This window comes from Streptomyces sp. NPDC001406, assembly GCF_042895285.1.
Classification (GTDB): domain Bacteria; phylum Actinomycetota; class Actinomycetes; order Streptomycetales; family Streptomycetaceae; genus Streptomyces.
The window spans coordinates 1-44523 of record NZ_JBIAWG010000005.1 but is presented as its reverse complement, the minus strand read 5'-3'; the positions used below and the strand labels follow the sequence as shown (position 1 = coordinate 44523).

Here is a 44523-nt window from a genome sequence, read left to right as displayed (position 1 = left end):
TCGGTGCGCTGGCGGAGCGCATCGTGGCGGGGGAGCTGGACCCGTACCGTGCGGCGGACGAACTGGTGGAAAGCCTGACGGAGCGCTGACGGTCGCCAACCCCGAGGCGCGGCTGCTAATTTGATCCGCATGTTCCTCTCCTTGGCGTAGAGCGCACACCGCGCCGCGACTACCGCAGGTTGTCGAGGACGGTCAGGTGTCCCCGCTCCGTCTCCTTCCGAGGAACCGCACGCATGTCCGCGCCCGCTTCGCCATGCCCCGCCCCCACCTCACGGCGGCCCTCGTACGCCGCCGTCCTGCGCGTCCCGCACGCGCGCCGCACCTTCGCCGCCGCCCTGGCGGCCCGGCTCTCCTACGGCACGGTCGCGCTGTCCGTGCTGCTGTCGGTGACCCGGGCGACCGGCTCGTACGCCGCTTCGGGCGCCGTGATGGCCGTCTTCGGCGCCTCGGCGGTCCTGCTGATGCCCGTGCGGGCGGCCCTCGTCGACCGCTGCGGCCCGCGCCGCTCCCTGCTTCCCATGGCGGTGGCCTACAGCGCCCTGCTCTGCGCCCTGGCGGCCCTGACCTGGCATCCCGGAGCATCCCCGGCGACGCTCGCCGCAGTCACCGCCCTCACCGGCGCCTGCGCGCCCCCGCTCGGCCCCACCATGCGCGCGGTGTGGGCCGAACTCGTCGGTGACCGGCGGCTTCTGCAGCGCGCCTACAGCCTGGACGGTGTGGCGGAGGAACTGCTGTTCGTCTCCGGGCCGGCCCTGGTGGGCGTCCTGCTGCGCTTCGGCCCGCCGCCCGTGGGGCTGCTGCTCAGCGCCGCGCTGATGGTGACCGGGACCTGCGCGTTCGTGACGTCACCGGCGGTGCGCGGCACCGGGCGCCCGAAGCCGGGGGGCGTACGCCGGGGGCGCGGATTCCCACCGGGACTGCTTCAACCCATGGCCGCGGCGGCGGGCCTCGGCCTCGCCCTGAGCGCTGTGGAGCTGCTGGTGACGGCCTTCGCGCGGCAGCGGTCGTACGACGACGCCGTGGTCCCCTGGATCCTCGGCGCCCTCTCCGCGGGCAGCGCGGCGGGCGGCCTGCTGAACGGGGCGATCGCCTGGCGCGCCCCGGCGCGGGAACGCCTGCCGTGGTTCACGGCGGGCGCGGGCGTGACCCTCTCCCTGGCGGGCCTCGCCCCGGGGCCGTGGACCCTCGCCGCCGCCATGACCTGCGCGGGCGCCTTCGTGGCCCCGACCCTGACGACGGCGTACCTCCTCGCGGAGGAGACGGCGCAGGAGACGACCCGGACCCGGGCGGGGGCCTGGGTGAACGCGGCCGTGAACGCGGGCAGTTCGACCGGCTCGGTGACGGCCGGCCTGCTGATCGGCCGAGTCCCGCTGTGGGGGTGCTTCGTGCTGGCGGGCGCGGTGGCCGTGGTGACGGCGTCGGCCTGCCGCCCGGCCGCGCCCGCCCGGGCCGGCCTCGCCGCCGGACAGCAAACGGCAGACGGGACCTGAACCACCCCGCCTGCCGCCAGGCTGCCGCTTCGCTCGGACCGCCGTCAGGGACGCCCCCGCTGCCCCCGCAGATGCTCGGCGATCGGCTTCAGCGCCTTGTCCAGCTCAGCCAGCGCATCCGTCGACAGCAGATCGATGAAATGCCTCCGCACGGACGCCACATGATGCGGCGCGACCTTCTGCATCGTCTCCATGCCGTGCTCGGTGAGCACCGCATAGAGCCCGCGGCGGTCGGACTCGCAGTTCTCGCGCCGCACGAGGTTCGCGTTCTCCATGCGTGTGATCTGGTGCGAGAGACGACTCTTGGACTGGAGGGTGGCGGACGCGAGGTCGCTCATCCGCATCCGTACGTCCTCCGACTCGGACAGATTCACCAGGATCTCGTAGTCGTTCATTGTCAGGCCGAACGGCTGCAGATCCTTTTCGAGCTGGTACGTCAACAGCCTGTTGACCTCCAGGTGGGTGCGCCAGGCGCACTGCTCCGCATCGGTCAGCCAGCGCGTGGCCGTGTCGGTCTCCATGAATGAAGTCTACCTAAGAAGTTGAAAGATGAACTAGTGAGGGCGGTGTGACAGTGCGCACGCGTTCGACGTCACACTCCGCAGACTACCGCTCACAGCCCGAAGCGACGCTGGAGGTCCCCCAGCTGTCCGGGAAGGCGCGGTGTGCCCGGAGGCTGTCCGTGACCTCCGGGTACCCCGCTGCCACCGGGTACTCCGGGCTCGTGCGGAACCGCTCCCGCGGGCTGCTCGGCCATGAGGGTTTCGGTCGACTGGAGCAGGACGGTACCCGCCCCCACGAACTCGAACTGGTGCTCCTCCCCGGAGGCCCCGCCAAGGCCCGTCATTGCACGTAGACCGCCCATTACGCCGGTCAGGTAACCGTGGTCGTAGTGGTGGCACGGCGAGGGGCAGTCGGCCCACCCGACCAGCGCCTGAGGGTCCACCCGGATCGGAGGTTCCATGAACACCACCGGGCCGTTAGATGCGGCCACGAACTTGCCGGTTCCGATAAGGGTCAGAAAACCCGGCACGATCGACTGTTTGAGCGCAAGACTTGGCTGAAAAGCGAGCAGGTTGCCCGAGCGAATGGTCAGGTTGCCGTCGTCCAAGTCATACGAATTCACGTCGAAGGCCCGGTCGGCGAGCAGCATCTTGCCCGAGCCCTCCGCCACGACCCAGTCGCTCGCGTGCAGAGGCGAATGGAACGACGTACGGACAAGTCGGTCGAGTCGGCCGTGCCCGACGCCGTTGAACTCGATCGCCCCGTAGTAGGCGATCATCTTCCCCTTCTGCAGGAACCACTGCCCGCTCTTGAGCTCCACGCAGAACGTGTACTTGTTGACGTTGTCGTCGACGGGCAGCGTCATGGGGTCGTGGATCACGGGACCGGCCGCCCCGCCCCCCGGATACGTGGTCACAGCTTCTCCTCCGAGGCCTGGACGTACACCGTGCCGCTTCCGCTCAGCTCCAGCTGGAACGCCTCGCCGGAGCCGCGCCCCACCATGTCGCGCCAGCCCAGCGCGGTCGACAGCTTGTTGCGCACATCGCCGTGGTGGGCGACGTAGGCCTGCGGATCGACATGGACCGGGCGCTGTGGAGTGATGGGAATCTCGAACACGCCCCCGTGCGCCATCACGGCGACGGCCCCGTGCCCCTTGAGGGTGGTGGTGAACAGCCCCTGCCCCGTCACCTGGCCCCGGACCATCCCCATGACCCCGCCCTGCGAGCCCATGAACATCGTCCCCTGCTGAAGCGTGCCCTCGAAGGCCAGCAGCCGGTCGGCCTCGACGTAGAGGGTGTCGCCGGAGAGGTTGATGACCTGGACGTGGTGGCCGCCGTGCCCGAAGAAGACGGTTCCGCTGCCCTCGACGGTCATCAGCGGGGTGGCCTCGCCCGCCACCCGGCGGCCGAGCATCGACATGATCCCGCCCTGGCCGCCCTGGATGTTGGGCGTGAAGGAGACGTCGCCCTTGTAGGCGAGCATGGCCCCGCGCTGACTGAACAGCCGCTGGCCGGGCAGCACCGTGGCCTCGACCATTTTGGAGTTGATCTCCCGAAGGGCCATCTCACACGTCCCCCGCGATCGTGTTCCGCTCGCTCGGCTGCACGTACACCAGACCGTCCCCCTCGAACCGGATCTGGAAGGCCTCGCCGCCGCCCTCTCCGAAGAACGTGCGAAATGTCACACCGGACTGGAAGGACTGCCGTACGTTCCCCTGGTGGGCGATGTAGGCCCCCGGGTCGACGATCAGCGGGTACTGGGAACTGACCCGCAGCACGACGGCCGGCCCGTCGGAGGTGATGGCCGCCTGCCCGTGCCCCTCGACCGTGGTCGTGAACAGCCCGTTGCCCTGGGAGGCCCCCCGCAGCCCGGTGAAGGTCGTCCCCGTGCGCAGCCCGGCGTCGGTGGCGAGCAGATTGCTCGACTCCACGTACAGCTTGTCCCCCTGGAGATTCACGAGGTTGATCTCGGACGCACGGTCCGCGAACCAGCACGTCCCGTGTCCCTTCACCTCCATCACGGTCATCTGCTCGCCGGTGAGCCGCCGGGTCACCATCCCCCGGAGCCCCTCACCGCCGCCGCTCAGCTTCTTGAAGGCCATCTGCCCGTCGTACGCGACCATCGAGCCGTTCTTCGCCTTCACGGCATCCCCGGTCATGTCGACGGCGAGAACCTTGCTTCCTTGAAGTCGGAACATCGCCACGCAGCGAAGGTAGCGGCGGACGGCCGATGACGGACAGACCCCTCTCCCCGGGACCGGTGGGGCGTTTGCCACAATGGGCAAACGTTTGTGCTTGCGTTCACAAACCGCGCCGCACGAACCGTCGACCTCCCCTCCCACCGAAGGTGATCCGTGGACATCAAGACCGCCACCGCACTCCGCCGCCTCCGCCTGGTCTCCGCCCCCGAGGCCGTGTCGTTCCTCGTCCTGCTGCTCTGCTCGGTACTGAAGCGGACCACGGACTTCAACGCGGTGCCCGTGATGGGAGCGGTCCACGGTGTCCTGTTCATCCTGTACGTGATCTTCTGGGCCGACGCCTGGAACCGCGCCAAGTGGGGCGCCGGGACCGCGGCCCTCTTCTTCGTCCTCTCCGTGCTGCCCACCGGTGGCTTCTTCGCCGAGCGCAAGCTGCGCCGCCAGGCCGAGGACGCGGTCATCGCCGCCCGCGCCCGCAGGGAAGGGGTCGTGAAGGCATGATCGTCGCTTTCTCCGTGACGCCCCTCGGGGTCGGCGAGGACGTGGGGGAGTACGTCGCCGACGCCGTGCGTGTCGTCCGCGAGTCGGGGCTGCCCCACCGCACCGATGCCATGTTCACCTCCATCGAGGGGGAGTGGGACGAGGTCATGGCGGTGGTGAAGCGTGCCGTCGCCGTCGTGGAGGAGCACGCGCCGCGCGTGTCGCTCGTCCTCAAGGCCGACATCCGTCCCGGTGTGACCGACGGCCTCACCTCCAAGGTGGAGACGGTCGAGCGCCATCTGGCCGGCTAGCCGGGCCTGAGTCCCGCGCGAAACCCCGGCCCCCAGGGCCGGGGTTTTCTCGCACCCGCCCTTTGAGCGATCGCTCAAAGAGGTGTACTTTCCTGGTCGGATCGTTTGAGCAGTCGCTCAAAAACCTGGCCGGCATGGGGGAACACCGAATGGCAAGCAAGGCGCTCTATATCGAGGCGCGCATACGCGCCGACCTCGAAGAGCTGTGGACCCGTACCCAGGACCCCGCCCGGCATCAGCGCTGGGACCTCCGGTTCACCGAGATCGACCTCCTCCCGCGCGCGGAGGGCGAGCCACAGCGCTTCCGGTACGCCACGCGCCTCCTGCCGTTCCTCACCGTCTCCGGCACTGGAGTCTCCGCCGGCGAGAAGGAGCGCCCCGACGGCACCCGCACCTCCGCCCTGCGCTTCACCTCCCCGCACCCGCTCTCGCTGATCGCCGAGGGCAGCGGCTACTGGCGCTACGTCCCCGAGGCAGACGGAGTGCGCTTCCTCACCGGCTACGACTACCGCCCCCGCTGGGGCGCCTTCGGGGCGCTCGCGGACCGGCTGCTGTTCCGCCCGCTGATGGGCTGGGCGACCGCGTGGTCCTTCGACCGGCTGCGGCTGTGGCTGGAGCGCGGGATCACTCCCGAGCGGGCGCTGCTGAACTGGCTCGCCGAACTGGCGGTCCGGGCGCTCGTGCTCGCCGCCGGCTGCGCCGGCCTCGGCCTCGGCTCCCTCATCGGCCTGCTCGGCGCGCTCGCGCCCACCGTGGCCTTCCTGTGCCCGCTCCTCCTGCTCGTCGCGATCTCCCTGGCCCTCTTCATGGCACCCCGCTCGGGCACCCCGGCCGCCCGCCGCTGTCTGCGCACCCCGCCCTCGCGCGTGCGCGCCCCCCGACTGCTGTGCACCCTGGAGAACCCGTCATGAGCTCGATGTTCCGCACCGTCATGGGCCCGGACTTCGACCGCCTCCACCCGCAGCTGCGGCGCCGGTTCTCGGTGGGCCTGGCTAGCGGCGAGGCCTGCACCGGCCGGGGCGTGATGGACCGCATCTGGCACGGCGGGGCCTTCGTGAAGCCGTTCCTGGCCCTCGGCACCACCCGCAACATCCTGGTCCCGCGCGCGGGCAGGAACATTCCTTTCAAGATCGAGAATGTGCCCTACGCGGATACCTTCGGGCGTGAGACGGTGACGTTCGTGCGCACCTTCGACCTGCCCGGACGCTCCCGCCGCTTCGACGCCCAGATGGTGCTGAGCCCCAAGGGGGACCGCATCCTCGACTACCTCGGCACCCACCAGCACCTCGCCAGCGAGCTGCACTTCCGCGCCGAGCCCGACGGCTCTTTGCTCATCCGCTCCGGCGAACACCGCTTCCGGGAGGGCGCGGTCGACGTCCGGGTGCCCGAACTCATCGGCGCCACGGCCGAGGTGCGGGAGTCCTACGACGACGCGGCGGGCCGCTTCCGCATCCGCGTGCGGGTGGTGAACAAGTACTTCGGCCCGCTCTTCGGCTACGACGGTTCCTTCACGGCGTCGTACACGGACATCCGGACCTGCGGCGTACGACCCGGTCTGCGCCCGGTGCGCGAGGAGTTCCGCGGATGAGCCCGGAGACGGTGAAGTCCCAGGAGACCAAGACCAAACTCCTGGAGGGCGCGCTGCGGACGCTCACCGAACAGGGCATCGCCAAGATCTCGGCCCGTACGGTCGCGGCGGCCGCCGGAGTCAATCAGGCGCTCGTCTTCTACCACTTCGGATCCGTGGACGAACTCCTCGCCGCCGCCTGCCGCTACGGCGCCGAGAAGGCGGTCGTCCGGTACCGCGGCCGCCTCGCCGCCGTCGCCTCCCTGTCCGAACTCCTCGCCGTCGGCCGCGAGATACACGAGCAGGAGCGGGCGGGGGGTCATGTGGCCCTTCTCGGCCAGCTGCTCGCCGGTGCCCAGACCCACGAGATCCTGCGCCCGGCCACCGCCGCGGGCCTCGACCTGTGGATCACCGAGATCGAGCAGGTGCTCAGGCGGGTGCTCGCCGACACCCCCTTCGGCGAGTTCACCGACCCGGCGGGCCTGGCGCGCGCCCTCGCCGCCTCGTTCGTCGGCATCGAGCTGTACGAGGGAGTGGACGAGACCGGCGCCCACGCCGCCCTCGACGCGCTGGAGCAACTCGGCGCCCTCGTGGCCGCGTTGGAGGAACTGGGCCCCGTGGCCCAGCGCGCCGTCCGCCACCAGCTGCGCCGCGCCGGCCGTCGCTGACGGCCCCTCGCAGGCGCCCTACTCGCCCGACGCCAGCATGATCCCCAGTGGTGTCCGCTCGTACAGCACCTGGTGCCCATAGCGTCGCGAGGTCAGCAGGCCCGAGTCCCGAAGCACCGTCAGATGCGCGGACACCGAGGACGCGGCGAGCCCGAGGCGGTGGGCGAGGGCGGTGGTGGTCGACGGTTCGTCCAGAGCCGTGAGCACGGCGGCCCGGCCACGGCCCAGGAGCCGTACCAGCGCGTCCGGGGCGCGGTCCGCGGGCTCGGACCACAGCCCGCCGATGCCGCGGGCCGGATAGACCAGGGCGGGCGAAGGTGCTGATCACGTCCGGCCAGGTCAACTACCTGTCGCTAATGCGAAGGGCTTGCACAACGGGCATCACTGGGTGTGATGCTTCACGTCTGCGTCCAGCCCCGCCCCGGCGCGTGTGCTCCGGTGGCGGGGCAGGGGCCGTTGACGGGGCCCCGCGTCGCCACAACTCCCACGCGCGGGCGCGGATGTTGCGGGAGCCGTTCCGGTCCGCGTGATCAACGAATCCGCAGGATCGGCACGCAAACCAGGCCTGCGAGACCCGGTTCGCCCTATCCACGTACCCGCACTCGGCACAGGTGCGCGAGGTGTACGCCGGATCGACGTACACCACCGGCACCCCCGCGCGGCGAGCCTTGTACTCGATGAAACTGCCGAGCTGGGCGAACGCCCAACTGGCGTGGGTGGCCCGTTGGGGCTTTCGAAGCCGTACCCGCTCGCGGATCCCCGTCAGGTCTTCCAAGGCGATCCCGCGACCGGTGCGTTCCGCCTCGGCCACCACATGCTTCGCGATCTTGTGGTTGATGTCCCGTGCCCGCCGCGCCTCCTTGCGCCGTCGCTTCTTCAGTCGGCGTCTGGCGGACGGGGTGTTCTTATGCTGCAGCTTCGTGCGGAGTTTCCGCTCACGGGCCCGGATGCGATTGAGCTCGCGCCCTGCCAGGACCTCGCCATCGGAGGTGGTAGCGATGTTCACGATGCCCAGGTCGATACCGAGGAAGTCCACCGGGGCCATGTTCGGCTCCGCTTCGGGCACCTCGCAGGTGGCCAGCAGGAACCATGTCCCGTCCCGGCACACCAAGTCCGATTCGCCCTTCCGGTGCAGAGCCAGGATAGCCAACTGCTCCGGGCCCGCGGTGAAGGCCATATCCTTCATGCGGCCGTTGGTGGTCCAGACCGAGACCCGGCGCTGGTCGATCTGCCAGGACAGCATCCGGTCGTCATACGGTTGCGCGCCTTCCGGGCGGAACGTGACTGGCTTCTCCATCGCCTTCCGGTACCGCTTCGAGCCCGGCTTGCCCAGATTCCCCGCCCTCAGGTTCGCCGCCAGAGTCGCGTATGCGTCGCAGGTCTTCTTGATCACATGCTGCGCGGCCTGTGCCCCCAGGCCCCACCGTGCCTTGATCTCACGGTAGGTGTGCTCACGCAGCGCGAAGGTCCGCTTGATGTCCTTCTCGAACGCCACACCGCCAGCCCAGGTCGCCGCCTCGTTGCAGGCCCTCAGCGTCGCCTCAAGTGCCGCCGCCTGCACGGGCGTCGGCAGCAGCTTCACCTGCACCACCAGCTTCACGATCACCCAACGTACGCACACTTACGACAACCCGCCGCACGTTCACCACCGATCACCCGACCGGGTGAACCTGCCTCCGCGTGACAGCCTGCACGGCTCAGCCAGGACGGCACCCGGCCGCTCCGCGGCCCGGCAACGAGCAGCGCTACCGCGGGCTCCCCCTGCGATCACGAGGACATGCTCGGCATCAGCACGAGCTCCTGCCCGCCGAGATGTCGTTCGTGCCCGTCCCCGACTCGACGGTCAGTGTCCCGGCGCGCCAGCGCCAGCGCTGGCCGATCTCCGGGGGCAGGCCGCCCAGACCTACCTCCAGCGAGCTGCATGCGGATCGTCGCGCAGAGCACGCTGCTGGTCGGATACGGGCTGGGCGGGCTGCTGCTCACCGTCGTGGTGCCCCGGCACGCGCTGCTGATCACCGTGGGCACCTTCCTGGCCTCGGCCGCGCTGCTGCGCCTCGGCACCCGGCGGCGCCCCGCCCGGACCAGGGAGGCAGGGGATCCCCGGGGCACCCGGCAGGTGTTCGCCGACCGGCGGGTGCTGGTGCTGCTGCTCCTGTCCTGGGTGCCGCCCATGTTCTCCGTGGCCCCGGAGGCGCTGGCCGCGCCGTACGCCGACGATCTCGGCGCCGGATCCACCGGCCTCGGCCTGCTGATGTGCGCCCTGCCCGTGGGGACGGTCGCGGGCGAGGTGTTCGCCGGCTCCCGGCTGCGGCCCGTGACCCGCGAGTGGATCGCGCTGCCACTGGTCTGCCTGACGCTGCTGCCCTACCTCGGCTACGCCCTGCACCCCTCTCTGCCGTCCGCGCTGCTCCTGCTGCTGCTCTCCGGCGCCGGATCCGCGTACACCCTGGGCCTGGACCAGTGGTTCGTGCGGGACGTGCCGCAGGAGCTGCGCGGCCGGGCCATGACCGTGCTCAGCGCGGGGATGATGACGATCCAGGGCGTGGGCATGGCCCTGGCGGGTGCGGCGGCCGAGTTCGTCGGCGTGACCGCGACCGTCGCGGGCGCCGGGGCGCTGGGCGCGGTGTGCTGCTGCGCGCTGGCGGCCGTGGTCCGGCGTACGGAAGCTCCGGGCGACCGAAGGCCGAGACAGAGCTGAACCCGAAATGACCGGCCGGTAGGGTCGGTGCCGTGCCGAAGCCTCTCAGTCTTCCCTTCGACCCCATCGCCCGTGCCGACGACCTCTGGAAGCAGCGCTGGGGAAACGTGCCGTCGATGGCCGCGATCACCTCGATCATGCGTGCGCACCAGATCCTGCTCGGCGAGGTCGACGCGGTGGTGAAGCCGTACGGACTGACCTTCGCGCGCTACGAGGCGCTGGTGCTGCTCACCTTCTCCAAGGCCGGCGAGCTGCCGATGTCGAAGATCGGTGAGCGGCTCATGGTGCATCCCACCTCCGTGACGAACACCGTGGACCGGCTGGTGAAGTCGGGTCTGGTGGCCAAGCGGCCCAACCCCAACGACGGGCGCGGCACGCTCGCCGTCATCACGGACAAGGGCCGCGAGGTGGTCGAGGCGGCGACCCGGGACCTGATGGCGATGGACTTCGGGCTCGGGGCGTACGACGCGGAGGAGTGCGGGGAGATCTTCGCGATGCTGCGTCCGCTGCGGGTCGCGGCACACGACTTCGACGAGCAGTGACCCGGCACGACGTCGACGTGCGGTGACCCGGGACAAGATCTCCCGGAACGGGCGGTTACGCTCGTCGGCATGAAGAAAAGCGTGCTGACCCGCTACCGCGTCCTGGCCTATGTCACCGGTGTGCTGCTCGTGCTGCTGTGCCTGAGCATGATCGCCAAGTACGGGCTGGACATGGACGGCGCGGCGGACTTCACCCGGGTCGTGGCCATCGCCCACGGCTGGCTGTACGTCGTGTACCTCGTCTTCGCCTTCGACCTGGGCTCCAAGGCGAAGTGGCCGGTCGGCAAGCAGCTGTGGGTGCTGCTCGCGGGGACCATCCCGACCGCCGCGTTCTTCGTCGAGCGGAAGGTCAGCCACGAGCTGGAGGCCAGGGTCGCCGACCAGGTCCCGGCCGTCGCCAAGGCGTAGGCTCCACCGCCGCGCGAGTATCGCGTGGCGGTTTCCCATCGACATTTACTAGGACGTCCTAGTAAATTCGATGGTATGGACGCTGACGCCATCGATGAGGGCCGCACCCGCTGGCAGGCCCGGTACGACGCCGCACGCAAGCGCGACGCTGACTTCACCACGCTCTCCGGAGACCCCGTGGAGCCGGTCTACGGACCCCGACCGGGGGACACCTACGAGGGCTTCGAGCGGATCGGCTGGCCTGGGGAGTACCCCTTCACCCGCGGGCTGTATCCGACCGGCTACCGCGGCCGCACCTGGACGATCCGCCAGTTCGCCGGGTTCGGGAACGCCGAGCAGACCAATGAGCGGTACAAGATGATCCTGGCCGCCGGCGGCGGCGGTCTGTCCGTGGCGTTCGACATGCCCACGCTCATGGGGCGCGACTCCGACGACCCGCGCTCGCTGGGCGAGGTCGGGCACTGCGGCGTGGCGATCGACTCGGCGGCGGACATGGAGGTCCTGTTCAAGGACATCCCGCTGGGTGATGTCACGACCTCGATGACGATCAGCGGACCCGCGGTCCCCGTCTTCTGCATGTACCTGGTCGCGGCCGAACGCCAGGGTGTCGACCCGTCCGTCCTCAACGGCACGCTCCAGACGGACATCTTCAAGGAGTACATCGCGCAGAAGGAGTGGCTCTTCCAGCCGGAGCCCCATCTGCGGCTGATCGGCGACCTGATGGAGCACTGCGCGGCCGGCATCCCCGCCTACAAGCCGCTGTCCGTCTCCGGCTACCACATCCGCGAGGCCGGTGCGACGGCCGCGCAGGAGTTGGCGTACACGCTGGCGGACGGCTTCGGTTACGTGGAACTGGGCCTGTCCCGCGGCCTCGACGTGGACGTCTTCGCCCCCGGCCTGTCCTTCTTCTTCGACGCCCATGTCGACTTCTTCGAGGAGATCGCCAAGTTCCGCGCGGCGCGCCGGATCTGGGCCCGCTGGATGCGGGACGTGTACGGCGCGAAGACCGACAAGGCCCAGTGGCTGCGCTTCCACACCCAGACCGCCGGTGTCTCGCTGACCGCCCAGCAGCCGTACAACAACGTGGTGCGCACGGCCGTGGAAGCGCTCGCGGCGGTGCTCGGCGGGACCAACTCGCTGCACACCAACGCCCTGGACGAGACCCTCGCGCTGCCGAGCGAGCAGGCCGCCGAGATCGCCCTGCGCACGCAGCAGGTGCTGATGGAGGAGACCGGGGTCGCCAACGTGGCCGATCCGCTGGGCGGTTCCTGGTACGTCGAGCAGCTGACGGACCGGATCGAGGCCGACGCGGAGAAGATCTTCGACCAGATCAAGGAGCGGGGGCTGCGCGCCCACCCCGACGGGCGGCACCCGATCGGTCCGATCACCTCCGGCATCCTGCGCGGGATCGAGGACGGCTGGTTCACCGGCGAGATCGCGGAGTCCGCGTTCCGCTACCAGCAGTCCCTGGAGAAGGGCGACAAGCGGGTCGTCGGCGTCAACGTCAACACCGGCTCCGTCACCGGTGACCTGGAGATCCTGCGGGTCAGCCACGAGGTGGAGCGGGAGCAGGTGCGGGTGCTGGGCGCCCGCAGGACCACGCGTGACGAGGCCCGGGTCCGTACGGCCCTGGACGAGATGCTCGCCGCCGCACGCGACGGCTCCAACATGATCGAGCCCATGCTGGACGCCGTACGCGCCGAGGCGACCCTGGGCGAGATCTGCGGCGTGCTGCGGGACGAGTGGGGCGTGTACACGGAGCCCGCGGGCTTCTGACGAGCACACGCCACCGCGCCGCCCACCGCCCCGAGGGCATGCTGGGCGGCGCGTCCCCGTGTGCGCGCGGTGCAGGGGGAGGCGTCAGGCGCCTCTGCGGGGGTTGTGGTGATCGTGACGGACCAGTTCATGCGGGCTTCCCGCTGGGGAGACAGGCCCGAGTCCGCTTCTGGGCCGGCCGAGCGGCCGGCGTCGTTCCTGGGGCGGCCGCTCGGCCCTGCAATCCCAGCCTGGGGGAGTGGTACGGGCTGGTCGGGGACGACGAGAGCAGGCCGCCGGAGTCCTGGCCGTTGCGGCCCGACGCGGCGGAGCTGGAGCGGCATGCCTGGGCCCGCACGGCGTCCGTGGTCTGGTGACGGTGGTCGCCGAGGTGGGGGAGCCCGAGTGGGCCACGTTCGTCAGCCACTCGACGCGCCCGCCGTCCGCGTGAGCCGGCTCAGCGCGCGTCGGCGCCCGTCAGGCCGAGCAGCAGTACCCGTGTGAAGCTCCGTACCCACTCCTCGTCCGCCGGCTCCGCGCTCACGAGGGTGCGGTGCACCACCGCGCCCGCCACCATGTCGAAGATGAGGTCCACCGTGCGGGCCGCCTCCTGCGGATCGGGCTCCGGGGGCAGCTCGCCGCGCTTCTGGGCCCGTGCGCGGCCCTCCAGGACCAGGCACTTCTGGCGGTCCACGATGGAGTCGCGGATGCGCGCGCGCAGCGCGTCGTCCCGGGTCGATTCCGTGACCACCGCCATCAAGCCACTTTTCGCCTCCGGACGGGCCAGGATCGCGGCGAACTGGAGCACCACGCCCTCGATGTCGGCTGCCAGGGAGCCCCGGTCGGGAAGGACGAGTTCGTCGAAGAGCTCGGCGACCGCGTCGACCACGAGCTCGTTCTTGCCCGACCAGCGGCGGTAGAGCGTCGTCTTTGCAACCCCGGCCCGCGTGGCCACGTCTCCCAGGGTGAGCTTCGACCAGCCCAGTTCCACCAGCGCCTGCCGGGTCGCCGCCAGGATCGCGGTGTCCGCGGCGGCGTTGCGCGGGCGTCCGGTGCGGGTGGCGGGAGTGCGGCTCTGCATCCCACGACCATAACCGGCCGTTCTTGTGCAGTCGTGAGGGAGATCACCGGGGAGTGGTGTCGCGGAGACCCTCGATGGGATTACGCTACGAGTCGTAGCGAAAGCTCGCGCTGGACGTGCGCGGGCGGCGCACACGCACGACGGACCGGTGGCGTGGGGTGGGGACCCGGCGCTTTCACATCGTTTTTCACTCACGCGCGGGAACGGGGGAGGATAGACGCATGCAGCCACGGAACATGTCCATGAGCGGCGTCGTCGACCTCGCCGCGGTGAAGGCGGCCCAGGAGGCCAAGGCCAAGGCGGAGCAGGCGCGCGCCGAGACCACCCGGCAGGGCGGGGCGGGGGCCGTCTCCCCGGCCGATCTCGTCATCGACGTCGACGAGGCCACCTTCGAACTCGACGTACTGCAGCGCTCCGCCGAGGTACCGGTCGTCATCGACTTCTGGGCCGAGTGGTGTCAGCCCTGCAAGCAGCTGAGCCCCGTCCTGGAGCGGCTCGCGGTCGAGTACAACGGGCGCTTTCTGCTCGCGAAGATCGACGTCGACGCCAACCAGATGCTGATGCAGCAGTTCGGGGTGCAGGGCATCCCGGCCGTCTTCGCCGTCGTCGCCGGCCAGGCCCTGCCGCTCTTCCAGGGGGCGGCCGGCGAGCAGCAGATCCGGGAGACCCTCGACCAGCTGGTGCAGGTCGCCGAGCAGCGCTTCGGCCTGACCGGCCTGACCGTCGACCCCGACGCCGAGCCGGGCGGTCACGCGGCCCCCGCGGCGCCGGCCGGGCCGCACGACGCGGTCCTGGAGGCCGCCGTACAGGCCCTGGACGCGGGTGACCTGGGCGGGGCGATCCAGGCGTACAAGAATGTGCTGAGCGAGGACCCGGGCAACTCCGAGGCCAAACTGGGTCTGGCACAGGCCGAGTTGCTGGAGCGGGTGCAGGGCGTCGACCCGCAGCAGGTGCGCAGCGACGCGGCCGAGAAGCCGGCGGACGCGCAGGCGCAGATCGCCGCCGCCGATCTGGATCTGGTCGGGGGCCATGTGGAGGACGCCTTCGGGCGGCTCATCGAGACGGTGGCGCGTACGGTGGGTGACGACCGCGATGCCGTACGGCGTCGGCTCCTGGAGCTCTTCGAGCTCGTCGGTGCCGAGGATCCGAGAGTGATCGGGGCGCGCCGGGCCTTGGCCCGGGCGCTGTTCTGACCGGCATCCCGAGCGGGGCGGCGGGCCGGTTCTGACCAGTTGCTAAACGTCACGTCGTGTGATGCCCGAGTGAAAGATTTGCCGACGAGGCGCCAGTGCGGCCGCGCTTTACCAAATCTTGGTAATCGCGGCCGCTGTTACTCGGAGTAAATCCAGGGCGTAGTTCTGTCTGGTTCTGTCCAAGAGTGAACAGGTTTGCTCTGCCCCTGGATGCCACTGAGGGTGGCCCTTCGAGACCGCCGGGTCGTTGTTCGGTTATCCGGCCGTTACTAGTGAGTAACGAACCCCCTTGTGCGGGCGGCGAGAATGCACCACGATCGGCCACGCTCGGTCCATTCCCCCACCCCGACAGCCGGTCGGGTGCACGGGTTCAACTGGGTCCCCACCGAGCAGAGTCGGCGGCAGTGGCGCCGGCTCTTGGACAGGGGGGTCTTCGCCATCACGGCGAAGCCTGTCCAGCAGGTTGTGCGTGATGCGTGTCAGGCGCGACCAGTGGTTGTCGCTCGGGGGTGATCGCCGGTGATTCGGGCGCGGTTCGCGCCTCCGAGTACGGGCGCTCCCCTTCCCGAGGACGTAGCACTTCTCCCATCCCTGCCCGGCTGAGCCGCCGACTGGTGACTAGTCAGGGCCAGGAGATGTACGTCCGAGAAGGAGGAAATATGGAGTCCCAGGTGCGTGGCGGGACCAGATGGAAGCGGTTCGCTGTGGTCATGGTGCCCAGCGTCGCCGCCACGGCGTGTATAGGTGTCGCCCTCGCGCAGGGCGCTCTGGCCGCGTCGTTCAGCGTTTCGGGTCAGTCGTTCAAGGTGACGGCGCAGGAGCTCCACGGCAAGGGCTTCGCGCAGTACGGGGCGATCGACCAGGGCTACACGATGTCCGGCGGCAAGACGCTTCACCCCGTCGCCGTCTCGGCCTTCAAGTCGGCCACGATCCAGAAGATGTGCCAGTCGGTCGTCACCCCGGACATCCCGATCCTCGGGGACGTCACGCTGCGCCTCGAGGCGGGTGACAGCTCCGACGAGGCCAAGCAGGTCCAGGCGGAGAACCTGTACATCGACGTCGACACCCTTGACGCCGACGCCACCTTCCACGGCATCGACATCGGTGTGGCCGCCAAGGACGCCAGCAAGGGTCCGGGCATGAAGGGCAACGGCGAGCAGGCCAACCCGTTCGGCTTCGCCCAGCAGGCGGACTCGGCGGACCTGAGCAACGTGAAGCAGACGGCGTGGGCGACCACCGCCGGAACCTTCAAGCTCAGCGGTCTGCACATGTCGCTGCACAAGGGCAGCGGCGCAGGAATCGAGTGCTACTAATCACTCGCTGACGGGCGGGGGAGCCGATGGCGCCCCCGCCCGTTCCCCCTTATGACCGCGTCTTCACGCGCGGCACACATCACCACCACAGCAACGCCGCACCAGGGAGCTGTTTTCCATGAGCGCCGAGATTCCTGCCGTCGTACCCGGCCAGTTCACCCGCCGGAGGCTGCAGTTCCGCGCCTGGCGGGGCACTCGTCCGTTCTGGGCCGGTCTGTTTGTCCTGCTCAGCGGTCTTCCGATTATGTACTTCCCGTACTTCAACCTCCAGGTCGGACATCTGACGCTGGCCATGGCGACCACCGCCGGGGCCGGTTCCCTGATCATCGGCGTGCTGCTCGTCGTACTGGGCGTCAGCCTCTGGTTCCAGAAGCACGTGCGCACCTTCGCGGGTGTCGCGGCGATCCTGCTGGGGCTGGTGTCCCTCCCCGTCTCCAACTTCGGCGGCTTCCTCCTGGGCTTCCTGCTCGCCCTCGTCGGCGGAGCGATGGCCGTGGCGTGGGCGCCGGGTGTGCCTCCGCAGCCGGAGCCGGCCGAGGGGGCCACCACCGGCGAGGGTGGCGCGCCCGAGGCCGCACCCGAGGTTGCCCCCGAGGCCACCCCTGAGGTTGCGCTCGGCAAGGACATGGGCGGCGTGGGCGAGTTGAACGACCTGTCAGGAACGAGCCCGGCGAACGGGGCGAACGGGAGGCACAGTGCCGGCTGACGAGGTGACCCACGGGACTGATGTGGACGAGTCCCGTGTGAGAACCGGGCCGCGGCATGCGGCACCCAAGAAGCCGCTGTTCACCAGGTTCCACATGCCGGCAGGCAAGGCGATAGCCACGGTGGCGATGCCGACCGCGGTGCTCATGGGCATGGGGTTCACATCGAGCCTCGCCCTCGCCGACGGCAACTCGACGACGCCGCCGTCGTCGAAGAGCCTGACCGCCGACGAGTACAAGGACTGTGTCAAGGCCCTGGACGCGTCCCAGAGCCCCTCGGCCACGCCGACGCCCTCCGCGTCGGCGAGCGAGTCGACGGGCCCCACGGACACGGCCACGCCGACCCCCACGGCGTCCGCCGCGGCGCAGGACTCGTCCTCGGGCAAGACCTCTTCGTCGGATTCGGGTTCCGCCGACAAGGCCACGCCCGCGCCGTCCGCCACGCCCTCGTCGGGTACGTCGGACACGTCGTCGTCCGGTGCCGGAGGCACGGCGACCGCGACCCCGTCGCCGTCCGCGACCAGCGGGAACCTGCTCGACACGATCGGTGACGCGATCACGGACGTCTTCACCGGGGGGAGCGGCGACTCGACCGCCACCGCGAGCCCCACGCCGTCGGCCTCCGCGGCCACGCCGTCGCCTTCGTCGTCGTCCTCGTCTTCGTCGAGCGACAGCAAGGCTTCCGGCAGCACCGCCACCGACACCGTCAAGGACACGGTCGGCACGGCCACCAAGACGGTCGGCGACACCGTCAAGACGGCCACCGACACGGCGACCACGGCGGCCCAGAGCGCCGCCGACGCGGCCGCGTCGGCCACCGCCAGTCCGAGCCCGTCGGCGAGCTCCACCACGGCCGCGGACAACTGCCCGGCCGCCACCAACGACACGAGCGGTGTCGACAACAAGGTGCCGGTGGCGGACGACCCCTGGTACCTCAACGCCAGCTCGCTGCTGCTCAAGGGCGCCGACTACCAGGGCATCGTCGAGGTGAAGACGGCCAACGGCACCACGAAGAAGGTGCTGAAGTACGTCATCTCCGGCGGCACGGACATCGGTGACCTGCACCAGACGGTGAACGACAAGCAGTCGGGCAAGACCTACCACGTGCAGGCGGCCTCCGGCTCGACGTCCACGATCCGCGACGGTGACACGGTGATGTACACGGAGAGCATCTCCGGCAACCTGTTCGGCCTGATCCCCGTGACGTTCAGCCCGGACAGCCCGCCGCCGCTCAACATCCCCCTGATCTACTTCACCAAGGTGAAGGTGACGCAGGCCGCTCAGTTCGGCGGAACGCTTCACGTACCCGGGATGCGCGTGTACACGACCGACTGACACCCGCACAAGCCCATTCGGGAGCCGCTCACAAGCTGAGGGCGCCCCCTGCCACAGGGGGCGCCCTCAGCGTCGTACAAGATCCTTCAGCGGGGCGTCACTTGCCGTCGCCGCCGACGTGGTGGACGCGGACCATGTTGGTGGTGCCGGGGACGCCGGGGGGCGAGCCGGCGGTGATGATGACCGTGTCGCCCGGGGTGAAGCGGTTGAGCTTGGCCAGCTCCTGGTCGACCATGTCGACCATTTCGTCCGTGCTGTTCACGAACGGAACGATGTGCGACTCCACGCCCCAGCTGAGCGTCAGCTGGTTGCGGGTGCCCTCGTCCGTGGTGAAGGCCAGGATCGGCTGGGTCGCGCGGTAGCGGGACAGCCTGCGGGCGGTGTCACCGGACTTGGTGAAGGCGATCAGGCCCTTGCCGCCCAGGAAGTCCGCGATCTCGCACGCGGCACGCGCGACCGAACCACCCTGCGTACGGGGCTTCTTGCCGGGGACGAGTGGCTGCAGGCCCTTGGAGAGCAGCTCCTCCTCGGCCGCGGTGACGATCTTCGACATCGTCTTGACCGTCTCGACCGGGTACGCGCCCACGCTCGACTCGGCCGACAGCATGACCGCGTCGGCGCCGTCCAGGATCGCGTTGGCCACGTCGGAGGCCTCGGCGCGGGTCGGGCGGGAGTTGGTGATCATCGACTCCATCATCTGGGTCGCCACGATCACCGGCTTGGCGTTGCGCCGGCACAGCTCGATCAGGCGCTTCTGCACCATGGGGACCTTCTCGAGCGGGTACTCGACGGCGAGGTCGCCACGGGCGACCATCACGGCGTCGAACGCCAGCACGACGCCCTCCATGTTGTCGACCGCCTGCGGCTTCTCCACCTTGGCGATGACGGGGACCCGGCGGCCTTCCTCGTCCATCACCCGGTGGACGTCGTTGACGTCCTTGGCGTCCCGCACGAAGGACAGCGCGACCATGTCGCAGCCCATGCGCAGCGCGAACCGCAGGTCCTCGATGTCCTTGTCGCTCAGCGCGGGCACGTTGACGGCCGCGCCGGGCAGGTTGATGCCCTTGTGGTCGGAGACGACACCGCCCTCGATGACGATCGTCCGCACCCGCGGGCCCTCGACGTCCACCACCTTCAGCTCGACGTTGCCGTCGTTGATCAGGATCTGGTCGCCCCGTGCGACATCGCCCGTCAGGCCCTTGTACGTCGTACCGCAGATCTGCTTGTCACCCGGCACGTCCTCGGTCGTGATGACGAACTCGTCACCACGCTCCAGTTCGACCGGACCCTCGGCGAAGGTCTCCAGACGGATCTTGGGGCCCTGCAGATCGGCGAGGACGCCGATGGCGCGGCCGGTCTCCTTGGAGGCGGCCCGGACGCGGTCGTACCGCGCCTGGTGCTCGGAGTGGGTGCCGTGGCTGAAGTTGAACCGAGCCACATTCATGCCGGCCTCGATCATGGAGACGAGCATCTCGTGGGAGTCGACCGCGGGGCCGAGAGTACAGACGATTTTCGAACGGCGCATGGGGCGATCCTATCGGTTTGTTTCGCTACGGAATATTCCGTCTGGTGGAAGATACAAATGGGCGGACGTGCGCTCAGTCGTGTTACCGCCGTGTAATTGCTCAGCTGTTCGCTCAGCTGTTCTTTCCGACCAGTGCGTAGGTCTGTGTGGCGATCTCCAGTTCCTCGTCGGTGGGCACCACGGCGACGGCCACCCTCGCGTGCTCGGGCGAGATCAGCCGTGGCCGATCGCCGCGTACGGCGTTCAGCTCGCCGTCCACCGCCAGGCCCAGCTCCTCCAGGCCCGCCACGGCAGCCTCTCGCACGGGACTCGCGTTTTCCCCGACTCCCGCTGTGAAAGCGACCGCGTCCACCCGTCCGAGCACCGCGTAATAGGCGCCTATGTACTTCCTCAGGCGGTGAATGTAGATGTCGAAGGCGAGACGCGCCCGTTCGTCGCCCTCGTCGATCCGACGGCGGATCTCCCGCATGTCGTTGTCACCGCACAGCCCGAACAGACCGCTTCTCTTGTTGAGAAGAGTGTCGATCTCGTCCATGGACATTCCGCCAACACGCTGCAAATGGAAGATGACGGCCGGATCCAGGTCGCCGGAGCGCGTCCCCATCACGAGCCCCTCCAGCGGGGTGAGCCCCATGGAGGTGTCCACGCACCGGCCGCCGCGCACCGCCGAGGCGGACGCCCCGTTGCCCAGGTGCAGCACGATGACGTTGACCTCCTCCGGCGCCTTCCCGAGCAGCTTCGCGGTCGCCCGGGAGACGTAGGCGTGCGAGGTGCCGTGGAAGCCGTAGCGCCGGATGCGGTACCGGTCCGCGAGCTTCGGGTCGATCGCGTAGCGCGCCGCGGACTCCGGCATGGTCGTGTGGAACGCCGTGTCGAAGACCGCGACCTGGGGCAGGTCGGGGCGCAGCGCGAGGGCCGTGCGGATGCCGGTGAGGTTGGCCGGGTTGTGCAGCGGCGCGACCGGGATCAGCCGCTCGATCTCGGTGAGCACGGCGTCGTCGATGACGGTCGGCTCGGTGAAGAACATGCCGCCGTGCACCACGCGGTGCCCGATCGCGGCCAGTTCGGGCGAGTCCAGGCCGAGACCGTCCTTGGCCAGTTCCTCGGCCACGGCCTTGAGGGCGGCGTCGTGGTCGGCGATCGGCCCGTTCTCCTCACGGGTGGCGCCCGAGGTGAGACAGGTGTGCTTCAGCCGGGAGGTCTGCTCGCCGATGCGCTCGACGAGACCCGCCGCCAGCCGGCTGCTGTCGCGCATGTCCAGCAGCTGGTACTTCACCGACGAGGAGCCGGAGTTGAGGACGAGGACGCGGGTGGCGGTCACTGGGCGGTTGCCTTCTCGCTCGAGGTCTGGGCCTGGATGGCCGTGATGGCGACGGTGTTGACGATGTCCTGGACCAGGGCGCCCCGGGACAGGTCGTTGACCGGCTTGCGCAGACCCTGCAGGACCGGGCCGACGGCGATCGCGCCGGCCGAGCGCTGCACGGCCTTGTACGTGTTGTTGCCGGTGTTGAGGTCGGGGAAGATCAGCACGCTGGCCTGTCCGGCGACCTCGGAGCCGGGCAGCTTGGTGGCCGCGACCGACGGCTCCACGGCCGCGTCGTACTGGATCGGCCCCTCGATCTTCAGGTCGGGCCGGCGCGAGCGCGCCAGCTCGGTCGCCTCGCGCACCTTGTCGACGTCGGCGCCCGAACCGGACGTACCCGTGGAGTACGACAGCATCGCGATCCGCGGCTCCACGCCGAACTGCTGCGCGGTGGCGGCCGACTGGATGGCGATGTCGGCCAGTTGCTCGGCGTTCGGGTCCGGGTTGACCGCGCAGTCGCCGTAGACCAGCACCTTGTCGGCCAGGCACATGAAGAACACGGAGGAGACGATGGACGACTCCGGGGTGGTCTTGATGATCTCGAAGGCGGGCCGGATGGTGGCGGCCGTGGAGTGCACGGACCCGGAGACCATGCCGTCGGCGAGACCCTCCTGGACCATCAGGGTGCCGAAGTAGTTCACGTCGGAGACGACGTCGTAGGCCAGCTCCACCGTCACGCCCCGGTGAGCCCGCAGCCCGGCGTACGTCTGGGCGAAGGCGTCGCGCAGCTCGGAGGCGGCCGGGTCGATCAGCTGGGCGTCGCCGAGGTCCATGCCGAGGTCGGCGGCCTTCTTGCGGATCAGGTCGACGGGACCGAGCAGGGTCAGCTCGCACACGCCCCGGCGCAGCAGCACCTCGGCGGCGTGCAGCACACGCTCCTCGGTGCCCTCCGGCAGGACGACACGGCGCTTGTCGGAGCGGGCCTGTTCGAGCAGCTTGTGCTCGAACATCATCGGGGTGACCCGGTCGCTGCTCGGCGCGGAGACCCGCTTGAGCAGATCACCGGTGTCGACGTACCGCTCGAACAGACCGAGCGCGGTCTCCGCCTTGCGCGGGGTGACCGCGCTCAGCTTGCCCTCCAGGGAGAACAGCTGCTCGGCGGTGGGGAAGCTGTTGCCGGGCACCGAGACGACCGGGGTGCCCGGGGCGAGCCGGGCGGCGAGGGTGAGGATCTCCTCGGAGGGCCGCTCGTTCAGGGTGAGCAGCAGGCCGGCTATCGGCGGGGTGCCGGCGCTGTGCGCGGCGAGCGAGCCGATCACCAGGTCGGCGCGGTCGCCCGGGGTCACCACCAGGCAGCCGGGGGTCAGGGCGCTGAGCAGGTTCGGCAGCATGGCGCCGCCGAAGACGAAGCCGAGCGCGTCCCGGGCCAGCCCCGAGTCGTCCCCGAGCAGCACGGTGCCGCCCAGGGCCTGGGTGATCTGGGAGACCGTCGGCGCGGACAGCGCGGGCTCGTCGGGCAGCACCCAGCACGGGACCGGCAGCCGGTTGCCGAGCCGCTCGGCGATCTCGTCGCGATCCTCACGGGCCACCCGGTTGGCGACCATGGCGAGGACGTCGCAGCCGAGACTGTCGTACGCCCGGAACGCGTTGCGCGTCTCGGCGCGCACGGACTCGGCGGTCTGCCGGCGGCCGCCCACGACCGGGATCACGGACGCGCCGAACTCATTGGCGAGCCGGGCGTTCAGGGACAGCTCGTCCGGCAGCTGGGTGTCGGCGAAGTCGGTGCCGAGGACCAGGACGACGTCGTAGTCCCGCGCGACCAGATGGAACCGGTCGACGAGGATGGACACCAGTTCGTCCGTTCCCTGTTCGGCCTGCAGCGCGGACGCCTCGTGGTAGTCCATGCCGTAGACGGTCGCCGGGTCCTGGGACAGCCGGTACCGGGCGCGCAGTAGCTCGAACAGGCGATCGGGATTGTGGTGGACGAGTGGCCGGAACACCCCCACCCGGTCGACCTGCCGGGTCAGCAGCTCCATGACTCCCAGCTCGACGACCTGGCGGCCGTCGCCGCGGTCGATCCCCGTCACGTACACGCTGCGCGTCACGTGGGCACTCCGTTTCGTCTGTCACGTCTCCGCATAAAAATCGCCCACCAAGGTGAGCAGATCCCTCTTGACAATACCCCTGGCGCTAGATAAGGCGCCCGTCAGGGCATCGGCCCCCTGACGGACGTGAAACAATCGGACTTGCTCACCGGTACCAACAGCGACCAGGAGACACAGCACGATGCGCATCGGAGTTCTCACCGCAGGCGGCGACTGCCCCGGCCTGAACGCAGTGATCCGGTCTGTCGTGCACCGGGCGGTGGCGCATTACGGCGACGAGGTCATCGGCTTCGAGGACGGCTACCGGGGACTGCTCGACGGCCACTACCGCACCCTCGACCTGGACGCGGTCAGCGGCATCCTGGCCCGCGGCGGCACCATCCTCGGCTCCTCCCGACTGGAGCGCGACCGGCTGCGCGAGGCCTGTGAGCGGGCCACCGACATGGTCGGCGAGTTCGGCATAGACGCGCTGATCCCGATCGGCGGCGAGGGCACGCTGACCGCCGCCCGGATGCTCTCCGACGCCGGGCTGCCGGTCGTGGGCGTGCCGAAGACGATCGACAACGACATCTCCTCCACGGACCGCACCTTCGGCTTCGACACCGCGGTCGGCGTGGCCACGGAGGCCATGGACCGCCTCAAGACCACCGCCGAGTCCCACCAGCGCGTGATGGTCGTCGAGGTCATGGGCCGTCACGCGGGCTGGATCGCCCTGGAGTCCGGCATGGCCGGCGGCGCCCACGGCATCTGCCTGCCCGAACGCCCCTTCGACCCGGCCGACCTGGTGAAGATGGTCGAGGAGCGGTTCTCCCGCGGCAAGAAGTTCGCCGTCATCTGCGTCGCCGAGGGCGCCCACCCCGCCGAGGGCACCATGGACTACAGCAAGGGCGAGATCGACCAGTTCGGCCACGAGCGCTTCCAGGGCATCGGCACGGCACTGGCGTACGAGCTGGAGCGGCGCCTCGGCAAGGAGGCCAAGCCCGTCATCCTCGGCCACGTCCAGCGCGGCGGCACCCCGACCGCGTACGACCGCATCCTCGCCACCCGCTTCGGCTGGCACGCGGTGGAGGCCGCGCACCGGGGCGAGTTCGGCCGGATGACGGCGCTGCGCGGCACCGACATCGTGATGGTGCCGCTCGCGGAGGCGGTCACCGAGCTGAAGACGGTCCCGAAGGACCGGATGGACGAGACGGAGTCGGTCTTCTAGGACCGTCCAGGCACGGCGCGCGGTCCTGCGCGGTCGTGCCGGGTTCTGCCAGGCCCTCTTGGTCTCAGGCCGTACTGGCCTCCACCCTCGACCAGAAGTGCTCCACGATCCGGTCGAGGAAGTCACGGCCGTTGCCGCTGGAGTCCTCCGCGGCACTGGTGCCGCCCCAGCTCAGCGTGGCCACCATCTGCCCCTGGTAGTCCTGGTGCAGCTCCTGGAGGGCGCCCTCCAGGAGCCGGCGGTCCAGCGGCACCATCCGGCCCACCGGTCGCACATAGGCCCGCCACCGCGTGGTGACCGCACTGCGCAGCAACTCGGCCAGCTTCCCGTCGCGGCCGCTGACGGTCACGAAGTCGGGCAGGGACAACGCGAGCAGCTCGGCGAGGGTGGCGGACTGCCGCTCGGTGCCGCGCCACTCGTCGTGCTCCTCCATCCGCAGATAGGCGAGGAGTTCGACCCCGACGGCGAGGGCGACGTCCTCCGCCGCAAGCCCACGGGCGACACGGTGCTCGCGCAGACTGCGCGGCCGCCCGATCAGCTCACCCGGCGAACACCACAACACCGCGGCGAGAGCGGTGAGTTCGGGACTGCTGGGCGTGGCGAGGCCCCGCTCCCAGGTGACGACCAGGTCAGCGGTGACGTACGGCAACCCGTACGAGGCACGCATCCCGTGGGCGACGTGTTCGGGTGTCATGCCGAGAGCGGCACGGAGTTTGCGGGCGGCGGGGGCGTTGAAGGGGGGACCTGGCTGGTTCCGTGGGTCTGGCGGTCGGCGCACAGCGGACAACGTACGGGTGGGCGGGGGCGATGACTACGGTCAGTTCGGCCAGGATCACGGATTGTAGGAACGTACGGAGGTTGATGTACAAGCGGCGCATAGGTGTCCGGTCCTCCGTGGCGGGGTCGCGCCTGGACGATCCGTCAGAAGGTCAACGAACGGAGGCGGGAGATCGTGGCACTCGAGGTGATGCCCGACCACGTCCGCCTGCCCGTCAAGCACGCTGCCAAGTCGTCGGCTTCGTATGCCGCGAACCAGTGAAGGGCTTCACTTCACGCATGCTCCGGGAGGCGTTCTCGAACCTGCGATCGAAGCATTCCACGCAGTGGGGGTGCTGCCCCTATCGCCGTTCGCCTTGCTTCCCGGTCACGGGTCCGTAGAAGGTCCCGCCCCGGAAGTCGATGTAGTCGCCCCCGTAGACGGCTCGGGGCCCCTCCTCGGAGTGCGCGGAACCATGGCCGCCTCCGGGTCGGTGCCTGCGCAGTACCGCCATCGCCACCGATGCCGCCCGCGTGGCCGCCCGCTGCTGTGAACCCCCGGCGTCCGCCTCGGACTTCCGCGCGTCGGCGCGGTCGCTGATGCCCCGGACGACCAGGGCGTCCACGTGCCCGCTCAGCTGCGCCGCGTGGGCCGCGCCGGACCCCTCCATCTCGATCGCGGCCGCGTCGTTGTAGTGCTCCCGGAGGTGACGGGCGACCTCGGAGCCGGCGTCGGCCAGGACGACGTCACCGGTGGCGATCGGCTTGAAGTGAACCCGTACGTCCGTCATGTCCCGTACGACCGAACGCGCGGCCTGCACCAGCGCGTTGGAGCCGTACCAGGCCTCCGGGCGGACGAGCAGGCCCTCGGTGGTCTGCTTGCCGCCGTGGATGCCGTACACCTTGGTTCCGACGACGACGTCGCCGATGCCGATGTCGTCCTTGAGGCCGCCCGCGACACCGACGAAGAGGACCGCCCGCGGACGGAGCCAGTCGATCAGCGACGCGGTGAGCGCCGCGGTGGCCCTGGCGCCCTCGCCCAGCTCGCCGATCGCCACGTGCCAGGAGGTGCCGGGCAGCCGTCCGCGTTCGAGCCGGGTGCCGTTGCCGGGGTGGACGAGTTCCTGCCGGTCCTCGACATGGGCGCGGACGGCGGAGTACTCCAGAGCGAGTGCGGTCAGGACCAGAACGGTGGGCTGTGTCTCCGGCACACTCTTAAGGTACTGCCGGGGGAAGGGGTCCCAGTGCCGGAACGAGACGTCACCGTGGGGCAGTTGCTGCTCATCGAGTACCAGACCGTCAAGGACGAGCAGAAGACGAGGATCGGGTTCCGGGACAACCTCCTCTACGTCACGCTCACCGTCGTCGCCGCCGTCATCGCCGCGTCGGCGCAGGCCGGACAGTCCGCCATGCTGCTCGCGCTCCCGCCGGTCTGTGTGGTCCTCGGCTGGACCTATCTCGTCAACGACCAGAAGATCTCGGCGATCGGCCGGTACGTTCGCGAGGACCTGGGTCCCCGGCTCGCGCGGCTCGCCCGGTCCGAAGAGGTCGGAGGGTCCGGAGCGTCCGGGGAGATCGCAGGGGTCTTCGGCTGGGAGCGCGTTCATCGCGGCGACCGGCGTCGCCGGTCGCGCAAGGCCGTGCAGTGCGTCATCGACCTGCTCGCCTTCTGCCTCGTGCCGCTCGCCGGGCTCACCGTCTACTGGACCGGCGGGCAGGGCAGCGGCGGCCTCCTCGTGGTGTCCGTCGTGGAAGCCCTGGCCGTGGTCGGTCTCGGCGCACAGGTCGTGTCGTACGCCGGGGCGAACACCTCCGGGTGACGGGGCGGCTCACTGCCCCCTGACCCACCGGTACTGCAACTCCGGCCGCCCCACGGTCCCGTACTGCGGACTGCGCGCCGCCCGCCCCGCGTCCACCAGGTGCTCCAGATAGCGGCGGGCCGTGATGCGGGAGATGCCGACCGCCTCGGCGACACCGGCGGCCGTGAGGCCCTCCGCGCAGTCCCGCAGGGTCACCGTGACCCGCTCCAGCGTCGGCCCGCTCAACCCCTTCGGCAGTGCAGCCGGCCCGGGTGCCCGGAGTGAGGCCAGCGCCCGGTCCACCTCGTCCTGGCCGCTCGCCTCGCCCACCGCCGCACGGAACTCGGCGTACCGCACCAGCCGGTCCCGCAACGTCGCGAAGGTGAACGGCTTCAGGACGTACTGCACGACCCCGAGCGAGACCCCCTCCCGGACCACGGTCAGATCCCGCGCCGAGGTCACCGCGATGACATCGGCGTGATGCCCGGCCGCCCGCAGGGAACGCGCGAACTGCAGGCCGTGCACATCGGGCAGATGCAGATCGAGCAGCAGCAGGTCCACCGGCGTACGGTCCAGGAGGCGCCGTGCCTCCGCCCCCGTGTGCGCCTTGCCCACGGCGACGAACCCCGGCACCCGGCCGACGTACATCACATGCGCGTCCGCCGCCACCGGGTCGTCCTCCACCACCAGCACGCGGATGGACTGCTCGTTCGTCATACGTCGCCTCCAGACACCGGGGACGGCCCGACCGCCGTGTGCAACGGCAACCGCACCTCGAACTCCGCCCCACCACCGTCGGCCTCCGCCACCGTCAGCGTCCCCTGCTGACGGTGCACGGCCTGCCGGACCAGGGCCAGGCCGAGCCCGCGCCCGCCCGGTCCCGCCGGCTTGGTGGTGAACCCCCGCTGGAATACCAGTTCCGCATGGGCCGGATCCACACCGCTACCGGTGTCCGCCACCCGCAGGACGAGTTCCCCGCCCTCCGCGCCTTCCGCGCCCGCCTTGTTTTCCGTGTACGCCGTCACCGTCACCCGCGCCCCGACGCTGCCCTGCGCCGCGTCCACCGCGTTGTCGATCAGATTTCCCAGGATGGTCACCAGATCGCGGGCCGGGAGGCCGGGCGGGAGCACCCCGTCGTCCAGTTGGCTGTCCTCGGAGAGGACCAGCTCCACGCCCCGCTCGTTCGCCTGCGCCGTCTTGCCGAGCAGCAGGGCGGCCAGGACCGGCTCGCTCACCGCCGCCACCACCTGGTCCGTCAGCGCCTGCGCCAGTTCCAGTTCCGCCGTGGCGAAGTCGACCGCCTGCTGAGCGCGGCCCAGTTCGATCAGGGAGACCACCGTGTGCAGACGGTTCGCCGCCTCGTGCGCCTGGGAGCGCAGCGCCTGTGTGAAACCGCGTTCGGAGTCCAGCTCGCCCATCAGGGACTGGAGTTCGGTCACGTCCCGGAGCGTCACGACCGTTCCGCGGCGCTCGCCGCCCGACACCGGCGAGGTGTTCACGACCAGCACCCGGTCCGCCGTCAGATGGACCTCGTCCACCCGGGGTTCGGAGGCGAGCAGGGCACCCGTCAGCGGGGCGGGCAGCCCGAGTCCCGCCACCGACGTGCCGATCACATCCGCCTCGGCCGGCACGCCCAGCAGCTCCCGGCCGCCGTCGTTGATCAGCGCCACCCGGTACTGGCCGTCCAGCATCAGCAGCCCCTCGCGCACCGCGTGCAGCGTGGCCTCGTGGTAGTCGTGCACCTGGCTCAGCTCGGTCGCGTTCATGCCGTGGGTGTGGCGGCGCAGCCGGGCGTTGACGACGTACGTACCGACCGCGCCCAGCAGCAGGGCGCCGCCGGCCACCGCGAGCAGCGCCGTCACCTGGCCCTGCACCCGCTTGCTGATCGCCTCGACCTTGATGCCGGCGCTGACCAGGCCGATGACGCGGCCGTTCTCCTCCACGGGCGTGACGGCGCGGACGGACGGACCGAGTGTGCCGGTGTACGTCTCGGTGAAGGTGTGGCCGTGCTGGGCGGGGCCGATACGGCCGAGGAAGTGCCTGCCGATCTGCTTTTCCTCGGGGTGCGTCCAGCGGATGCCGGACGGGTTCATGATCGTCACGAAGTCGACGTCCGCATCCCGCATCACCTGGAGGGCGTAGGGCTGCAGCCGGAGGGTGGGGTCGGCGGTGTGGATGGCGGCGCGGACCGAGGGGGAGTCCGCGATCGAGCGGGCCACGGCCGTGGCGTGCCGGGCCGCCGCGTCCTCGGCCTGCCGCTGGTCGCTGACGTAGGTGAACAGCGCGTACCCGGCCACGAGCACCGCTATCAGCACGGCCTGCATGGCGAAGAGCTGGCCGGCCAGGCTGCGGGGACGGGGGACGGACGGGAAGCGCATGTCGTCAGTGTGCCTCTGCGGTTAAGCGTGAACTAAATGAACGGAAGGGTGACCGCCCTCACAGGGCGGGAGATAGTCACGGCATTCCCCATAACCCCCGGACGTGAGCCGCACGCCGGTGTGTTGCCGACGAAGACGTCAAGGAGGGCAGCCGTGGCCGCCAGTACCCCCGATACGGCTCCAGCCGCACCCGCTGTGAAGCGGGACCGTACCCACTACCTGTACATCGCCGTCATCGCGGCGGTCGCGCTCGGTATCGCCGTGGGGCTCATCTGGCCCGACCTCGGGGTCGAGCTCAAGCCCCTCGGTACGGGCTTTGTGAACCTGATCAAGATGATGATCTCGCCGATCATCTTCTGCACGATCGTGCTCGGGATCGGGTCCGTCCGCAAGGCCGCCAAGGTCGGCGCCGTCGGCGGTATCGCCCTCGGCTACTTCCTCGTCATGTCGCTGGTCGCGCTGAGCATCGGGCTCGTCGTCGGCAACGTCCTGCACCCGGGCGACGGGCTGCATCTGACCGACGCGCTCAAGGCGACCGGGCACGACCAGGTGTCCGCGGACGCGCTGCCGCCGGTCGAGTTCGTGCTGTCGATCATCCCGGTGACCTTCGTCTCCGCGTTCACCGAGGGACAGGTCCTGCAGACCCTGCTCGTGGCGCTGCTCACCGGGTTCGCGCTGCAGGCCATGGGCCCGGTCGGCCAGCCGGTGCTGCGCGGCATCGAGCACATCCAGCGGCTCGTGTTCCGCATCCTCTCCATGGTGATGTGGGCCGCCCCGATCGGTGCCTTCGGCGCCATCGCGGCCGTGGTCGGCTCCGCCGGTCTGGACGCGCTCAAGAGCCTCGCCGTGCTGATGCTCGGCTTCTACGTGACCTGCTTCCTGTTCGTCTTCATCGTGCTCGCCGCGCTGCTGCGCGCCGTCTCCGGGCTGAACATCTTCTCGCTGTTCAGATACCTGGGCCGGGAGTTCCTGCTGATCCTTTCCACCTCCTCCTCCGAGTCCGCGCTGCCGCGGCTCATCGCGAAGATGGAGCACCTGGGCGTCAGCAAGGCCGTCGTCGGCATCACCGTGCCGACCGGCTACTCCTTCAACCTCGACGGCACCATGATCTACATGACCATGGCGTCGCTCTACATCGCCGACGCGCTCGGTACGCCGATGTCGATCGGCGAGCAGATCCCGCTGCTGCTCTTCCTGCTCCTCGCCTCCAAGGGCGCGGCGGGCGTCAGCGGCGCGGGGCTTGCGACCCTGGCCGGTGGTCTGCAGTCGCACAAGCCCGCGCTGGTCGACGGCGTCGGCCTGATCGTCGGCATCGACCGCTTCATGAGCGAGGCCCGCGCCCTGACGAACTTCGCGGGCAACTCCGTCGCGACGGTGTTGATCGGCACCTGGACCAAGGAGATCGACAAGGACCGCGTCAAGCAGGTGCTCGCCGGCGAGCTGCCGTTCGACGAGACGACCCTGCTGGACGAGGGCGAGGCCGCCGTGGCCCCCGAGCCGACCGAGGACGGCGAGAAGGAACTCGCGAAGGCCTGATCGGGGCCCCTCCCAACGCCCCCTTCGACCGCCGGGCGCCCGGCCCTGCCTGAACCCGGGCCGGGCGCCCGGTCCACCGCCCCGGGCGGCTGAGCCTCCCCCCGAAGCTCAGCCGTCCGGCTTTCGTCTGCCCATTCCGGCGTCTACTCGCCCTCTCCGGCGTCTACTCGCTCAGCCTCGCCACCAGTGCGGTGGCCAGGGAGGCGGGCACGCCCGCCGCGGCCAGCACGGCGACCGCGGCGGAGCGGCCCGCCTCCGGTGCTGCCAGCAGGTCGTCGTTCACCGCCTCCATCACCGCGAACAGCATCTGTTCATGCACGTACGCCAGCGCCGGAGCCGGCAGCGGCGAGCTGAACGTCCCTTGTTCCAGGCCCCGTCGCAGCACCTCGGCGCAGGCTTCGCGGACCGGCGTGAGGCGCTCGCGGATGCCCTGCACGGTGACCGTGCGCTGGGCCAGCGCGACCAGCAGCCGGTAGCGGTCGGCGATCTCCCAGACCGCGAGCACCGACCGGGCCACCGCCTCCGCCGGGTCGTCGACCCCCTCGCGTCCCGCCGCGTGCGCGGCCGCCAGCGCCTCCACCGCTTCGTCGATCAGTGTGCCGATCAACGCCTCACGGCTGGGGAAGTGCCCGTACACCGTCCGCCGTACGACCCCCGCGGCGCGCGCGATCTGGTCCATGGAGGCGTCGGGGTCGCGCAGCAGCTCGGCGAGGGCGATGTCGAGGATGCGGCGCCGGTTGGCGTCCGCGCGAGAGCTGTTACCCGTGGTCATGGCTGCCATTCTGCCTGCCCCGCGGAAGGCCTCACGGTCCTTCCGCATGGGCTTCACCTCCTCCAGTTGCACAACGCTGTGCAGTAGCCGTACATTGCACATCGTTGTGCAATTGCACGCCACTGTGCAAGTCCGGTGGTGCGCGTCTGCCCCTTCGTGTGCATCTGTGAGGAAGGCGACCCCTGCTCATGCGACTCGTCATGAACGAACCGGTCGAAAGGACGGACCGCCCCTACGCCCGGCGCTGGTGGGCCCTGCTGGTGCTCTGCCTGAGCCTGCTGATCATCGTGATGGCCAACACCGCCCTCACGGTCGCGGCCCCCGACATGGCCGAGGACCTCGGTCTGTCCAGCGCCGACCTGCAGTGGGTGATCGACGGCTACACGGTCCCGTACGCCGCGCTGATGCTGCTGCTCGGCGCGATCGGCGACAAGTACAGCCGGCGCGGCGCGCTGGTCCTCGGGCTTGTGGTCTTCGGGGGCGGGGCCGTCTCCGGTTACCTCGCCGACAGCGCCACCGCCGTCATCGCGGCCCGTGCGGTCATGGGCGTCGGCGCCGCGCTGATCATGCCCGCCACGCTGTCCCTGCTCGCCGCGACCTTCCCGCGCGCCGAGCGGGCCAAGGCCATCACCCTGTGGACGGCGACCGCGGGACTCGCCATCGCGGCCGGTCCGGTCGTCGCGGGCGCGCTGCTGCGCGACCACGGCTGGTCGTCGACGTTCCTGATCAATGTGCCCGTCGCCGCGGTCGCGATCGTCGGTGCGTTCGTGCTCGTGCCGCCGTCCAAGGCCGGTCACCACGACCGGATCGACTACGTCGGCGGGCTGCTGTCGGTGCTGTGGATCGGCTCGCTGGTCTACATGATCATCGAGGGGCCGCACTTCGGCTGGGGCGCGAAGGCCGTGAGCGCCGCGGTCGTCGCGGGCGTCGGCCTGGTGGCCTTCGTCCTGTGGGAGCTGCGCCACCCGCGTCCCGTACTGGACGTGCGCCGCTTCGCCGACCGCCGGTTCGCGGGCTCCAACCTCGCGGTCGCCCTGTTCTTCCTGGCCGTCTTCGGCGCCTTCTACTACCTCACCCAGCACCTCCAGTTCGTGCTCGGATACGACGCGCTCGGCACCGGTCTGCGCATGCTCCCGCTCGCGGGCGCCGTCTTCGCCGGCTCGGCGCTCACCGGCCGGCTCACCCCGCGCGTCGGCATGAAGTGGACGGTGACCGCGGGCATGGTCGGCGGCACGACCGCGCTGGCCCTGCTGACCCGGGTGGACTCGGCTTCGTCGTACGACGATTTCGTCGCCCCGCTCATCGTCCTCGGCCTGGCCATCGGGCTCGCCCTCTCGCCCTGCACGGACGCGATCATGGGCGCCTTCCCGGAGTCCGAACTGGGCGTCGGCGGCGCGGTGAACGACACCTCTCTGGAGCTCGGCGGCTCGCTCGGCATCGCGATCCTCGGCTCGCTGCTGTCGACGTCGTACGGCAACCACCTCACGGACGCCACCGCGGGCAGCAAGCTCCCGGCGGACGCCCTGACCACCGCGCAGGACTCGGTCGGCGCGGGTTACGCGGTCGCGCAGGGCATCGGCGAGAAGGCGCGCCAACTCGGGGCGCAGGCGGCCCGGGCGACCGACCCGCAACAGGCGGCGAAGCTGAAGGAACAGTCGGCCCAACTGGCCACGGGAGCACGGCAGATGGCCGACGCGGTCGGCTCCGCCTTCTCGGACGCGGTGGCCCACACGAGCCTGGTCGGCGCGGTGGTTCTGGGCGTCGGCACGATCCTGGTGGCGCTGCTGCTGCCGGGCCGTGCGGCCGCCGCACCGGAACCGGAGGCACCCGCGCAGGAGAAGGAGCTGGTGGACAGCGGCGTGCGCTGACCCCTCTCGCCCCTTTCTCACCCGCATCCACTAACGTGCCGTGCCGGATCAACCGGAACGGCACGTTTGTTTTCGCGCGTGTCCGTGAGTACGTATGGAGGCACGGGGGATGAAGATCGACTGGGACCGGCGGCACTGTGCACGCAAGGGGCACGTGACCTATACGCCGGACGAGCCGGCGCTCCGGGAGCGGCTGCACGCCCAGACCGCCCTCGGCGACGCATGGCGCTGTCTGCGCTGCGGCGACTTCGTGCTCGGCGAGCCGCACGGCTCGGGGCCGGCCGACGACGCGCCGCTGGTGCCGCGCGGGAAGGTGCTGCGGGACCTGTTCATCCTGCGGTTCCTGTCGATCGAGCGGGCCGTGCGCGGCGTGTTCATCGTGCTGGTTGCGGTGGCGGTGTGGAAGTTCAGCAACAGCCAGGACGCGGTACGGCGGCTCTTCAACGAGAACCTCGACGTCTTCCGCCCGGTCTTCAGGCACTTCCACTACGACCTCGACCACTCACCGGTCGTCGGCTCCATCCAGAAGGCCTTCGGCTACAAGCACTCCACGCTGCTGCTGGTGGCCGCCCTGCTGCTGGCCTACGCGGTGATCGAACTCGTCGAGGCGGTCGGCCTCTGGTACGCCAAGCGCTGGGCGGAGTACCTCACGGTGGTCGCCACCGCCGCGTTCCTCCCGCTGGAGATCTACGAACTCACCGAGCACATCAGCTGGTTGAAGATCACCACCCTCGTCCTCAACATCCTCGCGGTCCTCTACATCGCCATCACCAAGCGCCTGTTCGGCCTGCGGGGCGGCCGCAAGGCCTTCGACGAGGAGCGGCACAGCGCCTCGCTGATGGAGGTGGAGGAGTCGGCGGGGGTGGCGGTCTAGGCCCAGGGGTCGGTGATCTCCTTGGCCGCCCACGCCCGCTCCGCCAGACACACCAGCCGGGCCCGTTTGTCGGTCGGGTCCGGCGCCCGGCGTACATAGCCCGCCTTCTCCAGCTGGTCGACCAGGAAGCCCGCGGTCTGCTTGGTGATCTGGGCCTGTTCCGCTAGTTCCGTCAGCCGTGTGCCGTCCGGGCCGACACGCTGGAGAACCCGGGCCTGGGCGGGTGTGAAGTCGTCGAAGCCGGCCTCGGCGAGCACACCGAAGATGCGGTTCTCCAGGGCCCGGTACGGGACGAACAGGAGCAGTCCCGTGAGCTCGGCCTGTACGGCGCGGGACTCGGCCTCGGCAAGGACATCGCCGACGAGGTGGTGGCCCGTACGGAGGGCACGACAGCCTCCTTCACCAAGGAGCTGGTACGGCGGTCCGTGCTGATCGCGGCGGAGCGCGAGTCGCCCCGCACCGAGCCGGAGGACGTCCGCGAGGCTCTCGACGAGCTCCTCTCCGACCGCGACCACCTGACCCGCCGGCTGCTCGGGGTGCGGGACGGCGACGAGGACGAGGAACGCTGACCGGTGCCGCGCAAACCGCTGCTCCCGCCGGCCTTGCCCTGACGCCGACGTCAACGCCTACGGTCGTACCCATGCGAATCGGCGAGCTGGCAGCACGGGCCGGAACCACCACGCGGGCGCTGCGGTACTACGAGTCGCGGGGGCTGCTGCCCGCGCGGCGCGACGACAAGGGGCACCGGTCGTACGACGAGGCCGACCTGCGGCTGCTCACCCAGATACGGACGCTGCGGGACTTCGGGTTCGACCTGGAGGAGACGCGGCCGTTCGTGGAGTGTCTGCGGGCCGGGCACCCGGAGGGCGACTCGTGCCCCGCCTCGCTCGCGGTCTACCGGCGCAAGCTGGACGAGCTCGACGCGCTCATCGGGGAGCTGCGGGCGGTGCGGGAGACGGTCGCCGGGCAGCTGGTCCGGGCCGAGCGGGCGCGGGCCGAACTGGCCGCCGAAGCGCTGGTTCCGGGAGGTCCGGAGCCGCTGTGCGAACTGGGAGGGCAGGAGCGTTGATCAAGGCGGACGGTGTGACCGAGGTGACGGACGCGGACTTCGCGGCGGAGGTGCTCGGCTCGGAGCTGCCCGTACTGGTGGAGTTCACCGCCGACTGGTGCCCGCCGTGCCGGCAGATGGGGCCGGTGCTCACGGCGCTGGCCCAAGAGACGAGCGAGCGGCTGAAGGTCGTGCAGCTGGACGTGGACACCAATCCGTTGACCACCAACGCGTACAAGGTGCTGTCGATGCCAACGTTCATGGTGTTCCGTGCCGGTGAACCCGTGAAGGCGATGGTCGGGGCGCGCCCCAGGCGCAGGCTTCTGGAGGAGCTTTCCGACGTCTGGTAAAGCGACGGGTCCGCAAAAAATCCCCCGGGCAATTGCGCTCGGGGGATTTCTGTGCGTATATTCAATGGTTCGCGACTTCAAGTGAATTGAGGCGCGGTGAAGTTCAGTGAGCACAGTATATCCGGGCGGGAGCGGAATTGTCAAACACCGAATTTCCGGACGATGAATTGCGGCACGAGCAGGAATTCATCGACGGACTGTACGCGCGCGTCGATGCCCTCCGCGGCGACACCGAGGGCTCCGTCGCGGACGCCCTCGCGCAGGGTGACAAGCCCATGCAGGCCCGGCTGGAGCGGGACATCCTGGTCGCCGAGCGCTCCGGGCTGCTCGCCGCGCTGAACGCCGTGGACGGCTCGCTCTGCTTCGGCCGCATCGACCTGTCCCCCAAGCTCTCAACTTCGTTCGAGCAGGGGGGACCCCCATCCGGTACCAGCCACCACATCGGCCGTATCGGCCTGCGCACCGACGACGCCGAGCGCACCCCCGTCCTCATCGACTGGCGGGCCGATGTCGCCCGCCCCTTCTATCTGGCCACCGGGCACACCCCGTTGGGGCTGCGCCGGCGCCGGCACATCGCCACCGACGGGCGCCGCGTCACCGCCCTGCACGACGAGATCCTCGACCTCGGCGACGCCACCCGCACCGGTCACGAGGACCCCACCGGGGACGCCGTGCTGCTCGCCGCGCTCAACTCCGCGCGCACCGGCCGGATGAACGACATCGTGCAGACCATCCAGGCCGAGCAGGACGAGATCATCCGGGCGCCGCACCGCGGGGTGCTGGTGGTGGAGGGCGGACCCGGTACCGGCAAGACGGCGGTCGCGCTGCACCGCGCCGCGTATCTCCTCTACGAGCACCGGGAACTGCTCGCCAAGCGGGCCGTCCTGATCGTCGGCCCCAACCCGGCGTTCCTCGGCTACATCGGCGAGGTGCTGCCCTCGCTCGGCGAGACGGGCGTGCTGCTGGCCACGGTCGGCGAACTCTTCCCGGGCGTGAAGGCGACGGCGACCGACAGCCGCGAGGCGGCCGCGATCAAGGGCCGTGCCGACATGGCGGACGTGCTCGCCGAGGTCGTATGGGACTGGCAGTCGCTGCCGGACCCGGTGATCGCGATCGAGCACGACCGCGAGATCCTGATGCTCGACGACGGCCTGGTGAAGGTGGCCCGTGAGCGCACCCGTGCCGCCCGGCTGCCGCACAACGTCGCCCGCGAGCACTTTGAGGGTCACATCCTCAACACGCTCACCGACATGGTGGCCGAACGCATCGGCACCGACCCGTACGACGGCACGAATCTGCTCGACCCCAGCGACATCACCCAGATCCGCGACGAACTCGCCGAGAACCCCGAGGTGTGGGCCGCCGTCGACCAGTTGTGGCCGCGCCTGACGCCGCAGCGCCTGGTCGCGGACTTCCTCGCCGACCCCGTGGGTTACCTCTCGGACGAGGACGCGGCCGCGGTCCGCCGCCCGACCACACGGGCGTGGACCGTGGCCGACGTACCGCTGCTCGACGAGGCGGCCGAACTGCTCGGGGTCGACGAACGGTTGGCGCGGGCGCGGGCGGAGCGGGAGCGGGAGACCCAGGTGGCCTATGCCCAGGGCGTCCTCGACGTCTCGTACGCCTCGCGGACGTACGAGTTCGAGGACAAGGAGGACAGCGATCCCGACGGCTCGGAGGTCCTGTCCGCGCACGACATCATCGACGCCGAGCGGTTCGCCGAGCGCCATGAGGAGGAGGACCACCGCAGCGCCGCCGAGCGCGCGGCGGCCGACCGGACCTGGGCGTTCGGGCACATCATCGTCGATGAGGCGCAGGAGCTGTCGCCGATGGCATGGCGGCTGCTGATGCGGCGCAGCCCGACCCGCTCGATGACCCTGGTCGGCGACCCGGTGCAGACCGCGGAGGCGGCCGGCGTCGGCTCCTGGCAGAAGATCCTCCAGCCGTACGTCGAGGACCGCTGGGAGCACACCCGGTTGGGCGTCAACTACCGGACCCCGGCAGAGATCATGGAGGTCGCGGCGGCCGTGGTGCGCGCCGAGGACCCCGGCTTCGAGCCGCCGAGTTCGGTGCGGTCGACGGGCGTACGGCCGTGGGTGCGCGCGACCGACGACCTGCCGGGCGCCGTGGCCGAGGCGGTGAAGGAACTGACCCCCGACGAGGGCCGGCTCGCCGTCATCGCCCCGCGCCATCTGCACCGCAAGCTGGCCGCACGGCTGGACGGGGTGACGGTGGGCGCCGAGCCCGACCTGACGCGGACCGTCGTCCTTCTCGATCCACGCCAGGCCAAGGGCCTGGAGTTCGACTCCGTCCTGGTGGTGGAGCCGGGCAGCTATGGAACCAGCGACCTGTACGTGGCCCTGACCCGAGCGACACAGCGGCTCGGTGTGCTGCACAAGGGCGCGCTGCCCGAGGGGCTCAGGCAGGCCGCAGCCACACCGTAGCCAGTGGCGGCAGAGTCAGGCGGATGCTCGCGGGGCGGCCGTGCGCCCCCTGCGGCTCCGGTTTGACCGGGTCGGGGTTGGTGACGTCGCCGCCGCCGTACCTCCCGATGTCCGTGTTGAGGCTCTCGTGCCAGGCGGGGATGTCCTCGGGGACGCCGAGGCGGTAGTCGCGGCGGACCACCGGGGAGAGATTCGAGACCGACAGGAGGGGGCTGCCCTCGGCGTCCAGTCTCAGGAAGGCGAAGACGTTGTCGTCCGCCGCGTCGCCGACGATCCACTGGAAGCCGGCCGGATCGGTGTCCCGCTGCCACAGGGCCGGGGTGGTGCGGTAGACGGCGTTGAGGTCGCGGACCAGGTCGCGGATGCCGCGGTGGTCGGACTCGGCGCCGTACGCCGGGTCCAGCAGCCACCAGTCGGGGCCGTGGGCCTCGGACCATTCGGCACCCTGGGCGAACTCCTGTCCCATGAAGAGGAGTTGCTTGCCGGGGTGGGCCCACATGATGCCCAGGTACGCACGGTGGTTGGCCCGCTGCTGCCACCAGTCGCCCGGCATCTTCGACACCAGCGAACGCTTGCCGTGGACGACCTCGTCGTGGGAGATGGGCAGGACGTAGTTCTCGCTGTAGGCGTACACCATCGAGAACGTCATCTCGTGGTGGTGGAACCTGCGGTGCACCGGCTCGTGCTGCATGTACTCCAGCGAGTCGTGCATCCACCCCATGTTCCACTTCAGTCCGAAGCCCAGACCGCCGAAGCCGCTCGGGCCCCTGTGGTGCGTGGGGCGCGTCACGCCGTCCCAGGCGGTCGACTCCTCCGCGATCGTCACCACGCCCGGGTTGCGGCGGTAGACGGTGGCGTTCATCTCCTGGAGGAACGCCACCGCGTCCAGGTTCTCCCGGCCCCCGTGCTCGTTCGGCGACCACTGGCCCGGTTCACGTGAGTAGTCGAGGTAGAGCATCGAGGCGACCGCGTCCACCCGCAGGCCGTCTATATGGAACTCCTCGCACCAGAACACGGCGTTCGCCACCAGGAAGTTGCGCACCTCGCGGCGGCCGAAGTCGAACTCCAGCGTGCCCCAGTCGGGATGCGCGGCCCGCAACGGGTCCTCGTGCTCGTACAGCGGACGTCCGTCGAACTGAGCCAACGCCCAGTCGTCCCGCGGGAAATGGGCCGGCACCCAGTCCATCAGCACACCGATGCCCGCCCGGTGCAGGGCGTCGACCAGGTACTTGAAGTCGTCGGGGGTGCCCAGCCGGGCGGTGGGGGCGTAGAAGCCGGTGACCTGGTAGCCCCAGGAGCCGCCGAAGGGGTGCTCGGCGACCGGCATCAGTTCGACGTGGGTGAAGCCGAGGTCCTTGACGTACGCGGGGAGTTGCTCGGCCAGTTGGCGGTAGGTCAGACCGGGGCGCCAGGACGCGAGATGGATCTCGTACACCGAGAACGGTGCCTCGTGCACCGGAGTGTCCGCTCGGCGCGCCATCCACTCCGTGTCGCCCCACTCGTACCGGGAGGCGTGCACGATGGAGGAGGTGTTCGGCGGGGCCTCGGTGCGCCGGGCCAGCGGGTCGGCGCGCAGGGTCCGGGAGCCGTCCGGGCGGGTGATCTCGAACTTGTACAGCTCGCCCTCGCCGATGCCCGGCACGAACAGCTCCCACACCCCCGAGGAGCCCAGCGACCGCATGGGGTGGCCCGTGCCGTCCCAGAAGTTGAAGCCACCGGCCAGCCGTACGCCCCGCGCGTTCGGCGCCCACACCGTGAAGCGGGTGCCGGCCACGCCCTGGTGCGTCATCGGCTCGGCGCCCAGCGCCTGCCACAGCTGCTCGTGCCGGCCCTCGCCGATCAGATGCAGATCGAGGTCACCGAGCGTGGGCAGGAAGCGGTACGCGTCCTCGGTCTCCCGCACCGTCTCGTCGTACGCCACCAGCAGCCGGTACTCCGGGACCCCGATCAGGGGCAGCAGCCCGGAGAAGAAGCCGTCGCCGTCGTCGTGCAGTTCGGCCCGCAGACGGCCCGACACCACCGTGACGGACCGGGCGTACGGGCGCAGGGCCCGGACGGCGATCCCGCCGGGCACCGGGTGGGCGCCGAGGACGGAGTGCGGGTCGTGGTGCGTGCCGTGCAGCAGCCGCTCGCGGTCGGCGGCGTCCAGGGCGGGGGACACGGCGGTTTCGGCGGGAGCGGGGGCCGTCTTCGTGACCGCCTTCTTCGCGACCGCCTTCTTCGGGGAGGCCTTCTTGGCGGAGGCTTTCCTCGCCGGGGCCTTCTTGGCCGGGGCCTTCTTGACCGCGGCCTTCTTGGCTGTGGCCTTCGTGGTCGCCTTCTTCGCGCCGGCCGTCTTCTTGGCCGCTGCCTTGCCGGCCGCAGGCTTTGCGGCCGTTGGCTTCTCGGCCGCCTCGGCCGACGTCTCGGCTGTTTTCTTCGCTGGCTTCTTGGCCGCCGTCTTCTTTGGATTCTTCGGATCCGAACCGCTGGACGGGGGGCTGGGGGTCACGGACGAGCCTCCTGGGCGAGGGTGAGGTCAGAGCTGGTCGGACAGGGCGAGGCGGTGTACCGCCGACATCGGTACGGGGAGCCAGTCGGGGCGGTGGCGGGCCTCGTAGACGACCTCGTAGACCGCCTTGTCGGTCTCGTGGGCCCGCAGCAGAACGGGATCCGTGCGCGGGTCGCGCCCGGCGACCTCGGCGTACCCGGAGCAGTACGCGGCCCGGCACGCGGCCGCCCAGCCCGGGGCCGGCGGGGTCGCCGAGTGCGCCGCGTAGTCGAAGGAGCGGAGCATCCCCGCGATGTCCCGCACCGTCGGCTGCGGCATGCGCCGCTCGGCCAGCGGGCGGGCCGGTTCGCCCTCGAAGTCGATCAGCGACCACTGCCCGGAGGGTGAGCGCAGACACTGGCCGAGGTGCAGATCGCCGTGGACGCGCTGGGCGGTCCAGGTGCGGCCCTCGGCGGCCAGCTCGGCCAGCGCCTCGTAGGCGGAGCGCAGCCCCGGCTCGTACGGCCCCAAGGTGGGCACTGCCTGTACGGCCGCCTCCAGCCGCTCGACCATGCCGTCCACCAGGCGCCGCAGCTGGACATGGCCCAGGGTGGTCGTGGGCAGCGCGTGGGCGAGTGCCGTGTGCACCTCGGCGGTGGCCCGGCCCAGCGCCCGGGCCTCGGCGGTGAAGTCCTCGCCCTTGGCCAGCTCGCGCAGCGCCAGCTCCCAGCCGTCCGTCGCGCCCCGCACGAACGGCTGGAGCACGGCGAGGACATAGGACTCCTGGGCGGGCTCGCCGGTGTCGGCCATCAGCCACGCCGTCGGCGCGGGCACCCGGGCGCAGCCCTTGCGGGCCAGGACCAGCGGTATCTCCAGGTCGGGGTTGTCGCCGGGGACGATCCGGCGCAGCAGCTTCAGTATGAACGTATCGCCGTAGACGACCGAGGAGTTGGACTGTTCCGCGGTCATCATGCGGGCCACCAGGCCGTCGCGTATCTCCTGGCGTCCGTCCCGCTCGAAGCGCAGCCCGCCGACGCGGGCCTGGGTGCGCAGCGCCTCCAGGAGCACCTCGGCGGGTCGGGGGTCGTACAGGGCGTCGTACACCGTGCGTCCGGCGAGCGGCCCTTCCGCCACGTGTCCGATCAGCGCGGGCGCGAGCCGGGGCGGCAGCGCCTCGCGCACGCCTATCAGGAGCTGGTAGCAGTCGCCGGGGTGGACCGCGGCGCCCAGGACGGGTGGCTGATGGGCACGGACGAGCAGATGGTGCAGGCCCAGCCTGCCGTCGGAGGGCAGCAGTTCGGTGGCCGAGACCAGGGAGAAGCCGGTGACCGGGCGCCCCTTGCCCGCGAACCACCGCTGCCTCGGCAGCCACTCGCGCAGCAGTGGATCGAGTGACGCGAGGAGCTGGCCGGGACTTGTCGTGCCGGAAGGTGTGACCGTTTCCGCCATGGCGGCGCGTCCTTTCCCCGGGGCGTCGGGGTGTGACTGATGGGTGCCCCGGGTGGGGCAGGGGAAACCGCTCCACCCGGGGGTGGACTATGCGGTTTCCCTGCGGAGCCGGAACCAGTAGAAGCCGTGCCCCGCCAGGGTCAGCAGATACGGCAGTTCGCCGATCGCCGGGAAGCGCACCCCGCCGAACAGCTCGACCGGGTGCCTGCCGTTGAACCGCCGCAGGTCCAGCTCCGTCGGCTGTGCGAAGCGGGAGAAGTTGTGCACGCACAGGACCAGGTCGTCCTCGTACTCGCGCAGGAACGCGATCACCGCCGGGTTGGAGGACTGGAGTTCGGTGTAGGAGCCGAGTCCGAAGGCGGGGTTCTGTTTGCGGATCTCGATCATGCGGCGGGTCCAGTGCAGGAGGCTGGACGGGGAGGACATGGAGGCCTCGACGTTGGTGACCTGGTAGCCGTAGACCGGGTCCATGATCGTGGGGAGGTAGAGGCGGCCGGGGTCGCTGGAGGAGAAGCCGGCGTTGCGGTCGGGGGTCCATTGCATGGGGGTGCGGACGGCGTCGCGGTCGCCGAGCCAGATGTTGTCGCCCATGCCGATCTCGTCGCCGTAGTAGAGGATCGGGGAGCCGGGCAGGGAGAGCAGCAGGGCGGTGAAGAGTTCGATCTGGTTGCGGTCGTTGTCGAGGAGGGGGGCGAGGCGGCGGCGGATGCCGATGTTGGCGCGCATGCGGGGGTCCTTGGCGTATTCGGCCCACATGTAGTCGCGTTCCTCGTCGGTGACCATCTCCAGGGTGAGTTCGTCGTGGTTGCGCAGGAAGATGCCCCATTGGCAGCCGGCGGGGATGGCGGGGGTCTTGGCGAGGATCTCGGAGACGGGGTAGCGGGACTCGCGGCGCACGGCCATGAAGATGCGGGGCATGACCGGGAAGTGGAAGGCCATGTGGCACTCGTCGCCGCCGCTCGGGAAGTCGCCGAAGTAGTCGACCACGTCCTCCGGCCACTGGTTCGCCTCCGCCAGCAGCACCTTGTCGGGGTACTGCGCGTCGATCTCCTTGCGCACCCGCTTCAGGAACTCGTGCGTGGCGGGCAGGTTCTCGCAGTTGGTGCCCTCCTGCTGGTACAGATACGGCACCGCGTCCAGCCGGAAGCCGTCGATGCCCAGGTCCAGCCAGAACTTCAGCGCGGAGATCATCTCCTCCTGGACCGCCGGGTTCTCGTAGTTGAGGTCCGGCTGGTGGGAGAAGAAGCGGTGCCAGTAGTACTCCTTGCGGACCGGGTCGTAGGTCCAGTTGGAGGCCTCGGTGTCGACGAAGATGATCCGCGCGTCCTGGAACTGCTTGTCGTCCTTCGCCCAGACGTAGTAGTCGCCGTAGGGCCCGTCCGGGTCCCGCCGGGACTCCTGGAACCACGGGTGCTGGTCGCTGGTGTGGTTCATGACGAAGTCGATGATGACGCGCATGCCGCGCTGGTGGGCGGCGTCCACGAACTCCACGAAGTCGGCGAGGTCACCGAACTCCGGCAGCACCGCCGTGTAGTCCGAGACGTCGTAACCGCCGTCGCGGAGCGGTGACTTGAAGAACGGCGGCAGCCAGAGGCAGTCGACGCCGAGCCACTGCAGATAGTCGAGCTTGGCGGTCAGGCCCTTGAGGTCGCCGATGCCGTCGCCGTCGCTGTCCTGGAAGGAGCGGACCAGGACCTCGTAGAACACGGCGCGTTTGAACCAATCCGGGTCCCGGTCCCCTGCGGGTGTGTCCTCGAAGGTGTCCGGAACGGGCTCGTTGACGATCATTTTGTGGGTGACCCTCCGATCTGCGGGTTGGACGGTCGCAGAACCGTGAAGACGTGCGCGGGTCGCCGACCCGGTTCGAGACGCACGTAATTGGTCCTGCCCCAGTGATAGGTCTCGCCGGTGAGTTCGTCACGCACCGGCACCGACTCGTGCCATTCCAGGCCGAGTTGCGGCATGTCCAACGAGACCGTGGCCTCCTGGGTGTCGTGGGGGTCGAGGTTGGCGACCACCAGAACCGTGTTCGATCCGCTCCGCTTGCTGTACGCGATCACCGCTTCCTGGTCGGCGTGATGGAAGTGGAGATCACGCAGTTGCCGCAGGGCCGGGCTCTGCCGCCGGATGGTGTTGAGGCGGGTGATCAGGGGGGTGAGGGTGTGGCCGTCGCGTTCGGCGGCGGCCCAGTCGCGGGGTTTGAGCTGGTACTTCTCCGAGTCGAGGTATTCCTCGCCGCCCTGCCTGAGCGGGGTGTTCTCGCACAGTTCGTAGCCGCTGTAGATGCCCCACGCGGGAGAGAGCGTCGCGGCGAGCACGGCACGCACCTCGAACGCGGGCCGGCCGCCCTGCTGGAGGTAGGCGTGCAGGATGTCGGGGGTGTTGGCGAAGAA

At 70.2% G+C, this 44523-nt stretch carries 42 protein-coding genes and 1 pseudogene; 23 read left to right on the top strand and 20 right to left on the bottom strand.

Translation table 11 applies throughout. From position 1 onward, the window contains the following. Positions 1-233: 233 nt before the first annotated feature. Positions 234-1490, top strand: coding sequence for an MFS transporter (locus ACFY1J_RS13225; protein ID WP_390708943.1), 1257 nt, complete (start codon positions 234-236; stop codon positions 1488-1490). Between the two features lie 44 nt (positions 1491-1534). Here ACFY1J_RS13225 and ACFY1J_RS13220 read toward each other — a convergent pair whose 3' ends face one another. The 4 genes from ACFY1J_RS13220 to ACFY1J_RS13205 form a co-directional block, all read right to left on the bottom strand. Then, positions 1535-2011, bottom strand: coding sequence for a MarR family transcriptional regulator (locus ACFY1J_RS13220; RefSeq protein ID WP_363294306.1), 477 nt, complete (start codon positions 2009-2011; stop codon positions 1535-1537). Between the two features lie 92 nt (positions 2012-2103). Further along, positions 2104-2859 carry an AIM24 family protein gene (locus tag ACFY1J_RS13215; protein ID WP_390708944.1) on the bottom strand — a complete coding sequence of 252 codons (756 nt, stop codon included), beginning with the start codon at positions 2857-2859 and terminating at the stop codon, positions 2104-2106. 47 nt (positions 2860-2906) lie between these two features. Beyond that, positions 2907-3557 (bottom strand): AIM24 family protein, encoded by a 651-nt coding sequence (locus ACFY1J_RS13210; RefSeq protein WP_390708945.1) that lies wholly within the window; start codon positions 3555-3557, stop codon positions 2907-2909. 1 nt (position 3558) lies between these two features. Further along, positions 3559-4191: an AIM24 family protein gene (locus ACFY1J_RS13205; protein ID WP_263216708.1), complete on the bottom strand. Its 633-nt coding sequence runs from the start codon at positions 4189-4191 to the stop codon at positions 3559-3561. Between the two features lie 156 nt (positions 4192-4347). Here ACFY1J_RS13205 and ACFY1J_RS13200 point away from each other — a divergent pair, with 156 nt between their 5' ends. The 5 genes from ACFY1J_RS13200 to ACFY1J_RS13180 all read left to right on the top strand — a co-directional run bounded on the left by ACFY1J_RS13200 (position 4348) and on the right by ACFY1J_RS13180 (position 7217). Then, the gene (locus ACFY1J_RS13200) at positions 4348-4692 is read left to right on the top strand and encodes a DUF3817 domain-containing protein (protein ID WP_390708946.1); all 345 of its coding nucleotides are present in this window, start codon (positions 4348-4350) and stop codon (positions 4690-4692) included. Then, a complete protein-coding gene (locus ACFY1J_RS13195) occupies positions 4689-4982 on the top strand; it encodes an MTH1187 family thiamine-binding protein (protein ID WP_390708947.1) in 294 nt (97 codons plus the stop codon). Before ACFY1J_RS13200 ends, ACFY1J_RS13195 begins: the two co-directional genes overlap by 4 nt. A 149-nt stretch (positions 4983-5131) precedes the next feature. Continuing rightward, positions 5132-5893, top strand: coding sequence for a hypothetical protein (locus ACFY1J_RS13190; RefSeq protein WP_390708948.1), 762 nt, complete (start codon positions 5132-5134; stop codon positions 5891-5893). Next, positions 5890-6570 (top strand): DUF4166 domain-containing protein, encoded by a 681-nt coding sequence (locus ACFY1J_RS13185; RefSeq protein WP_390708949.1) that lies wholly within the window; start codon positions 5890-5892, stop codon positions 6568-6570. Before ACFY1J_RS13190 ends, ACFY1J_RS13185 begins: the two co-directional genes overlap by 4 nt. Continuing rightward, the gene (locus ACFY1J_RS13180; RefSeq protein ID WP_390708950.1) at positions 6567-7217 is read left to right on the top strand and encodes a TetR/AcrR family transcriptional regulator; all 651 of its coding nucleotides are present in this window, start codon (positions 6567-6569) and stop codon (positions 7215-7217) included. The genes ACFY1J_RS13185 and ACFY1J_RS13180 overlap by 4 nt, the downstream gene beginning before the upstream one ends. An 18-nt stretch (positions 7218-7235) precedes the next feature. On the opposite strand, the pseudogene ACFY1J_RS13175 reads toward ACFY1J_RS13180, so the two are convergent. Further along, positions 7236-7529 (bottom strand): annotated as a pseudogene (locus ACFY1J_RS13175) (ArsR/SmtB family transcription factor); the annotation flags it as partial. A 31-nt stretch (positions 7530-7560) separates the two neighbouring features. After that, on the bottom strand, positions 7561-8817 hold the full coding sequence (locus ACFY1J_RS13170; protein ID WP_390708951.1) for an RNA-guided endonuclease InsQ/TnpB family protein: 1257 nt from the start codon (positions 8815-8817) through the stop codon (positions 7561-7563). A gap of 321 nt (positions 8818-9138) precedes the next feature. Here ACFY1J_RS13170 and ACFY1J_RS13165 point away from each other — a divergent pair, with 321 nt between their 5' ends. The 4 genes from ACFY1J_RS13165 (at position 9139) to ACFY1J_RS13150 (ending at position 12641) form a co-directional block, all read left to right on the top strand. Then, positions 9139-9915, top strand: coding sequence for an MFS transporter (locus tag ACFY1J_RS13165; RefSeq protein ID WP_390731239.1), 777 nt, complete (start codon positions 9139-9141; stop codon positions 9913-9915). 32 nt (positions 9916-9947) lie between these two features. After that, entirely contained in the window at positions 9948-10457 is a 510-nt protein-coding gene (locus ACFY1J_RS13160) for a MarR family transcriptional regulator (RefSeq protein WP_363294316.1), read from the top strand. A 69-nt stretch (positions 10458-10526) separates the two neighbouring features. Continuing rightward, on the top strand, positions 10527-10865 hold the full coding sequence (locus tag ACFY1J_RS13155) for a DUF3817 domain-containing protein (RefSeq protein ID WP_390708953.1): 339 nt from the start codon (positions 10527-10529) through the stop codon (positions 10863-10865). Between the two features lie 75 nt (positions 10866-10940). Continuing rightward, the gene (locus ACFY1J_RS13150) at positions 10941-12641 is read left to right on the top strand and encodes a methylmalonyl-CoA mutase (RefSeq protein ID WP_390708954.1); all 1701 of its coding nucleotides are present in this window, start codon (positions 10941-10943) and stop codon (positions 12639-12641) included. Between the two features lie 436 nt (positions 12642-13077). Here ACFY1J_RS13150 and ACFY1J_RS13145 read toward each other — a convergent pair whose 3' ends face one another. After that, entirely contained in the window at positions 13078-13701 is a 624-nt protein-coding gene (locus ACFY1J_RS13145; protein WP_390731238.1) for a TetR/AcrR family transcriptional regulator, read from the bottom strand. 221 nt (positions 13702-13922) lie between these two features. Between ACFY1J_RS13145 and ACFY1J_RS13140 the strand changes: the two genes are divergently transcribed. The 4 genes from ACFY1J_RS13140 to ACFY1J_RS13125 all read left to right on the top strand — a co-directional run bounded on the left by ACFY1J_RS13140 (position 13923) and on the right by ACFY1J_RS13125 (position 18246). After that, on the top strand, positions 13923-14894 hold the full coding sequence (locus tag ACFY1J_RS13140; protein WP_390708956.1) for a tetratricopeptide repeat protein: 972 nt from the start codon (positions 13923-13925) through the stop codon (positions 14892-14894). Positions 14895-15553: 659 nt separating this feature from the next. After that, a complete protein-coding gene (locus ACFY1J_RS13135; RefSeq protein WP_390708957.1) occupies positions 15554-16207 on the top strand; it encodes a DUF6230 family protein in 654 nt (217 codons plus the stop codon). Positions 16208-16325: 118 nt separating this feature from the next. Further along, on the top strand, positions 16326-16913 hold the full coding sequence (locus tag ACFY1J_RS13130) for a DUF6114 domain-containing protein (RefSeq protein ID WP_390708958.1): 588 nt from the start codon (positions 16326-16328) through the stop codon (positions 16911-16913). Then, positions 16903-18246: a hypothetical protein gene (locus ACFY1J_RS13125; RefSeq protein WP_390731237.1), complete on the top strand. Its 1344-nt coding sequence runs from the start codon at positions 16903-16905 to the stop codon at positions 18244-18246. The genes ACFY1J_RS13130 and ACFY1J_RS13125 overlap by 11 nt, the downstream gene beginning before the upstream one ends. A 97-nt stretch (positions 18247-18343) precedes the next feature. On the opposite strand, the gene pyk is transcribed toward ACFY1J_RS13125, so the two are convergent. The 3 genes from pyk to pta form a co-directional block, all read right to left on the bottom strand. Beyond that, a complete protein-coding gene (gene pyk / locus ACFY1J_RS13120) occupies positions 18344-19771 on the bottom strand; it encodes a pyruvate kinase (RefSeq protein ID WP_390708960.1) in 1428 nt (475 codons plus the stop codon). A gap of 112 nt (positions 19772-19883) precedes the next feature. Then, entirely contained in the window at positions 19884-21092 is a 1209-nt protein-coding gene (locus tag ACFY1J_RS13115) for an acetate kinase (protein ID WP_390731236.1), read from the bottom strand. After that, the gene (pta, locus tag ACFY1J_RS13110) at positions 21089-23179 is read right to left on the bottom strand and encodes a phosphate acetyltransferase (RefSeq protein ID WP_390708962.1); all 2091 of its coding nucleotides are present in this window, start codon (positions 23177-23179) and stop codon (positions 21089-21091) included. Before pta ends, ACFY1J_RS13115 begins: the two co-directional genes overlap by 4 nt. A 181-nt stretch (positions 23180-23360) precedes the next feature. On the opposite strand from pta, the gene ACFY1J_RS13105 reads away from it, so the two are divergent. Continuing rightward, positions 23361-24386, top strand: coding sequence for an ATP-dependent 6-phosphofructokinase (locus ACFY1J_RS13105; protein WP_390708963.1), 1026 nt, complete (start codon positions 23361-23363; stop codon positions 24384-24386). A gap of 64 nt (positions 24387-24450) precedes the next feature. On the opposite strand, the gene ACFY1J_RS13100 is transcribed toward ACFY1J_RS13105, so the two are convergent. Both ACFY1J_RS13100 and ACFY1J_RS13095 read right to left on the bottom strand, forming a co-directional pair. Further along, positions 24451-25080, bottom strand: coding sequence for an XRE family transcriptional regulator (locus ACFY1J_RS13100; RefSeq protein WP_390708964.1), 630 nt, complete (start codon positions 25078-25080; stop codon positions 24451-24453). 424 nt (positions 25081-25504) lie between these two features. Next, complete coding sequence (locus ACFY1J_RS13095; protein WP_390731235.1) at positions 25505-26353, bottom strand: 5'-methylthioadenosine/S-adenosylhomocysteine nucleosidase; 849 nt, start codon at positions 26351-26353, stop codon at positions 25505-25507. A 33-nt stretch (positions 26354-26386) separates the two neighbouring features. On the opposite strand from ACFY1J_RS13095, the gene ACFY1J_RS13090 reads away from it, so the two are divergent. Further along, entirely contained in the window at positions 26387-26962 is a 576-nt protein-coding gene (locus ACFY1J_RS13090; RefSeq protein ID WP_390708966.1) for a hypothetical protein, read from the top strand. A gap of 9 nt (positions 26963-26971) precedes the next feature. On the opposite strand, the gene ACFY1J_RS13085 is transcribed toward ACFY1J_RS13090, so the two are convergent. Next, complete coding sequence (locus ACFY1J_RS13085) at positions 26972-27658, bottom strand: response regulator (RefSeq protein ID WP_390708967.1); 687 nt, start codon at positions 27656-27658, stop codon at positions 26972-26974. Next, complete coding sequence (locus ACFY1J_RS13080; protein ID WP_390708968.1) at positions 27655-29319, bottom strand: ATP-binding protein; 1665 nt, start codon at positions 29317-29319, stop codon at positions 27655-27657. Before ACFY1J_RS13080 ends, ACFY1J_RS13085 begins: the two co-directional genes overlap by 4 nt. 153 nt (positions 29320-29472) lie before the next feature. On the opposite strand from ACFY1J_RS13080, the gene ACFY1J_RS13075 reads away from it, so the two are divergent. Beyond that, the gene (locus ACFY1J_RS13075) at positions 29473-30855 is read left to right on the top strand and encodes a cation:dicarboxylate symporter family transporter (RefSeq protein WP_390708969.1); all 1383 of its coding nucleotides are present in this window, start codon (positions 29473-29475) and stop codon (positions 30853-30855) included. A gap of 163 nt (positions 30856-31018) precedes the next feature. On the opposite strand, the gene ACFY1J_RS13070 is transcribed toward ACFY1J_RS13075, so the two are convergent. Continuing rightward, on the bottom strand, positions 31019-31636 hold the full coding sequence (locus ACFY1J_RS13070; RefSeq protein ID WP_390708993.1) for a TetR/AcrR family transcriptional regulator: 618 nt from the start codon (positions 31634-31636) through the stop codon (positions 31019-31021). Positions 31637-31815: 179 nt separating this feature from the next. Between ACFY1J_RS13070 and ACFY1J_RS13065 the strand changes: the two genes are divergently transcribed. Then, positions 31816-33495: a DHA2 family efflux MFS transporter permease subunit gene (locus tag ACFY1J_RS13065; protein ID WP_390708970.1), complete on the top strand. Its 1680-nt coding sequence runs from the start codon at positions 31816-31818 to the stop codon at positions 33493-33495. 109 nt (positions 33496-33604) lie between these two features. Continuing rightward, positions 33605-34369 (top strand): DUF2127 domain-containing protein, encoded by a 765-nt coding sequence (locus ACFY1J_RS13060; RefSeq protein ID WP_390708971.1) that lies wholly within the window; start codon positions 33605-33607, stop codon positions 34367-34369. Here ACFY1J_RS13060 and ACFY1J_RS13055 read toward each other — a convergent pair. Beyond that, on the bottom strand, positions 34366-34626 hold the full coding sequence (locus ACFY1J_RS13055) for a MarR family winged helix-turn-helix transcriptional regulator (protein ID WP_390708972.1): 261 nt from the start codon (positions 34624-34626) through the stop codon (positions 34366-34368). The two genes, ACFY1J_RS13060 and ACFY1J_RS13055, sit on opposite strands and share 4 nt — an antisense overlap. 108 nt (positions 34627-34734) lie before the next feature. On the opposite strand from ACFY1J_RS13055, the gene ACFY1J_RS13050 reads away from it, so the two are divergent. From ACFY1J_RS13050 to ACFY1J_RS13035, 4 genes are all read left to right on the top strand, one after another. After that, positions 34735-34938: a hypothetical protein gene (locus ACFY1J_RS13050; RefSeq protein WP_390708973.1), complete on the top strand. Its 204-nt coding sequence runs from the start codon at positions 34735-34737 to the stop codon at positions 34936-34938. Between the two features lie 71 nt (positions 34939-35009). Then, entirely contained in the window at positions 35010-35438 is a 429-nt protein-coding gene (locus tag ACFY1J_RS13045) for a MerR family transcriptional regulator (protein ID WP_390708974.1), read from the top strand. Further along, positions 35435-35767, top strand: a complete 333-nt coding sequence (locus ACFY1J_RS13040; RefSeq protein WP_390708975.1) for a thioredoxin family protein — start codon at positions 35435-35437, stop codon at positions 35765-35767. The genes ACFY1J_RS13045 and ACFY1J_RS13040 overlap by 4 nt, the downstream gene beginning before the upstream one ends. Positions 35768-35886: 119 nt before the next feature. Continuing rightward, entirely contained in the window at positions 35887-38211 is a 2325-nt protein-coding gene (locus tag ACFY1J_RS13035) for a HelD family protein (protein WP_390731325.1), read from the top strand. Here the strand turns inward: ACFY1J_RS13035 and glgB are convergent. From glgB to ACFY1J_RS13015, 4 genes are all read right to left on the bottom strand, one after another. After that, positions 38186-40702: a 1,4-alpha-glucan branching enzyme gene (gene glgB, locus ACFY1J_RS13030; protein WP_390731234.1), complete on the bottom strand. Its 2517-nt coding sequence runs from the start codon at positions 40700-40702 to the stop codon at positions 38186-38188. The genes ACFY1J_RS13035 and glgB overlap by 26 nt on opposite strands. A 27-nt stretch (positions 40703-40729) precedes the next feature. Further along, the gene (locus ACFY1J_RS13025; RefSeq protein ID WP_390731233.1) at positions 40730-42130 is read right to left on the bottom strand and encodes a maltokinase; all 1401 of its coding nucleotides are present in this window, start codon (positions 42128-42130) and stop codon (positions 40730-40732) included. A gap of 87 nt (positions 42131-42217) precedes the next feature. Next, positions 42218-43918 carry a maltose alpha-D-glucosyltransferase gene (gene treS / locus ACFY1J_RS13020; protein WP_390731232.1) on the bottom strand — a complete coding sequence of 567 codons (1701 nt, stop codon included), beginning with the start codon at positions 43916-43918 and terminating at the stop codon, positions 42218-42220. After that, positions 43915-44523, bottom strand: a 609-nt coding sequence (locus tag ACFY1J_RS13015) for a DUF3459 domain-containing protein (RefSeq protein WP_390731231.1), incomplete at its 5' end; no start/stop codon positions are given. The genes treS and ACFY1J_RS13015, both read right to left, overlap by 4 nt.

Bases quoted from the DNA above. Each gene is read 5' to 3' on its own strand.
- ACFY1J_RS13225 (WP_390708943.1), top strand. From the start codon at position 234: ATGTCCGCGCCCGCTTCGCCATGCCCCGCCCCCACCTCACGGCGGCCC.
- ACFY1J_RS13220 (WP_363294306.1), bottom strand. From the start codon at position 2,011: ATGGAGACCGACACGGCCACGCGCTGGCTGACCGATGCGGAGCAGTGC.
- ACFY1J_RS13215 (WP_390708944.1), bottom strand. From the start codon at position 2,859: ATGACGCTGCCCGTCGACGACAACGTCAACAAGTACACGTTCTGCGTG.
- ACFY1J_RS13210 (WP_390708945.1), bottom strand. From the start codon at position 3,557: ATGGCCCTTCGGGAGATCAACTCCAAAATGGTCGAGGCCACGGTGCTG.
- ACFY1J_RS13205 (WP_263216708.1), bottom strand. From the start codon at position 4,191: ATGTTCCGACTTCAAGGAAGCAAGGTTCTCGCCGTCGACATGACCGGG.
- ACFY1J_RS13195 (WP_390708947.1), top strand. From the start codon at position 4,689: ATGATCGTCGCTTTCTCCGTGACGCCCCTCGGGGTCGGCGAGGACGTG.
- ACFY1J_RS13190 (WP_390708948.1), top strand. From the start codon at position 5,132: ATGGCAAGCAAGGCGCTCTATATCGAGGCGCGCATACGCGCCGACCTC.
- ACFY1J_RS13185 (WP_390708949.1), top strand. From the start codon at position 5,890: ATGAGCTCGATGTTCCGCACCGTCATGGGCCCGGACTTCGACCGCCTC.
- ACFY1J_RS13180 (WP_390708950.1), top strand. From the start codon at position 6,567: ATGAGCCCGGAGACGGTGAAGTCCCAGGAGACCAAGACCAAACTCCTG.
- ACFY1J_RS13165 (WP_390731239.1), top strand. From the start codon at position 9,139: ATGCGGATCGTCGCGCAGAGCACGCTGCTGGTCGGATACGGGCTGGGC.
- ACFY1J_RS13155 (WP_390708953.1), top strand. From the start codon at position 10,527: ATGAAGAAAAGCGTGCTGACCCGCTACCGCGTCCTGGCCTATGTCACC.
- ACFY1J_RS13150 (WP_390708954.1), top strand. From the start codon at position 10,941: ATGGACGCTGACGCCATCGATGAGGGCCGCACCCGCTGGCAGGCCCGG.
- ACFY1J_RS13145 (WP_390731238.1), bottom strand. From the start codon at position 13,701: ATGCAGAGCCGCACTCCCGCCACCCGCACCGGACGCCCGCGCAACGCC.
- ACFY1J_RS13140 (WP_390708956.1), top strand. From the start codon at position 13,923: ATGCAGCCACGGAACATGTCCATGAGCGGCGTCGTCGACCTCGCCGCG.
- ACFY1J_RS13135 (WP_390708957.1), top strand. From the start codon at position 15,554: ATGGAGTCCCAGGTGCGTGGCGGGACCAGATGGAAGCGGTTCGCTGTG.
- ACFY1J_RS13130 (WP_390708958.1), top strand. From the start codon at position 16,326: ATGAGCGCCGAGATTCCTGCCGTCGTACCCGGCCAGTTCACCCGCCGG.
- pyk (WP_390708960.1), bottom strand. From the start codon at position 19,771: ATGCGCCGTTCGAAAATCGTCTGTACTCTCGGCCCCGCGGTCGACTCC.
- ACFY1J_RS13105 (WP_390708963.1), top strand. From the start codon at position 23,361: ATGCGCATCGGAGTTCTCACCGCAGGCGGCGACTGCCCCGGCCTGAAC.
- ACFY1J_RS13100 (WP_390708964.1), bottom strand. From the start codon at position 25,080: ATGACACCCGAACACGTCGCCCACGGGATGCGTGCCTCGTACGGGTTG.
- ACFY1J_RS13085 (WP_390708967.1), bottom strand. From the start codon at position 27,658: ATGACGAACGAGCAGTCCATCCGCGTGCTGGTGGTGGAGGACGACCCG.
- ACFY1J_RS13080 (WP_390708968.1), bottom strand. From the start codon at position 29,319: ATGCGCTTCCCGTCCGTCCCCCGTCCCCGCAGCCTGGCCGGCCAGCTC.
- ACFY1J_RS13070 (WP_390708993.1), bottom strand. From the start codon at position 31,636: ATGGCAGCCATGACCACGGGTAACAGCTCTCGCGCGGACGCCAACCGG.
- ACFY1J_RS13065 (WP_390708970.1), top strand. From the start codon at position 31,816: ATGCGACTCGTCATGAACGAACCGGTCGAAAGGACGGACCGCCCCTAC.
- ACFY1J_RS13060 (WP_390708971.1), top strand. From the start codon at position 33,605: ATGAAGATCGACTGGGACCGGCGGCACTGTGCACGCAAGGGGCACGTG.
- ACFY1J_RS13045 (WP_390708974.1), top strand. From the start codon at position 35,010: ATGCGAATCGGCGAGCTGGCAGCACGGGCCGGAACCACCACGCGGGCG.
- ACFY1J_RS13025 (WP_390731233.1), bottom strand. From the start codon at position 42,130: ATGGCGGAAACGGTCACACCTTCCGGCACGACAAGTCCCGGCCAGCTC.
- treS (WP_390731232.1), bottom strand. From the start codon at position 43,918: ATGATCGTCAACGAGCCCGTTCCGGACACCTTCGAGGACACACCCGCA.